This window comes from Aquitalea sp. FG25, assembly GCF_057809375.1.
The window spans coordinates 1-53090 of record NZ_JBMDJV010000003.1; the positions used below are offsets into that span (position 1 = coordinate 1).

The window sequence follows — 53090 nt, forward strand, 5'->3', positions numbered from 1 at the left end:
ACGCCATCCAAGTTGTCATTGCTGTATTCCCGGGAATACGTGCTTCTGCATCACCATCAGGTAGTCTGGCCGTTGAATTCCCAGGAATACACGCAGATTCCTTCACCGCTGCACTTAAGTCTGTATCCCCGGGAATACAGACTTATTCATTACCAACTAGACATCGAATACGTGTATTCCCAGGAATACAGAGTTGGAGATGGCAAAGTCCACCTCCAAGACAACTACCAGGTCAACGAGACCACCGAACAAGAAACCCCCTAAGGAAACTTAGGGGGTTTTTCTTTGTAGCAAGAATAACCAATAGGCCCGAGCCAGTTAATCAAACGGTTCGGGCCTTTGCTTTTATAGGTGCTGAAAATGTCGAAGTTCGATAACTACCCATACGCACTTGCCGTCTTGCAAGTTAAATTGCGCTCACAAAGTTTGCAGATAAATAAACTGCTTACAAAGGTCACAGAAGTTGCTGTAGTTAGTGCATTGCTTGTATTTGCTGACTCCAAAGACTTAAGAACGCCAATAACAAAGCCTAGAGTCGTTATTGGAAAAATGTCTGGATTGGGTAGGACCGCGCTCTACAAAACGCTATCTGAGTTGAAGGAGATGGGATTGATTAGCGGGTCTGAAGGACAGCAATCGCTTAGCTTTACCGATAAAGCAGTAAGCTTGATGGTTGATGTATTCCCGGTAATACAAAAGGCCAAGAGCGACTTTTTTAATCATGAAGGGAAATGGATACCAAGAGATGCAATCCCTTTGCTAAATAAAGGCCTTAAAGGCATTGATATCGTTAAAGCTATGTCTTTTGCCAAAAAGAACAAAGTAAGGATTCAGGACATTATTAGGAATTTTAAGCATGTTTTAGAAAAATATGAGGGAAAGGTACTAATAAGCATCCTGATGGCTATCATCAAGAACCCTGAGCAATATGTGCAAAAGGCTGAAGAGTGTATTCCCGGGAATACAGGTGCGATGAATGACTTCTCAGCATATGAACGGCAGGTGGCAAACTTCCTAACAACAGAACATGCCAATGGCATATTTATGCCGGGTGAAACTTTGAAACGTAAGCAAGGTAGGTATTACGTAACCGGCAAAGCTTCGACTGGACGTGCTAAGGCACGACTGGCTGAGTCTGCGGATATCAGAAGCCTGTTAAGTAGGGTCAAACTGCTATGCGAAACGGCAGCCAAAACCCGGGAAGTAAGTTTCTTGGATGATGGTCGTACGGTCGTATGGGATGGTGAGCAAAACGATAAGGGCAACCCTGTCGTTAACGTTGGAGGTGAGAAGATCACTACTGCGTGGCCGGCAATCTTTGCGCACCTAAAAGCCTCTGAACGCGTCTTCCAGGGTGATACAAGTGATCTGGCCCCAATGCCTAAGTCCATCCGCTTAAAAGGTCTGGAATGGGTTGTTGACCAGGTTGAGAGTGGTCGGGCGTGGATCTCTACCTACATAAAGGGGATTCGTCAGACTCAGATAGTAGATGCCAAAATGATCCCATCTGTGGGTAACTAAGGACCCATCCGTATTACGGACACTATAAATACCACTTCGTGCCCATATAAATATGCTAAGTGCTGCGCAGCCATATTCTTGATCCTAACTAACTGTTTTTGTGACTTAGGATCCAAATTTGGTAGCTCAAGAAACGAAATTGCGAGGCATGTATCCTGAGGAGAAGAAGAAACAAGGATTAAAGAAATGCTGTCAAAAACTTAAACTTAGACGACACTTTTCTGCCGGTAAGTAACGAAATTTGTGACTTTCACTACAAGCACAGCAACTGTAGGCAGGGTAGGGGTCTTCACAACAGAAAAAATATAGGTAAGCTCCAACTTAACAATCATTGAACGCAGGTCCCCGAAAATGAATACCATCACATTGCAAGCCATTCGTCTTAACACGGGTCACATCCGTGTCCTGAGTTCATCTGGCACAGAACATAAACGCGTAAGAGCATATGAGGTGCACTTTGCAACTCGTGTAGTTGTCAGAGAAGGGGAGGAGGCTAAGGAAGTTGAACTGCAGCAGAACATCGAGATCAAAGCAGAGTTGCTGGTAGCAAAACACATCATCAAAACAGAACTCTGTGACTACATTGGTGGTGAGAACATCCGTCTTCGTGTTTCACATTCTGAGGCTGTCCGGAAGCTTCAGATCGAAAACTCTGAATTGGTTGACTGCATACCGTTTGCACACTTTCTATCGACCAGACAAATCGGTACGGAGATTGAGGAGCGTGACCTAGATATGACACATTTGTGGGTCGATCATGAAAACGTACAGAAGATCCCTGCAGATGCAGCTTATGAAACAGTAGAGACGAAATTCGGTGAAGTACAACTGGGCCGTCATGCAATTGTGCGGCTTCGGGACCGGCTGGGACAAAAGACATTGGCTGATGCTGCGCGACGCATGTACCGTGCGCTACAGAGCAAGGGACTGGTTGAGGGAGACTTCTCACCAGGGTTTGTTCGCAACTCCGAGGCTAAGCATGGTTACGTGCCCATGGGCATCGGAATGACCCAGTCTCGTGAGGTAGAGGGAAAACAGGTGATGGTTAAGGTGATCTTTTTGATCGACAACCATCGTCGCCCAGGAAAGTTGATTACCACACTAGTTGCAGACCTACACGACAACGCTGACATTCGCCTGCAGTCGCGTAAGTAATTTGTTTATATTGAAAGAGTCCTGAATCGTAGGTACTATAGAACGAATTCTGGCTTCCAAGCCATGCGCACTGCGCATTTACCATGTCCGTCCGGACAAAAAAAAGGTCTGCAATGCAGGCCTTTTTTTATTCACCCAGTGGGTTTGTCCCACTTGGGGCGAATCCATCTCCTGAAGAGGAAATGATGTTCGCCACCACAATCAAAGCGCTATCTATCGTCTGGCTGTATTTGCTCACATGCATCTACAGGCAACCGCATCCCAAGTCTGAACTGATCACAATTGCTATTCCCAAAGCATGGTCAATGATTGATGGAAGGGTGTTCGTTGTTATCAAGACACGAGGGCTCAAATCCTCGTTTCAGACATCGGCCGTGGCCTTCATGGTCGCTAGCAATCAATCTGACATGTTCACCACGCGTCCTATAGAACGCCATTCGACAAGAATAGTCTCTGCTAAGGACATTGTGATGATGATTAACCAACAAGTCACTTCCATTCGGAACCACAAGTTCCAAATTACGAACTGAGGTTGTCCCATGGATAACGTCAAACACTTTACCCATGCAAACAACTCTGCTCGGAGGAAATATGCAACCGTATCTGACTATGCGTGACAGTACTGAAGTACAGGGACTTAAGGTTCTTATGATGATCCGGCCAGGCCGAGACGAGTTGGTTATTCACACTCATCAATCGGAACGTCGGGCCACCAAAAGGATCTGGAACGAGCTTATCCAATCGAACTTTGCATGGTGCTGTACCTATGCAAACGGGGGAGGGGAAAAGGATCTGGAAGCATTCTTGATGAGGTTGTCTTCTGGAAAAATTAAAGTGATAGCCAAGGTTGAAGACCGCGGCAGTTACTTTGATTTCTGGGGCGATGTTAAAGGCTTTAGTCACCAAGGCTTCCGTTTCATGATCTTTGATGAAATGCTCGCTTACCAGGTGATGATGGCCATCAGCGTTGATTCTCGCACTATCCAGCGCAGTTACATGCATCCCAAACGCAGGAAGTTCGACATCCATCCTGAGATTCGTGATAACAGGTTGCGATATGTCCGCATGAAAAGCAGCGATGACAAAATTGTCCCGCCCATTTTCGAACTGCAAGACGATGGCACCTATTACAGCAAGCTCACACGCAGCCGGTTGATTTTCGGAAGCGAGCACGTGGAAGTGTGGCAACAGGTTTTGCCACAGGGAGCAGCAGTGTAGTAATGAAAAAACCCGGCCAATGGCCGGGTTTTTTTTGGGTCGGAGAAAACTTAAGTAGAAGGCGACTCTTCGTCTTTGCCCTTATGTTTCTGACGGGCCCGTTCTTCTGCAGCTTCAGCCTTTTTGGCAAGCGCCATAGCTTCTGCTGCAATCGAAGCACGAAGAGCATTCATCTCAGCCAGGTGATCCATCAAAGCCTCATAGGCTTCTTTGGCGGTCGGACTGAGTTGTTTGAACACAGGATCGTTTTCGAGATCTTTGGTTCGGGTTGCCAGTGCTTCAGCCTGTTCGAAGAAGGAGTGCATCTTCGGGGCCGAGTTGGTTACAGCACGGATGGTGTGACGTTTAGGATCAGCTTTGGCAAGTGCCTTAGCGGTTACACGCGTCTTGCCTATCGACTGTTGCTCGTTCAAGGACTGCTGGAGCATATCGAAGGCTGACAGACCGTGCTTTTCGAGCATTTCAATTGCGAGGGTGACACTTAGTTGGTCCTGTACAACCATCGCTTTAACACGATCGTCACCTGACAACAGAGTCAGAAGTCGATTGCCCCATTGCGGTGTAATGCGCATTTCGCGGCAAGCAGACTCAAGGGTCTTACCGAAAAGTCGCATGTTACGGGCGAGTTGGATACCAAGTTCAATCGGATCCAGAGATTTACCTGAGTTATGAACATCAAAACGACTATTGATATCCTCCCAGGTAGTGCCTTCTTCCTCCATAACACAAGGAATCGGATACTCCTCAACTCCCTCTGCAAACAGTTGCAAAAGGGCATTGGCGCGGCAGTAACCGTCAGTGATGATGTACTCGACTTCATCGGCCGACTTCTTGTTGGCGAAGATCTTGAAGGGTTTAGATACCTCATACCCATGGATCTTGATCGACTCTTTCAAAGAGTTGATGTGTGCGCGGTTTTGCGGGGAATCAACGCGAACATTCAGGTCAGGATGCAGAACCAGCTTATCAAAGGGAAGCTTGATGATCTCAGCAGAACCAACAGCATCCTTACGGACTGCTGCGCGGCCAGCTCGACTAAGTTGCATCTTTAGTTCGATCCGTGTGTTGATCGAGTCAACAGAACGTTTTACATCCTCTTCGGACAGTTGCGGCAGAGCAGTATCGGGAGCAAAAAGGTCAGTCATGGTGTACTCCTTGAGATTTGGGAGCAACACGATCCCCATGGGATGGCGTCGCATCCCGAGGGAAAATAAGAAAGTGGAGGTAAGCCGAAAGGGCTTGGGTAAGTGCTGAGGTACAGCTATGTGGTTGACCACAAAGAGCCTTCATTGTACTCAGCTCTTGTTTGCTGCTGCAACAAATTCCATCTAGCACTATCCAGGTGAGAGGCAAATCCACAAAAATCTTATAACTCGTGTCCAAAGTGAGAACCTACCGAGTAACAATCGGTGATGCAAAGATTCGACGAAACCATCGTGGTAGAAAATTGACAATACAACGGCATCTGCAAACATGGGTTTTCAAAGAACATTGAGCTATAGAGGGCTATATGTCACGAGACGCAACGAAATCAATGATCCGCCTGCTTTCATCAATCCTATGCCGGCCGACAAAAAAACTTCTCACGACCCACAAAAGTATGTCTTTGATGGAGGCAATCAGAGCATCGATCGGCGATGCCACAATACTGGGCATTCCGACGTTCGCATTGAAAGAAGAAGATGCGACCGAGATAGTGGACACTGGCCTGCAGTTGGCCAGGGCGTTACAAATGGCCCATCTGCTGATGTTCTGTGTTTCCGAAGCAATTGGGTGTGAAGAGTGGTGGGGATGTAATCTTCAGGTCGCACTAGAAAATTTGTCCGACGAGTTGTGCCGTGTAAATGGGCTGGACTTTGACCTCGTTGACGAGAGTCCATCGAACGGAACCGTAGCTGAAATTGCGGCATATCGTGTCGATAGCATTGACAAAAGGATTAAGGAACAGAACGTTACAGCCTAGTTGCCAATCCCAATTGTTGTGATACCAGTGGATTTGCGCGTACACGGCTTTAGATTTTGAGTTGGGTGGTAACCAGGTTATAGTTTCACTTCATCTCTTGCAACGTCGTTGCATTTACCCACTGGGTCATAACCCAGTACGGGCTATGACCTTCTTAGGAGTCAATCATGGCCTTATCACTAGAATCGTTCATAGCCGAAGCAATCATGAGCAGTGATGCCAAGGACCAGTTCCAACGCTGGACTTGGGCTTCGCTCCCTGATGTTTCAATCACTCAAACCGATACAAGAGTACAGATCCAGGTGGGTCAAGAGACGGTTTCGGCCCAACCTTGGCTGTTGGATGATCTTTACCTTGTGGCGTATCTACAGTACCTGCAAAGCGTAGATCTCGATGAAGAGTCTCAACAGTTGCTGTTCGGCTATGACAAGTTCAGGAACTCGGGAAGCTCTGTAACCTACACCGATGATGAATCAGCCCAGCAAGATTGCCTACCGTGCAAAGGTGACTATCTCATCTACGACGGTGGGTGCAACATCAATGTTTACCAGGACAGTCTGAGCCTCATCATCACCACCAGTGAGTACGAATCCTCACTGCCCGCAAGGGGTTACCTTGAATGGATTCTTTACATGACTTGGTATCGTACTGAGTGCATGTAGAACAGAAAGTTGTCTAACCAGAGGCTCCCTCACGGGGGCCTTTTTTTATCACAAATTTGCTCACCTTTGCCTTCAAGGACGATGCACAAAAAGGCTCACCTTTGACTTAAGCGGGGAGGCCAGGGGGATCAGATTCGCGCAAGAAAGCACAACCAAGCTCACCTTTGAGCGGTTACAGGCTGATTTTCACGTGAAATAGAAATTTTTAATGCCGCACAATAGGTCTCACCATGAACTATAGCTAAGGTATTACATTAGGAATGTATCATAACAGTATGATTATCTTGGATAATATAAATTGTTGTGTAGTAATTAAGTGCACAATCCGTCTCACCTTTGGCTCAAGAAGCAAGTTGCGAGGGCACAAAATAAATCACCTTTGCTCAGTAGCATAAGCACAACAAGTCTCACCATGGAGTAGCATAGCTAATATCTCACTTTAAGGCTTTTACCTAAGTCGTTGTTTTTAAAAATTCGATCAAAAGCCATCTTGTTGTGGAACATCGGTGAGGTGGTGTATCAGTACACCTGCACAAAATAGCTCACCATGGGTCAAAGACCCTTTTACGCTTACCTTGAACGTCGGAACAATAAGAAGCACAAAGGACCTCACCTTAGCCCAGGGATTCTACTTCGGCACAAATGGACTCACCCTACAGCACAAGGTTTTGCACCATTGCACAATGACTCTCACCAGGAGCTGATTAAGCATTGAAGTAGTTGCATTTCGCCAACATTCACAATTTGGCTCACCTTGGAAAACGCGTGCACAACCACTATCACCTTATAAGCACAAGCCAACTCACCATTGAGTACAAAAACTATCACCTCAAGCACAATAGCTATCACGATGGGAACAACCCATCTCACTTTTGCTGAGTAATTCGTTGATTCTATTAGGTTTGATTGTTTCCTTGTATGTATGTAGCTTGTTAAAAACAAAAACGGCTAGCTAAGTCATTCTGAATATTAAATGAGTAACGGTGAGCAAATTTGCTTTGACGACTCACCATGCTATGGTTATCTTTGTCAGCAACAAGAGGAAAAGACGATGACGGATGGGGTGAATGCAAGCGCCAATTTGCCGATGGTTATGGCGACCGGAGAACAAGAGACATACAACTTGTTCGCGGACTTGATTAGCCAAAAATTGGACGTGAAAGACTCCCCGAAGGACATCGGGTTCAGAAGGAAGAACATCTTTGTTGAGTTAACGTCCATGACGCTACTCCAGCAAAGGTTGCTTGATGCTGCCTACTTCATCGTTGCCCAGGGGGCCGGTGACTCAACGACATTCAATGTGGATCTCCGATTCTTCCGATGGCTCATGAGATTCGATAGCAGAAACTTCAAACACCTACGATCACTCATCGAAGCATGTCAGACAAAGCTAATCAGCGTCAGCGACACACACCCCGACGAACGCACAATTGAAAGTACCAACTGGATATCTGTGCAGTTGCTTGGGCCGGCAGCAATCAACAATGGTCGGTTCTACTTTGAACTTCCGAAAGCGCTAATCAAGCAAATCAGAGAACCAGGTCCTTCTCATTGGTTCAGCCTGCGAATTGCAACTGCTTTCGATCTTGCCTATGCGAGAGCAATCTACATCCAGGTGATCACACAAGTGGACGAGGGGTCTACTGATTGGATCTCTGTTGACGAAGTTCGTGGATGGACCGGTGATTCCTTGAAGTCTGCGTCAGAGTTCAAGTACTTCAAGCGCGACTACCTCGAACCTGCAAAGAATCAGATCAACGAAGTATCTGACATCGAACTTTCGTATGAGACGAGGGGCACCATTCCAGGGTCCCGCAAGATTACCGAAATTAAGTTCAGGATGAAGCGCAAGGAAGGGAAGGTCAAAGCCCTTGAGACTTTACGCCAGCGCGAAGAGATCTACCGTGTTCTGACCGAGGAATTCAGACTGAGCGAGGCAGCACTGACCGAGATCGCTCAGAACTCTGAACGGTGGTCAGATGACTGGATTGCTAACGCAATCGAATTCACAAGGCATCGCTTGCAATCTGGGGTCATCAAGAAGAACCCTTCCGGTTACCTCATGAAGGCCTTACGTGAGAACCTAAGCCTTACTCCGGCCGAGAAGAAAATGATCGTGGTGAACGGGAACGGAGATGATCTCTTCCAGACAGAAGAGCCGGCGCCTTCGAAGAAGAAAACACGAAAGTCTGCAGCCCCAGTAGTACATGATCACGAGGTGAAGTCGGCAAAGACCTTCATTCCACCTGAGACAGAAAAACCGAAGGAGATAGATAAAACACAGGTTGCAATGGAAGAAGAGATTGCAATGGGTTATCAAATGTTCAACGAGATTGATGACAACATTAAAGAAACTATCTTGCCGCAGTTCCTGAAGTCAGCTGAGTGCTTCCTAATTATCCGCAGACAAAAGATCGATACAACATCCATCACAATACGTGTTGTGCTGGACAATGAGAAACTTTCAGACGCCTTCTACCTATTTGTGTATCGTAAGCTGCGTTCTGAGTAAATAAATGGGGCCGTTGGCCCCATTTTTAAAAATTCAAAGTTGAACAGTGTGTACAACGGTACATTGTGCCCGCAGGCCCCTTTTCTTCTTTGAATTGTTGTCGCGAACAATTACGACATCGACGATCATCAGATGACGATTTAATAGGATTGACGTGCTTGCTCTTCAATTCAAGTGAAGTAGTCTTTCTTTTCATATCTTCTCCGCAAAAAAACGAAGGGTAGTCTGTCACAACCGTGGAAGCAATCAACGTTTCGCGTAAATCATGAGGTATGCGATGGATAGCAATTACGAAAGTGAACGAAGGAAGTTGGTCATAGCTAGAGATGCCTGTAGTAGTACCCTTTCAGCAGGGGAACAAGCTGTGGGCATGCTTGTGACTACTCAAGAACGAAAGAACCCTATCAAGTTAATAGTTCTTGGGGACCAGCAGGATCAACAAGTTATCAAAGCCCTGCTAAACAAAGGATTAGGCGGACAGTCCACCAAGCGACAAGTTGGAGACTTGGGAGATGAAGTTGCTTTTGCGGTCTTCATCGACTCGCTTAGGCTGTAGACTTACCGTAATGGCATATGTTGAAGTTTTTGAATCATGATGTTGCTGTTCGTTTGTAGAAGGTAGTTGATCCATGTTTAATCCACCCAATTGTAAATTTTACTTTAGGTGCGGTTTTAGCCAGGTGGAAACATGGAACTGTCAGACATCTACGCCATTGCTTTTGATTCAAGCAAACGTGAGTTGTTATTGAGCTTACAGAGAGCCATCAAGTCTGTATCAAAAGACCTGCTGGAGACTGTGATTGGTGAGGTTGCAGGAGAAGAACGTCCGGAAATCGCCGATGCGCTACGCCATGTTTTTGACAGAAATGTAGTTCAGACTACGTTGTCATTGCAGAAGCAAGAGGCGTATCTACGCAACATTTGCGAGACATTCTTTGTTGTGGTGATTGAATCTCTCCAAAAGAAGCAGATGGAAGAGGATGAGATTCGGGTTGATGCCAGTACACAGACACCAGAAGAACTTCTCAATAGTACAAATGATCAGCTTCATTCGGAGAGGATTGTCAGTGGCATGAGACTTTCCTTTGTGAATGCGTACTCCACCCCATTTGATGCAGACAAGAAGAAAATTTCTGCAATGATCTACTCTTGGGAGTTGTGGAAGCGCAATTTACAAATACAATGCTCTCCCGACAATTCACTGGACTTTCTCGGTGTTGGTCCACGCATCATGCGGAAGCTCCATGCTCTTGGTGTGACTGATGTCAAGACACTTTGTGAGTCACCCTCGGCACCTATCAAAGCGATACCAGGCGTGTCGAAGGCAGGCTATGAGTCTTTCAGGTTGAGCATGCTTGATCGGGGCTACATTTTGGAGAAATAGTTTCGATGTACTATCTAATGAGTAACTTTACTGCGGCCGAACAGTTTGCAGATTTGGAGTTTGCTGTACAAGTAGCCCGTTGCATTGCACAGTACCCAGAAGAGCAAGAATCGACTATTTCAATCATTGATGAAACTGGAAAAAGATACTGCTATTTCTCCAATAGAAAAATCATGGCCAGTGTTTTTTCTCTTGAGAAATCTGGTGGTGAAGGGCTTTCAACAACGGTTGATGTAACGTCGATCATCATGAAGCTGAATTTTGGAAATCTGATCAAGTTGACTGAAGGAGGGTCAGAGCTGCAGCACAAAATAGCTCACCTTCATCCTTTCCCAGGTAGAGTTGCGATCTTCCTTATGAGTAGCATATTGAGCTACTTCGATATTCAATCGCTTGAAGACTTGAAGCCTGAGATGTATAAGACAGCTCAGTCCCATTTTGAGTGGATATCAGCTAATCGCAAATGACCCGCAGAGCGGGTTTTTTCTTGCTTTCCTTTTGATAGATGAAACAATAATTCTATCAAAACACGAGGTTCGCGAAATGAACAAGATTACTGCTGTTGCTTCTACTCTGATGGTGCTGTTGTCCGGTACGGCCTTTGCCAGTTGTGAAGGAAAGTTCTTCAACGGTGCATTGCCGGTAGTGAAGAATAAAAATATTGAAAAAAGCTCTGTATTTATCTGCTACAAAGCTTATGGACTTCTTACTTCCGGTGCGACTCGGACAGGTATTTATTCTGCAGAAGTCCTAACACGAGAATCAGTCGCCACTGCCCGGACCCTTAAGCGCGAAAACGTATTCCACGCAGAAGACTCACTGCCCCACGATATGCGTGCTGAACTGAATGACTATGCCAGATCTGGTTTCGACCGAGGTCACCTAACGCCCTCTGGCGATGCTGGCACTCAAGAAGCACAGGAGGAGACATTCTCCCTAGCAAACATGATTCCGCAGTTTCCGGAAAACAATCGTGGAGTGTGGGAAGGGATCGAATCTGCCACACGTCACATGGCACAGGAAAAGGGTAAGGTTTACGTAATCACCGGCCCGCTCTTCGAAGCAGATAATCTGCAGCGCCTCCATAATCGTGTTTACGTGCCCACTTCGATCTTCAAGATTGTCTTTGACCCTACGGTGGGGGCTGGTGCCGCTTATGTGACTGCTAACGGTCCAGGTCATAACTACAAAGTTGTATCTATTGCTGAGATAGAGCAGCGTGCAGGTGTCAATTTCTTCCCAACTCTGCCGGCGGCAACTAAGAGCAAGGTGATCAAGTTGCCAGAGCCACAGGAGCATGGTTTTGCTGGAAGTAAGGGTAATACAATTTCCAGCAACACCATGGGCACCTACAAGGCAATGAACACCGCTCTGAAGATACTTCGCCACTTCTGAGGTTTCTCAACCAACTCCATCCAGGCCTGCAAGGGCCTTTTTTCATACCTTTTTTTACATATCATTAGGGGAGTTACAGCCCTTTTTCACAAGGGTGGAACGGTTGTAGAGATGGGATAATTTTGCGATTCAACCAAATTGAGTTGCAACATGCAAAAGTGGTTCGTTTATCTATCTCACGGGTCTGTCTGGCGCGCAGTCGAAGATAAAGCACAAATTCCGGCAGATGTCACATCCTACTTCTATGAGTCAGCCCCGAGTGGCCGACTCGCGATCAATAAGGCGAAGACGCTCCATCGCCTGAGAAAGATCAGTGAAGCGAAGATGCGAGGACTTCCTGCAAATGCTCTCTCCAAGACAGTGGTACTGCAGGCCTGTGCATAAGCCTGTTTTCAACGGCATCCCTTCATCAATCGAAACCATATCTGGTTTTGTGGAGCGGGTGCGTCGTGACTATCCATCTGTGGCCACTCTTGACTCTGAAGTCTGTCACTACGATCAACTGGTCGTTTGGATGAAGTCAATGAATTTCAAGGCCACTCAAAGTGACCTGTGCAATTGGGAACAAAGGGATAGTGTCGATGTAAGTGCTATCGGATACGACGTACTTGCAAGGCACTTCTCGACAGATCTATTGCTCGATGCTCTCGAAGACTTCATTGCGTGGTTCGATGCTGAATACCTTCACAAGCAAGTTTTGATACAGAAACCCGGGAGTAAGGGATGAGACTCTTCAACCAGGCACAACTTGAAGAATTCCTTTTGGCGGACCCTCGGCCGGTAAAGTTCTGGGCCAGGCGTGATCCTGACATGGACTGGGTTCTCATCGACGTGGCCATCAAAGGGCTGGCTTATGGGATGAAGTCTTGGACCTTCTACGGGCCGGTCTCTCCCCCTACTGTTCTTGTCGGAACACCCACGATATCAGCCGATGCACATGCTTTCGTGCTGCTGACGGCAAGTGAGGAGTTACGCCGTGAAGATGCACACATTAATGATTTGCGAGAGGGCTTCTCTGAAGGCCTTATTCACGCAGCTGAATTTCTTGAAAACTTGGCATGCATTGCCCAAGACATTAAATTTGAAACCAATTCGAAACCCAGGGTTTAACCATCTATGCCTACACTTCCTAATGAAGGTCTGAAGACGATCGCCGATCTCAAGAATTACACCGAGAAATGCTGTGGCTATGCTACGCCGATCGTTATGGGTGGTTTCTACTACCTGCTCGGATTTTTTGATATTTCTATCATGCATCGCCAGTACGCTACTGTCGAATTTCGCAGGGTCATTGGCGGTGAAAAGAACATGCATAGTGTGCTTCAAAATCTGGGTCTGCTCGATTACTTGCTCAGCCAGGACAAAGCGAAAGCAGAAAAGTCCTTGCATGTGTATTGGGGTGGCGATGAGTTGGCACCTGTCCGGGACATGATAAGAAGAGCATTACGCCAGGCCGTAATCAAGGCAAGCACTGAGAAAGTCCGCGCTTCCAAACAGGGCGAACCTATAGCTGCATAATTATTCGATTTAAAGTAATCGATTCATTTTAATCAATATGTTTTCGTCTGGTTGAATTTAACTACTTCCATAGTGAAGTTACTTTGAGTGAAGACTACGTAGCTGTGGTTTATGTAGATCAGTGACCAACAAATCAGGATGTTGTTCTTGCTTTCATTTTCAGAATCATTGTGTGAAACAACGAAGTAGAGAAAAAGAAGTCAAAATCTGCATTCTATCCCGAAGTAAGTCAAGTTGAGGTAAAGGATATTGAGTATTTTTGCATACGTGGTGAGCTTTCTGAATTTAATGGAGCCTCACCCTCAACAAGAACTACTCTTTGATCTTGATGTCGATGACTATATGATCAGTTTGCTTTAGTAGCCATTGGTTTTCCATCGGGTAACAAGGCTCGGATACAAAGTCAACGGAATTCTATGGTCAAATAGAATCTGACTACGATCTTCGAAAAGTTACTTGGATAGTAGATATTGAATAGAGCCAATAGGACTATACCTATAGGCTCTTTTTTCTAATTTGTGAGTGATTGTGAATAGAATACTTAAAATAAGAAAATTGCTTGATTTGCAATTTTTCATCCTCACCTTTCATTTTAAACGAACAGGCATATTTGTTTGCCCACGTCTTTTCTTTGCGGCTGCAAGGGCAATTATACTTTTTGTACCAATCAGTATTTTGAAGTCATTGCTGGTGAAGAATTCGTTAGCCGAAATTACATTCACAACATTGATTCCATTTTTCCTTTGTTTTAACGCTTACATATCACTTAAGTATTCAAAGATACCACTAACTCGGCTTGGTTATATTTTTGCATATTTAAAGACCTGCAAGCCATCAGATGAGAATGCATACACGCATTTGATATATTTAATTCAGACAAATCCTGAAGGTGTTGAGTATTACTCATTAGAGTGGGCAAAGCATGAATTGCAAATACTAAGAGGGGAGAAGTCGTGAAGGTAGCTGAAATCGAAAAAGGAAGTTTTTATTCTGATGATAGATTTGGTGTGCGTGAAGTAACTGCCGTCGATGGCGTTGGAAGAAGTGCAATGGTGACATATCGTTTGATTTCGGCTAGAAACCCGCATCACAAATCAACATCTGGCTTCATCTCGACACTTGGTACAGAAAGAAATATTAGTCTGCATTCTTTCGCAGGGTGGGCAAGAAAAAAACTTAATGTAGCCGAAGCTAATCACTTGAGATGGAAAATTAAATCAAGAAAAATCAAGATTTCAGATGTAGAAGTTGGCTTCCTCAAGGAATTTTGCAAAGCAAACGAATACGATATTAAACGTGGATGTAAGTATTTAGTTCCTATCGAGGCCGTTGATATTGCGCATGGCATTGTAAAAAGTCAACTTATAGTCCTCGTTGACGGTATATCCTATTTGACAGATTTGGGAGTTGGATGGTTGGAAGATAACATAGAGATTTTGCGTGAGTGATTTTATGAAGATTAACAAGGTGAGGGTCATTGCAGTTGGAATGTTTGTTCTGATCTGTGTGTTAGCATTCTTCTTACTGAGATCCACAAAAGAGAGTCCAGAAGTGGGGAAAGTGTATTCTCGCTCCCAGGTGCAAATGGTATCTAAAACTTCAGCACATCCTGATTGCTATAGATTTCACCTTGATATTATTTTGTCAGACCGTCATGAGTTCACTGATTCTGATCTTCGTGGTGTGGCAAAATCATGTGCAGAAGATATTCAAATGGAAGCTTTGTCTAAGGACATTCGAAAAGTGTTTAACTATCAATGACTGGATTAGTTGAATTTATCAGAGGTAACTCTGTGTTTCATGACACAGAACGACCAAATGTAGCTTTTTTTACCGCTGAATGTGTTGGGTTTCTTATTCTATGTGTAGTACTGCTAGCGGCCATTCATCAACACAACATTTCTCGACCTGCTGATTCTCAGGCTTTACGATCGACGATAGCAAGGTCCGCCAGGCCGGCGTGCGTTGTACGTATTCTTCGGAGCCAACTTGATGAGCATGTATTGATTACATCCGACAGGGTCAAGGAAGCAACTAATCTTTGCACGAGCAGAGCTGTTGGATTATCGAAGACAAGCGATACCCTAAGTACTGAAAAAGTAATTGAAGTTCAACGGAACGTTCTTGACCATATAATCAAGGAGTTGCTATAAAAAAGGGTATCTTGGGTGCCGCTGTAGCAGCTGCGATTGTTAGTGCTCTGTCGGGTTCCGGCACATCCCATCAGCCAACTATTGCAAACTTTGACTAGTAGGCAAACGTCATTTTATGGTGGATTTTCATTTGATCACTCCACAAATTCTGCGATTTTTTTTTGTGATTTCTCGGTTAAGTGGAAATTGATTTTTTTTAGTAGTATTTTCATGTTTTGGAGTAAACATGAAAAATATTCTGATTCCTGCGCTGTGCCTTTCGGTGCTTTCTTCCAATGTTTTCGCTATCGAGTGCAAGCCTGATAAGCCGTTTAAATACTTTGTTTCCTTCACTTACTTTGCACCTGCCGAATCCGGTCAAGGAAAACAACTGGGTGTCGGTGATGGGTTTTTTTGCAGTCAAGCCAAGATTACCTATGAAAAGGATGTTGAGAGTTTGAAGAAATCACTTGAAGCAAGTACTACCAAAGTGAAACTTCATCTGATGTCCTATCAGCCGGTGGCAAACTGATGCCTATGGGCAAATTCTTGCTGACGCTGTCGCTGATTTATATTTGCTTTGGATTGACAGGTTGCTCTTCTTTAGATACTGCCCAGTCATTACTTAACTCCGTAGTTGGCTCATTCAATTTCCCAGACGCTAACCCTGCGCGACCACCAAATTGCCAGGAGAAGTTGGTATTGGTGTGGTCTGGCAGGGAAGTACATCCAGCGCCTGGCTCTGGCCAGGCGTCTGGGTACGCCGTAGTGACAGACCATGGTTCGCTTTACGTTGATGATGTTTACGTATATCGCGACATTATGCGTAAGGCTGGCACCAGGGTCTTGATAGACACTTTCTCAGTTCAAAATGTGAACTGGATCGTAGATTTGGCTTCTGATTCCGAACGACACGAGGTTCGTGCAAGTTTTCTTTGTAAGGGTTGAGACATGATGAAATTTTTCATTTTCCTAACAACGGCGTTGTTGCTGTTAGCTTTACACCTCCTCGACTACGAGTGGGATGAGGACATCCTTGAGTAGGGCGGGGCGCATCGTGCGATGGTCGGATCTTCTGAACACTGCTAAAGTAACTATCTCGACTTCGAGTACTTATCTGCGTTCACACCGATACATGCCAAAAAACCGACTGACACTGTCTGATTACGACACTGATGCTGAGATCGACAACCGATCCAGCGGCATCGATTGTGACAGTGCGTCTGAAGCTGGCCAGCTCACTCGTGGTGAGATCTTCTGTGCTAGTGAGCTTGATGAGTCTGATCGAGCCGAACTTTTCTTTGAGATCGAGCGTGATATCAGTCGGTTCGGCGAACTTCACGATGTGAAGATACAGTCCCTATCCGAAGACACTTTGTTTGTTCAGCTTTTCGAGGATGGAAATCCGTGTGGCATTGGATTGCTATCCCTTTGGGAAAGTCTCCCGATACATGGCGAGACCGAGCCCTGCACTTATGTGCTAGGTTCAGCGTCCGTTCATTAAAAAACCCGGAAAGCCGGGTTTTTTAATGCAGTAGACTTGATTGTCGATTCCTTCTGTAGTCGAGAGGCAAATCCTCTTACACGCTCATTGTCAGTAGGTAGCCAGGCGATGATTTCACTGGCCATACGTAGTGCAAGCGCTGTGCTCTCACCAGCAGCATGTGCTGTGTCAATTGCCTTGAGGATGATCGCACAGGCATTCATCCCAAGACGCTCGTTCATGGTCTCACTTGCCATTGCATGCATGATCAGCGAGGCATCCATACTTTTGCCGTTTGCAGTTAGTTCAACAGCCTGATTCGACTTGGATTGGATCTCCGCGTAGGAGGCTTCAATACACTCTGTGCAGCCATCGCTGTTACGTGCAATCTCGATGAGTGTGCCGATCTCATGCTTTGTGTACCCAAACCTTTGAGTGATGACCTTAGTCCAGTCAAGAACCTTTTCAGCCTGTTCAACTGTAGAAGTTGTCAACTTCACACTTGCACTTAGAAAACGCTGTGCCCCCCCAAAATCCACCTATCTACCGAAATACACGCTATACCCGCCTGTTTCAGTGCCCTCAGTACAAGATGTACCGTGGCGATTGTCGTTTGAGCCGGAATATACCGCTCAATTTGGTGGATCGCATTTCTTCTGCAAAACCATGATTTAGCTGGTGCGTTAGACGTGTTTTCTGCCTCAAAGCATTGGCCCCGGGGGAGGTGAGTGCTTGGATCATCTTTGTGATCAGGTAGTGCATCTCTCATCCGGAGTTTTCTTGTTATGCAGAGTTCTTCCGGTTATCATTTCGATTCATCTGTTGCACAAGCACTCTTTCGAAAGAGTGCATTTACCGGGCGCACGCCCTTACCCCACTGGGATCATGTCCCTGTGGGCTTGGTCCTTTTTTTTAGGATCAAGTCGATGTTCCAATTTATTCTTCCGGCACAGCTTTCTTGCAGCAACCTCAATCTGGTTTTCAATCAGCTGAAGTTCAGTCCTCTCTGGAATGAAACCTCCCACGCGCACGACGACGAGCACGGTTTTTACGCAATCGTCCCTGCCCACAAACAGTTTCCAGCGGCCATTGTATTGTTTGATAAAGACCGCCATGCCACCGCAGTTCTGGTGAGTAAACCGGTTGATGGCATGTGGATTCTGGAGGCAGTTAATGATGAACGCCTTGTTCAAGCAGCCGTTTTTGTGTTCCGCACTACGGCCGAATGGCTCCGTATTGAGGATTTCGAAATCGGTGATTTGGAAGGCCTTGTACGTGGCATTCAGTTCGTACCCGTGGCAGACGAAAACGGGTTCCCTGTTTTCGCCGACCAGGCACCGTCTTTTGGTCCTTTCGAGTTGCTGAACAGCGGAGCCAATCCTGAAGGCCTCATGGTCCAGGCTAATTGTTCTGGTGACCTCGGCATCTATCAGGAAGCCTATGTGACCGTTACCAAGGATGGCGAGGCAGTTGCCGATGTTCGCGTTGGTATCGATGAATCTGGCCAGCCGCTCATCACGATGACGGCAGATGGCTATGGAGATGGTGATCACAAGATCTGCATTCATCCGATGCGATCCGTTGACACGGCAATCGAGGTATTGAAGGAGGACAGTCATGTATACGCCCTCTAAAATCTGTAACCTCCGCTCCGAACTGGCTAGTGCATCCCGCATGCTTACCCAGGTCACTCTGAAAATCGGCCGATTCAAGCCGGGCACCTCTGCTCATGCATTCTTGGAAAAGATGCTGGAAGAGGCTGCAACCCGGAAACTCAATCTGCAGAAAATCATCATGGCCAACTCCCGTAGTCTGGCCTAATACCCGTTGTTCTCTCACCCCATGGGGCCTTTACCATGGGGTAGAGGCTCCTTCTTTTTGAAGGAAGCAAATTCATGAACACCAATACTGAACTGATGATCCTGACCCTCCAGTCCGGACTGAAAGCACTGTTCGTCAATGGCACACCTGTTTGCGCCACCGGTAGTGAAGACAGCAAAGCCGACCCTGAAGTTGTTGCAGATGTTCTGGCGAAGCAACTGGGGGTAGAGGTGATCCATGGCCGTACTTATTCTGGTGAGACGAACCCGTCTAACTGGAATTCGGTCTATGAAGACATGTTCTGGGAAGACCGCAAGAAGGCCAAAGTGATGGAGGTTTATCGTGGCGAACTAGATATCGAAGACCACTTCTCTCAGGTGGAATTCCAGGTGCCGGCCAATAGTTCCCAGGCCCAGAAAGACGCTGCATTTATGTCTGCAGTTGCCCAGTATGGTCACGTTGACTCGGAGCTGATCCGAACCTTCGACCTGTAACCTCATTTAACTCAACCCATAGGGTCTCATCCCTATGGATGTGGCCCTTCTTTGCAAGGAAGATGCACATGGCCACGACAAAAACCAAAACCATGCGTTTCAATGGCAAGCACTATCTGTCAAAGGGAACCTGCTGCAACATCGCAGGCCTGCCAGCGGATTACAACGGTTTCTTCGATGCCCAGGTTGGCAAGACTTACCTTTACGACCGTGTGGGGACCATGTCAGCCGTTATCATCAGCAACAAACGCCAAGGTCACTTTCTTGCCTGCGCTAGAGAGGTTGAAGGTGGGGTATGGCATACCTACGGTGATGATCTAATCAAAGTCTGGACCGGTCTGGATAAGGTTCTCTACTCGGACAAAAGCGATGTCATCCGCGCAATTGAGGTCGTGGATGGCATTGTTCCTACTCAGGCGCAGGTGCCAAAGCGAGTTCGCTACATGGAAAACAATGCTTCGGTGTTGTCCGTGTGCCCCTTTTGCAAGGAACAATTCAAGCCGTTAACTGGTGATGCGCCATTCGATGTTGATACTGGCGCTCCGGTGTGCAAGGACTGTTCTGATTCGGCTGTTGAAGCGGCCTAATAACGCAAGGGGAGATTATTCATGAGCTATGAAAAGGCAATGCGTCATACCGGCCGCAAGTCCCGCAAACAGGCCAATAACCACTTCGGTTTCACTACGCTTGGCAGTAACGAGCGTCGTCGAAATCCAGTACTTGGCGCGGTGTGGTATGAGCCAGGCATGGAGCAGGAACGCAAGGCGTTTATCGACGCTTGGCACCTGAAGACTGCAGAAATGCAGAAGCTAAATCCGAATCTGGTCATCGTGGACTGATTCAACTACCAACTGCCCAGGGCTACTCTTAGCTCTTTGGGTATGAGTAGTTCTGGTTTCCATCGTATGGGTTAAATCATGGATGTACTCAAATACAAATCGACCGGAGCTTTGCTCAAAGCAGTCAAAATGGCCAAGGCCGACCCGGTTCTGGTGATCAAGATGCCGTTCGGCTACCAGGACATGACTTCCGCTCAGTATCTGGAACATTTTCGCCGCGGCGTAATGGCTCGTTGCAACCGAGGCTTGGTCTTGGCCAGTGATTGTGTAAGTTACAACCTTCTGCACGATGCCCGAATTGTGCGTGATGCCAGCCAGGGTATTCGTTGGTCTGGCCGTAACGTTCTTCGAGATAAGCGAATGATTCGCCGCTTTCCCGACATTCATAACCCGCAACCGTACTGATCGGTTTGTCACACAAAGCGCCCCGCACATCTTCACGGATGACGGGGCGTTTTGTCGTTCTGGATGCAAAAACATGAAGAAGCATCCGTGGTACTGGTACGAGCAGTACCGGCTGATGACCCAGGGTGAAGATTGGCGCTGGAACACTGCGGGAGCAGAACGCGCTATTCTTGACCTGTTTGGCATGCGCAAGAACAAGCTTTTCGAATTGGAGCGGAGAACACGCTAATGGAAGAACTGGTGCTGCAGATTTGGCCTGAAGGGGATGGCTGCTATGGGGGTCGGATACTCCGGGATGGAAAGGAAGATGGCCGCATCTCCGGATGCTACAGTGTTGCTGAGGTTGAGGAGCAGGCCGTCGAAATCGGTATCTCAGTGACACGGAAGGAACGGCTACTAGGTGAACCACGGCCGTATTAGCGAAGACCGGTCACAAGAAAAAAGGCCCCGTTGAGGGGCCTTATTGTTTAGTGGATTCGCTAGACGTTGCGCATCATTTCGCTTTTGCTCTGGCGAATACCCTGCAGACGCAGGAGGATCCGGCCGACACTGGCTGATGCCAGGCGGTGGTCACAACTTTCCGAACTGTAATCAACCCAGCCAACCTTCAGTCGGTGCTCCTTCTTGAGCAGTACCTTTCTGATCAGATCAGTGTAAGAAGGGGCTTTCGCCTCCTCAGCAGAGAACTGATCAAGGGCTTTAGCGAAGTAGTGCGACAAGAATCGCGGCTCCCCCGCTGACCGCGGTTCATAGACCATGTAAAGCGCCATTACCGGCAACTTGCCGGGCATGGTTTCGTACATCGCATAGAATTTAACCATCAATCGCTTGCCGGCATATTTCTTCAAAGCAGGGAAAATCTCAATCGCCTCTTTGGAAAAGACGGCAGAGTTAAATTGCTTCGAAAACGCTTCGTCTGCCAAAAAACGCTGATCTGAACCAGAGAACGTCGCGGCGATGTCTTCGAGTGGGTCATGGAGTGCTCCAGGTGAGGTCGAGCATCGTCGCAAGGTGGTCGCAGTACTGCACGATGTTATCGAAGAATCCAATGGCGAGGTGACCAAGGAATCTCTCATTAAAGAAGGTATTTCGCCCGAAAATGCACATTCCGTAGACTGTATTAGCCGTCGCAAAGATGAGAGTTATTCGGAGTACCTTCGTCGTGTGACAACCGACGAAGTGGCTTTGGACGTGAAGATCGATGATATCGATGACAACATGGATCTGAGCAGGATTCAATTCCCGACCAAGAAAGATTTCGCACGAACAGCGAGATACCAGAAGAAGCGAATTTATCTGCTCGATTTCCGCTCGTTTAAAGCCGGCAAGAACATCCTTCCTGCCTAACCTTTAACAATCTGCAAAAGAAAAACGGCCCGTAAGGGCCGTTTGTCATGGTGAGAGTAGGTTAAATGTCAAAGTGTTCGTCAAGACATCGCACTTTGACTGCATCAAGGGCAGCTTCTTCAATCGTTTTGAAACGATCAAACGAGCAAGAATAGCCATTCGTATTCTCTTGAAACCACTGCCAGGCTTTGTCTTCTTCGTCGAAACGGAGCGAGAGTTCGCTTTCCTTCGAGCAAAGCAACTGAGCCCAAAGGCCTGCACGGTTTTCTTTCAGCCATTCCATCGCATTTTCACTATCGACCGAGCACTCAAAGCCGATAGGTGAATTGGTACGTTGAGACGCACGGCAGAAATCAAACAGGTCAGCGATGTCCACATTCCCGCTTTCGAAGAACAATGCGACTTCATCGGCCGGGTAATCACCTCGCCAGCCAATGTCGTGAAGTTCTACGATCGCTTTGTCCGATGCTATGGCAAACCACGGCGCAGCATCGAAAACAGCGGACTTGGCATGCGAATCATCATGCACTTCTGCATTAATGCCAGAAGGATGATCAGGGTAGAACGGCAGGGACGCAATTTGGTCTGCAGACGCGTCGAAACGTAGGACGAAGCACTGATGCGCCTCGGCAAACTCCATTACCTTCCTCAAGTCTGCAGGGATGGCTTCATTCCAGGCTTCACCTTCCTCGCGACCAGGCACGGCAACAAAGACCCCGTGTTCATAGCTGGCCACCGTTGTTCCAATTACATTCTGACCGGTAATCGATTCAATAAACTCAAGAGTTTTTTGCGAAAGATGACCGGTGGAAAGGTCGAGGTAAGAGAAGATTTGATCTACTTTTGCGAAAGTGGAATCGATGTTCATGGTGCAGTCCTCAGTAAGAAAATCAGGGCGCACCATCAGGGCGCTACCCTGATAGGGGGTTTATAGAGTGTGATTAATTACAGGCTTTGCTCAGCGAGCGATGCCGCGATGTCTTCAATCATTTGAGAAGAAGTACCGATATTGTGGTCAAGATGCTCAACGCGAGTGACCCAAACATCAGTGATGATGCCTTCAGATGTCGCGTTGACGTGCAACTCGCCCAGCTCTTCTTCCTCAGGAACGGAAACGTTCTGGTAAATCAGGCGAACACCAGACGGCGCAGGAATGAAGGTAAGACCATCATCCAGGCTAACCAAAATACGGGTTTGAACGACGTTTTCGTCAGTTGCTGTCTGGGTAGCGTTATTGCTCATGGTGCAGTCCTCTAAAATTAAAGGGACCGCACCCGATAGGGATGTGGTCCCTAAGGGTGGATGCTGAAAATTCAGCAGGTAACTGCGACGGCATGTCGCGAAGTGAAGAACCTATATTCTACATGGTCAAATGTGCTGGCGGGAAGTGCTGCTGGTTGCATTTGACGTGGCTACGCCTCAGGCTTCATTATTACGGCTCAATCTGCCATTAGGCATCCGCATCTTCTTGATGCACTTACCGCGCTTTATTTCAACCCTTCGGGATCATCTCCCGCAAGGGGCATGGTCCTAAATCCAGGAGAATACCATGTCCCAAAATACCGAAGTTGAGAATGCAACTCTGTTTCGTGAAGCTCCTCTGATCGAGACTGTAGCAAGAACATTTGCTTCGATTCTTCGCGAATCGTTGACTACTGCTGAAATGGAACTGGTGAATAGCCGCAATGCCATCGAGCAGGACAAAAAGGTTTGCCACTCGCATGATTTTTGCGATCCAAACATGTTGATGCTGGATGCCTTTAGAATTTGCGGGATGACGGAAGAGCCTGATCAATTCAGCGAAGCGGACTTAACCGTGTGGAACAAGGCATGGGAAGTGGCTATCGAAAACAAGTTCTGGGTTGGAGCCAAGTTCCTTGGCGAATTGCCCATTGAAACTGTTCGCGATGACGTAATCGCAGTACTTCAGAAATACGGTTGGATTGTCACCCAGCGTGGCACCATTCAGCGTACCTATGGTTCTGCGTTCGGTGCAAAGGTAGCCACCGTTTGTCTGGTAGAGCATGATGGTCCAAACTTTCATTCTTGCCTGAATGCCATGTTCATGAGTGAACAGCGAAACATCCTTTCGACAACATTCATCGCATTCCGCAATGTGGATACGCAGAGTGATATCGTTGGCCATGTTGTCGAGTTTGCAGAAAAGGTAAACGCGATCGTCAAGGACTCATATGGTGAGAAGGTTTCTCGCAGTGGCTCGATCTATCTCGACTTGCTGAAAGAAGGTCGGGCCAAGGTTGAACCATTCAACGAGACCTACGCCAAGTTCTTCATGCGCCGGCCACCCGTCGATCTTTCCAAGATTCAGGGCGGTCTTAATCGTTTCTTCGCGGAAGGCAGTCCTGAATTTTCCTCACCGGTGCTGGTGAGCCGGGAATTGGTTGCTGAGTATCTGGACGATGCCAATCACAGTTCTTGCCACTGCGACAGTAGCGGTACGTGCAAATAAGCGCACAAAGCAAAACCGCCTTTTCGAAGGCGGTTTTTTTATTTGCGGGTGGGAATGATGAATGGAGCCAGGTCTCGTAGCTCGGCGTATTCAGCGTTGTAGAGTGCTCCGCTACCACCTTCCCGGTAGGCCTCAACGGATGCGATGCCTGAGGCGAATGCGACCAACAGGCGACCAGTGTCATCCCGGTTACCAATGGCGAGGCCTTTTGATCGATGCGCAAGGTTGGGGATTGGCTTGGAACCGTCTTCTACGCGCATGAAGAATGCAGCTGCAACCACTGGGCTCACCTTGAGTACAAAGCCGGCGTATGCACCTTTGGTAATCAAATCCGGTGAGTAGAAGTTTGAGGAGTAGGTAATGCCGCTCACAAAATTGTCGATGTCCAGGATGTCGCAAAACGACATGGCGATCAGTTTGTGAAACTCCTCGCGGTAGACCAGCGGACATCCCATCACTTCGTCCAGACGCGTTTTGCTCTGACTTGGATTGTTGCCATACCATCGCCCGGGTTCAATTGTGCCTCTTTCGTGAACGTTACCCTGATTAGGGGCTCGTTGTGATGGAGGGAGGTTCGCCTTCCTTTTGGCCAAACACCTTGCCAGGAGGAGGGCGCTTGGAATTGCTACGAAGAATGCAGTAACAATAACCACAGCACCATTCATGGGTATTCCTAAAAGTGAAAATCACGGGGGATATGTTTTTTTGGGGAATATAGCGGCCAGTGGGGCGCATGTCTTTGCCCCGGGGTGTAAGAGCTTGCAAAGGTGGAGCGATCTGTAAAATAGGTGGCAATTTCGTAAGGAATGGCCATGCCAGCAATGTCTACATCCGAGCGGCGGATAAAAGCCGCACAAAGCATTCAGTTTTTCCAAGAGGTAATTTCCGCATATACCCATGGTTCTGCCGAAGGCATCACCAACAATCAGCTGTATGCATCCGTTGCCATGCGTGCAGGCATACCTATTGCCGAGTTCAATAGCAAGTCTCCAGTTGGCAAGGACAGGGAGATGTATAGCCTCATGGCCAGACGCGTTCGTTGGCATCAGCAATCTCTTCGCGCAGCCGGCATCATCGAGCGAGTGCCCGGCGAAAGAGGGGTCTGGAAGATGACGCGACCAGAGAAGGACGATCTTGACGCGGTCGAGCCGGGCGTATCTGTTGTCGGTTTCTCGACTGAATTAGGTGTAGCCATTCTGGGCTCATGCTACTCAACCTTTTCACGTATTGATGATCCCATCACCCTTTGTCTCACCAGTCCTCCGTATCCGTTGGCAAAGCAGCGTGACTACGGCAATCCGAATGAACGTGAGTACGTGGATTGGGTGTGCAACATGCTCGAACCTATCGTCAAGAATTTGGTTCCGGGTGGATCCATCGCACTCAATATTTCAAACGATGTTTTCATGGCCGGAAGCCCCGCCCGTTCCACCTATCGGGAACGGTTGGTTATCGCACTGACTGACAGGCTAGGCCTACACCTGATGGATCAGCTGATCTGGCATAACGGGTCGAAAGCACCAGGTCCAATACAGTGGGCTTCGATACATCGTGTGCAACTCAATACTGGATGGGAGCCGGTGTACTGGTTCACGAATGACCCCCAGCAGGTGAAATCTGACAATCGCCGGGTGCTGCTTGAGCATACCGACCGCCATCTCCAGTTGATGAAATCAGGTGGCGAGATGAGGGAAGGTGTGTTCTGTGACGGGGCCTACAAGATCAAGAAAGGTAGCTTTGGCCGGGAGACAGAAGGGCGCATACCACGGAACGTGCTCAGCTATGGCCATGCGTGTGCTGATCAGATGCGGTACAAGAAGAATGCCCGCGCACTCGGTTTGCGGACACATGGTGCCCCTATGCCATTGCGTCTTGCCAGATTCCTCGTTGAGTTTCTGACTGCGCCAGGTGACCTAGTGGTCGATCCATTCGGCGGGTCCTTCACGACGGCCAAAGCATCGGAAGAGTTGGGCCGGCGCTGGATCTCGACGGAGCGTATTGTCCAGTATGTACTTGGCGGTGCCTTGAGATTCGTTAACTCGATGGGCTTCGAAATGCCCATGATTAGTGGCTGCTAAGCGCCAGTATGGGTCGGCATTCCGCCGGCCCATGATTTCGCCGTTCCTTTGATTTGGGCCTACCGACAATCCAGAATCGAGCTTTCAGTTCCTGAGTCTGGCAATGCCCATCTTTCTCGCCCTTTTCGTCTTCCTCTGCTTTTCTGGCGCACTTTCGCATATAGGAATGCTGCTGATCTCTGTCGTAGTCGCCAGCGTCCTTTTTCGTCGCCAGCCTCAAACCGTGCTGCTTCCCCTTTGCCTCGCCTTCGCTTTCTATCACATGCTCATGCTGGCTCTTGGCATCGCACTGGCTATCACGGTGTACGAGGTTGTTGCGGGGCGTCGCAGGTGGGGCGCATGGACTGCACGTCAGCCCAACAAACGCTGGAAGTGGAAGCCAGGCACAAGGCGATCAAAACGTGTTGCCAAAGTCAAAGATGCAACGCGGGAATACGAAAGGCCACTGGTGACACGATCCATCGTGAATCCGAAGGCACCAGGCGCTGTGTTCAAGCAGGGTGATTCGCTGGGTAGCCTCACCCCCGAAGCATTTGAACAGTACTGTGCTGAAGTGCTACGGAAAAACGGATGGGATATTTCCCTTACACCCAAGTCCCGAGATCAAGGGGTCGATGTTATCGCCACGCGATTTGGCAAGAAGCTGGCAATCCAGTGCAAGCGTTTCAGTAGTCCGGTAGGCAATGCAGCGGTACAACAGATCGTCGCTGGCAGGGCCTTTGTCGATGCGCATTCAGCGATTGTCGTGACCACCAGTTCGTATACCGGGCCGGCCCGAGAGTTGGCTAGAGCGAACCAGGTCGGCTTGCTTCATGCTCACGATCTGCACAAGTTGTTCCGTATCGAAGACGTATCCGATATCGTATTTGGCACCAACTGATATTCCATGCAACTGATCGTTGTTTAGACCAAACGCCCAGGTTAGACTGGGCGCTCTTATGCAGTCGCGGCATTTGTCGCAATTACCCCGCTGGCACACACCAGCACCTCAACCCTCAGGGACCATGCGCCCTTTGGGTCATGGTTCCATCTTGCAAAGGATGTAGTCATGGCCACCAATATCACCATCTCCACTATCAACGGCATCAAGGTGCACAACCTGATCGGCCTGTCTCCTGCATCGGCTTACGACCACGTTCAGTCCAGTGGAGAAGTGAGCGATGGGGAAGTCATCCTGCTGGCCCCCGGCAAAGTAGCAATCATGGTCGAAGCTTGGCCTACGATGTATGTGGGCAATGTTACTGGTTTCCATGCTGGTACTGTCGATTGGGACGTTCTCGCTGATGGGAAATACCTGCCGGCGTGCGAGTTGGCCGGAACAGAGGCGATTGCTTCGGTACGTAGTTGGGCCTCGGGTATCGTTTCGACGAAACGCATCCAGGCCAACCGAGCTATGGCAGAGTACGAAGACCGCCCGGTTCTAATCAAAGCCATGGCGGTGACCGTCAACCCTGCCACCAACCTTGTCGAAATGCTCTTCAACACTGCGTTACCGGGTAACGGCGGGCAATTTGCCATCTTCGAGTCGGACCTGTCCTCTTATAGCGAACTGAAAGTCGCGGAGAAGCTTGAGGCTAATCTGTCACGGGTTAACCTTCAGACGGACATTGACGGCCACGCAGTTTCGATCTCTGTCAGTCCCTGCTCGTGGATGAATGACAACTATGGCTTGCAGATCCAGGTCACCATCAACGCGACAATGGAACGTGCAATTCACCACACCAAGAAGGTGAACTATCAGGTTACAACCGTCGAAGACATGCTGTCCCTTGCCTCGAAATGCCGGGTGGTTTCTTGCCCGAAGTGCGGTAAGCCGGCCTTCTCCAAGCTGAAGAACGAGTATCACGACGAGAATGAGTGCGAGGTTTGTCGTCTTGCCAGGCTGAAGGCTGAGTTTGAGCAGGCTGAGCAAGAGGACAACGCGAAACTTGCCGAGCAAGATGCCGCGATGAAAGCCAAGGGCTACACACACCGGGTGGATGCTTACATTCATCCTGAGGGTGGTAGCGATGACCAGTTCATCAGCCTGTACATGGTTCGACCTACCAAGGCCGGTATCAAGTCTGAACTGAAGAAACGGAAAAGCATTACCCCTGATGATTATGTGATCATCAAGCTGTGACCAGTAGTAACCCAAAAACCCGCCATTTGGCGGGTTTTTCCTTGTAAGTCTCTGTAGTGATTTAGTGGTTTTCTTGAATGATGAATGCTGGTTGGGTACAGTCGTGGCCTGTTAGATGACCGTGCGAATGAATCGGACGGTCAAGGTTATTTGGAGGCGTTATGAAGTCTTTTTTCCTTAAGTACGGTGAGGTGCTTGGGGCCTTTTGCATTACCGCATTTTGCTACTTCGCCTCACTTGGCTGTAAGGACATTATTGCTCGATGCCCTGAGTTTGGTGCCGGCACAATGATGTTCATCGTTCGGAACTTCAGCGTTTTCACCACTGAGCTTTTGACGCTTGCAGCCGGTGGATGGGTCTACCTCTGCGTTCGCCGCCTGTGCGATATCGCTGAATTCAATGATCAGGTGGCAAGAGATGAAGATCTGAGTTAGTCACTCGATTTCATCTCAATCCAGGGTGCCGTTCAGAAAAGCTTCTCACCTTTTTTGATCTTAGAGCAGGGCTCAATGCAGCATGTTGTATTGGACACCGCCGCGTTTCACTGTGCCCCCTCTATTGTAAAGAATTTCATAGAACCCATCAGTTGCATGCCACATCGCGTTTAGACCATCGGATACATAATCAAGGAAATTGCCTTTCTCAGCATTAATCTTGCATACCCAATTCCCCTTAATCCATTCTTCTCCATCGTAGGTTTCACCAGATGGGAAGTTACAAGAAAGAGTCATTCTTTTGTCTTGGGCACTAGCCAAGGAGGGCACCAGCATGAGGCCTGCTACGCAGAGGGTAGCGGGGTGTTGGAAGAATTTCAGGCGCATGAAATGGTGTCCTTGATGTAGATGTCTGGCTAAGAGCCTTCTCAATGTACCCGGCTATCTGTCTGTGCTGAATGAATCAAGTTATATATCGATGGGCTTGCATTTGTTTCAGCCTGTAATACCTTTTTCGCACTACCAACCAGGGGGCACTACCTGCGGTGCTGGCCTCTAATGTGCGCGAGTCATTTTCATGGAATTCACCCAGACCAATCTCTTCCTGCAAGATCCACTCCAGGACGCAGTAGATGAACTGCATGCCGCAACGGCCATCTACACCGCTGAGCCGGTAGTCGATCAGTTGCTGGACAAACTCAGCTGGCCGGCCAGCGGCAAGACACTGGTTGATCCGAGTAGTGGTAATGGCATGTTCCTCGTTCGCGCACTAGAACGCCTGCTGGAGGCCAGTGGAAAGCTGGATGAGTCAGACTTCCAAGTGCTGGAAGGTTGGGAGATTCACCCCGGGGCATGCGATGAGGCCCGCCAGCGTATCGCTACCCGGTTGCTGCTGGCAGGGTATCAAGCAGATGTTTCCCGCCGCGTCTCGGAGCGCATGGTTGTTTGTGCCGACTTCCTGACAGACGGCCCCACAGCGCCACGCTGGGACATTATTGCCGGCAATCCTCCGTACCTGCGTTGGCTCAAGGTTCCGGCGCTTCTGCGCCAGCTATACGAGCCAATCGTGCCGGGGTACGCCGCAGCGGACCTGCTGCATAGCTTTCTTGATCGCTGTGTAACGTGTCTGAAGGCGGGCGGGCGGATTGGCTTCGTCACAAGTGACCGCTGGCTGATCAACAAGCAGGCCGGAACATTGCGCGCTCGAATTGGCCACACGTTGGCTATCACGTTGCTGGAACGGTTGGACTGCCAATCGGCTTTCTTCCGGCCAAAAAATCGCACAGCTGGCACCCCTCCACGGGTACACCCTGTCGCGGTGATCCTTGCCGACTGTAACGACCCAGCAGCAGTGCACCAGCTAACCGACCAGCCTATCTATCCGGGTGTCGAGAGCAATGCGTACGCAGACATGCTCAAGCTTGGTGAAGTGGCGGAAATCAAGTTAGCACCATGGCTGGGTACAGATGGCGTGTTTCTGGTAGATGCCACAGTGGCTAGCAACCTGCCGGCAGGCTCTGTTGTTCCGGTACTGGCTCCGGGTGACTGGAGTAAGGATGGACTCGCTGAACCCTCGCGCTTTGCTATCTGCACTGCGCCAGGCACTGTTCCACATGAAACAGTGCAGCGTCATCTGCTCGATTCGCAGGCGCGGCAGAGTAGCCGTGCGAAGCAGGGCAGTCCATGGATGCCACCAGAAGGTTTTCATAGCTGGGATCTGGAGAAGCCCATGCTTGTTCTTCCGCGAATTCTTTCCAGCATCAACCCTATCGAACTCGCACCAGGCCGACTCCCCATCAGTCACCAGCTTGCCATTCAGTGCGATTCGCAGGCCCAGCTTGCCGAGATCAGTGAGGCCCTGCGCCATCCGGTGGCGATGCAATGGGTTCGTGATCACGCGCCCAGGCTAGAAAATGACTATTTCCAACTATCTGCCACGCTGCTACGCAAGATGCCGCTGGCCAACTGCACAACGCATGGCAATACGCCAGAAAGTAACGTATGACCACCTGTATTCAATGTCGAGTCTGGGACAAACCAACCGGTCAGTGCCGAGCACGTTCGCCTGTTATGGAAGGTTGGCCCAAGACAAGTCCAACGGACTGGTGCGGTGAATGGTCAAAGCCGGATGCGGGCGCGACAGTTGAGAACTCGGGCGCAGCCGTTTGGGCCAAGGAATTCAAGGTATGCGTAGGGGTCAATGCAGTTTACGTGCGGGACTTTCCGGAGCAGTCTGCCTTGTGGCTCTTCAATGTTCTGTGTGGCGACACGGAAATTCCGGCGGCACTCAGACCTCTCCTGCAAAGTCCTCTTTCTGGCTTGCGCACGCCCATCATGGACATGACAAGCCGAAATGAGGCCGAGGAGGATGCCGACAGGCTCCTACGCTGGGCACATGCCATTGATGGAGGCGATGACCCTGCAGTTGGTAATGAGAGTGGCATCATGCGTTATGTGGATGATGGTGACGACGCTAAGGAGAACGCCCGTCTGTTGGCGGAATTGCCGGAAGAACATCCGTGGAAACTGTTTGAGCATGGACGCCGGGTTTTCTTTGAAGACAGGGTGTCGGCACCTATCGCCCAGCTGGCCATTGCGTTCCGACTTTCGCAGACAGAAGCTGAGCTACTTCTCCGCTCGTAGTCGCGAGCGTGCTTCACGCGGACTTGCATTGCGGGTATCCTGCGATACGATTTGGCATCGATACGACATATGGGTTTTGGCAAATGGGTAAGAGATATCCAGTAATCACAAAGATCGCGCCTGTTGATGCTGGTCACCAGGTCGTTACAGTTGAAGGCGGAAGAGGTACTTACCGTAAGAAACCATGCCCAGACTGCCCGTGGCGGAAAGATGCTGTTGGTGTCTTCCCTGAAGGAGCGTTTCGAGAGTCGGCCAAAACTGCTTATGACATGTCCACTAGCCATTTCGGTTGCCATGACTCAGGCATCAAAAAACCGGCAACTTGCGCTGGTTTTCTTCTTCGTGGCAGTGACCATAACCTCTTGGTGCGAATTGGCCGTATGCGTGGCCGGATCAAGGATGATGTGACGGATGGCGGTGTTGAGTTGCACGACAGCTATCGGGATATGGCCATCGCTAATGGTGTATCGCCGGACGACCCCGTTCTGGGACCGTGCCGTTAATTTGAGGGGATGTGCTAATGCTTCCAGCAATCTACTTTGTGATTTTCAGCCTGACTGGCATCTGGTTTCAATGGCGATCTTCCTCGCTGGAGACGGCGGATCGACCGGATGATGCACAGGACTTTTTCTGCATGATTTTCGGTATCTCCAGCCACATCATGGCAATGGTGCTCGGATGGCGCGAAGTTCTGCAGCCCCTTTATGTGTGGCTGTCCGGGGTGGTGCCGGAAGCAGGCACCGGCCTGCATCAAGTCACCGTACTCTTCGTCATTGCCATTGTGGTTTTGAGCTATGTAATGATGGTCACGTTGGGAGTCCACCAGCTGTACTGTAACCAGCACAATTCACCTTCACCTTTGAAAGCTTAAAATGGCCACTTCAACTACCGTTAGCAAAGAGGCATTTATCAGTCTCAGTGATGCCAACAAAGTGATGCTTCTCCAGTACAAGGACGTGGTGAACCAGAAACTCCGTAAATTGCTGATCGGTGCCATGAACCTGATCATCATGGTGTTAGGTGCGGCTGTCACTAAGTCCATGGCAGGCTCTGTTCTCCGCGGAGTAAACGGTTTTGTAGATTGGATTGCGTCGGACGCGTCAACGGATTTCTACCGGATTTTGTTCGTGGTGCTGATTGTCCTGTTAGCTGCTTCCACCTACTTCACGGTTCGTGAAATTCTTGCCATGCGCAAGAACGTGATGAAGATGGGGCTTGACGTACGCCCGTGGCGCAGAGTCAGCGATAAGAAGTTGCTGGTTTGGGTTAATGAATACTGCCAGGAATCACGGAAGGCCAGACCGGACGAGCCTAGCTCGAATTAGGCGACAGACAGGCCGCACTTGCGGCCTTTTCTTTTTCCGGTGAAGCGCAAGAGCAAAACTTGCATCTCCGAAGGCGGGGAGTACGCTCAACCGAGTCCTTTGAAGATTTGGAGATTTCGATGGCTGCAAACATTTTGATGATTGAGAATGAGGACGGGGATTTGGTAGAAGTTCCGTCCAAGTACGTTGTGTGCCCTACCTGTGAGGGTAAAGGCAAGGTCGAAAACCCAGCCTTCGCCAACGGTTTCACCGCCAATGAGTTTGATCGTGCGTTTCCTGAGGAAGAGGACAAGCAGCGCTATTTGGCCGGCGAGTACGATATATGTTGCCCAGAGTGCAAAGGTCTTCGCGTGGTAGAGACGGTTGATGAGGCGCGTGAGCTGTCCGAGCGCCAGAAGGCTGCTATCGCATACCAGGAAAATACCCGTCGTTACGACGCCATGCTTTCGGCAGAGGTCGATGCAGAGCGCCGGATGGGCTGCTGAGCGTAAACTTCCACATCAACCAACAATAGGGCTGGGCATAGCGCAGCCAGAAATACGAAACATGCTGCTGATTTTCTCGATCCTGACCCTGCAACTCATTGTGCTTGGTGGACTGTTCCGCAACGTAGTTTGGCAAGGCGTGTTGAAGGGGCAGGGCCTTGATATGCGAGAGTCCGGCCTCGCATTTCTGCTTATGCTTGGCGGGCTTTTAACCATTTTGCCTTTCTTCCGCGACATCCTCTTGATGGCACAGGTTGAGAAAAGCAATGCCATGCCCACGTCAAACTCCAACATCGACATTTACTTGTGGGCAGCAGCCTCTTTGCTACTTACGGTTATGTTTGGCATCAAGCTCTATCGCCACGCTATGAAGCCATCCGGCTTCTTCTCGATTGGCCCCTCAGTACTTGGCCTTTTGTTTTCAGCCTACTTGGGGACCGTGGTGATTGATCACCTTCGGTTCTTCGTGCCAGGCAGCAAGGACGCTGGCGTGGTATTCGTGAGAGCGATGAGTGATGTCCCGGCATTTAAGAGTCTGGGTTGCAAGTCAGAGGTGCTGCTGGTGAGTGACGTTAACGCCAATGTGGCCAGTTATCGCTGCCCCGACAACGATCTGTTCATGGTGGACAGGTTCAGTTCACACCCGATTGTGGCATGGCCTTCGTACACTGAAGGCAAGAGCCAGGCCATTGCATCTGCCATGCAGGACATGATGCGTCAGTCCACCAAGATTGAGCGTGAGCCGGCCAAAGTTTCCGCATCTTCAGCCAAGTGAGAACTATGGGCACCGTTATCAAAGTTTCGTTTAGCCAGCGACGAGAGGGTGGGCCGGACACCAGCAAGCCTCGCATAGAATTTGATGGGTATCCACGGGAGCCGGACTTCGAGGGAATCACCTTTGACCAGGCCATCGAGATTCATCGCTTGTTTCAGAGCTACGATGAGGGCTTGTCGGTGCCTGCCATCGCGGCGCGATTGAAGCTTCCCGAGAAGATCGTTATCAGGACGCTATGCGGAGAAATTTTCCCGGCAGCACGGTCACGTTGGTACGACGAGTGATCGGCTTGCATAAAATCAGTTTTTTGCAAAACTTGCTGCATTCACGTTAGATAAATGCAAAAAATGTCTTTGATAGCCATGCTCAAGGCCACGTTGCCCGTAGACGATTCCCCTGAATCATTTCTCAGTTTCCTCGACTCGGTGCGCGTTGAGTGTGATGGTATGTGCCGCGTCATATCCAGCCTGTTGCTTCGGGAGGAAATTCCCCACCGTATATTCGGTGGGCAGCTGGAAATAGAAGGCCTTGGCCATTTCGCACCCCACTTCTGGATTGTCCTTGAGGATGGCCGTGTTTGGGATCAAAGAGCCAGGATGTGGTTTGGAGATGATCCCTCCGTGCCCCACGGCATTTTTCACCCAACACCGGCACAGATCTATACACCGCGAGGTGAGGAGAACCCTGAGATATTCAGGTATCCCGATTGGCTCTTTGCGTTTGAGACCGGTGTAGCTTTGCAGGATGTGCCGCCTATTCCCATGTCACTTTTAAGGCCAGAAGCATGCTCGACCAAACCGTAATTGATCAGGAAATTGCACGACTGATCGCAATAAAGCCCTCTGTTCGCAAGACCAATGTATTTGGTGCAGACCATCATGCTGCGATCGATGCCCAGGTAGAAGTATTGCAGGGGAAAATGCGTGAGCCCCAGATTTATGAGCGGTGGGGTGACGAGGATGATCCGGACTTTGCAGATAATGTTCTGGAAGAGGCCCTGAATGCTGCGATGTGGATGCTCGATACAAGCGACGGAGCCCCCCCGTCAGAGAACTGGGCAGATCTGGTCATTTAGGAGGTCGCATGTCGATACTACTGGAGCTGCTTTCATTCCATCGAACCAAAGGCCAGAGCCACGCTGGTGGCCTTGGAGCGCCGGGATTCCATCCTCAAGCGGTGGTTGAGTTGGAGCGGCTACATGCGATTGAGCTGGCTGCAATGGCACTGCTGGAAAAGCACATAGGGGAGCAGGGTGAATCTGCAGCTTCTCAATGCCAGGGCCTCAGTCCCGAGTTGCAGGCCCTGCATAAGCTGATGAAGACCCAGGCCCATGGTGGTAACACTGACCTTCATCCGCACGGCACCGTAGAGCATGAGTAAGCAAGGGCAAGATCACTCAACTCGGCTTGAATGGACCAGACGTGTTATCGACTTTCTCACGACCATCGGAGTCGAAGTCGTCGAGATGCAAGATCAGCAAGAAGCAGACTGCTTTCTGCCGGCCATTATCATCAAGGCTGGCGTCTTGCATGTGGACGTAGCAAAGGTGATTCCAGGCGATATTCTTCACGAAGCAGGGCACTTGTGCGTATTGCCCCGTGAGTTCTGGCCTCATGCGTCCGGCAATCTCAAAGGCCTGTTCGATGCGGCCATGGCCCATATGGATGACCATAAATCCGGCCTGATGGAATACCCGGAGTGCCCCGTTTGCCGCGCTGGCATGCAATCTTCTGATGTTGAGGCGACAGCATGGCAGTATGCCGCAGCACAGCATATAGACCTTCCCGACGAATTGCTTTGGGGAGCCGATGCCTTCGGAGGCAAAGGGGAGGACATCAAGTTTGCGCTGCGCATGGGCTCATACTTCGGCATCAATGGGCTCCAGGCATCCGGATTCACTTCTGCCCGGAAGCGCATGGGGCAACCGAATACTGCTGTATACCCCAAGCTTAATTTCTGGGTGCATCCCGGCCGTGGTGAATGAATACAGCTGTTGGCTAACACACCACAGAATCTGAATAAATTTGCCATTAAATTGCATTCGTTTTCTGAATTGCTAGGATACGGCCCAACGAAATCAGGAGTACATCATGGCCGTATCTGTCACTACCACTGGAGCCGAGTTCAGAGACTTCATCGCCGATAAGGCATTCTGGACTGGAGACAAATTCTCGCATGGCGTCTGTTTGTTCGTGGACGGTAAACCTGTTACCGAACTGGCTATTCGGGCAATACCGACCGGGGCTGAGGTGGAGGTGGAGAATGGCTACGTGATGGGGAATGACTACGACAAGACCTTATCTGAAGCCTTTACGGACTGGCGTAACAAGCGGGTATGCAAAACGCTTGTCGTGGAGGTGAGGCCTCACCTTATGGACGCCGTCCTATCTGCAATATCAAGCGCCGGCGGCATTGTTAAGGCATGAAATTGAGCACCAGGCTGGTCGCCCAGGGCTAAGTCTGTTAATTTGGGAATTCCTTCTGCAGTACCCGCGACTGAATAGTTGCACTTACCCTCTATATTTGACCCATCGGGACCTTCTCCCGCATGGGGTTGGTCTCGCACTTTCAAGGCTTGACCATGACAACCACCCAAACCAATACCCACAAACAGATCAACGATCCGCTGGCTAATGAGTTGGCTTATCGTTCTGCAAATCCGGATACAACAGGCATCCGGGTTTCGGTTGCTGAGTTGAAGAAGATGCTGGCGGAAATCGGGTACAAGATGGACTACTCGATGAAGTGCATCTGCATGGCTCGATACATGGATGGAGAGCGTGCAGGATTAAGCTACCCGTGCATGACCATTGGCATCGATCAAATTGATGATGGAAAATCAGCCTTCCATTTCGAATCGCGCCGTGATACGAATTTTGAGGCACTGCAACACATTCGGCTCAATTACTACGCGGTTACCAAGGGAGTAATCTTGGAACCGTAAAGCAACTTCACCCTAAACCCCGCTACGGCGGGGTTTTTCTTTAATTAACCATGATGATTTGTCGGTTTGGTTGAAGGAGACAGATGGTTAGCGGAAAATTACGATCTACACAAAGGGGTACATATGCGAATAAAGATAACTGGCTTTTCTGGCCGTTTATTTAGCCGGGTTGTCGATGGCCATCTCGAAATGAGGCTGCGGGACCAGCGTGGTTCAAGGCAGGCGAAGGCCAGGACGTGGTCACTTCAGGGAAGAGGATGGAAGTACCGCCACACTCGCAAGTTGATCGTGCAGCACCTTCTGAGTGGCCGCGAATGATAGGTAACGAATTGTGGGGCATGGTGTGCCTGCTGGAGGCGATCGCACTGGGTGTTTTGCCTTGCTGGTGGCCTGTGCGCCGGACAGAACCGGTAGTCGCGGATGATGGTCACGCTGCCTTGAGAGACAAGATAAAGCGGCTTGAAGAAGAGATGGAAGTCGCGAAAGCATCGTACGCAGAGGTTAGCCGTTCGCGGCATGAGATTCTGTGCGATATGCGATACGTCATCCAGCGTATGGCTGACCTGATCGATGCAGAATGTGGCCATCCTGATCTTGCTGTGCTAGCTCAGGCCTTACCCTATATCCTGAGCGGCCGGCGGGAGTGGGGTATTGAGGTGCCCGGTGACCGGGATAACGCGACAGATCTACGCGCCCAAGTAAGTCGAATAGTCGGGCGCTTTGGCTATCAGCTACCCCGAGAGCCAGACATGGCGATCAAGGTAATGCTGATGGTTGCCAATGATGTTCTAAGAGATGTACGCGCTTCATGAGTAGCCATCGCGTTTTCGTCCTGTATGATTCGCGTACCCACAACGAAGCAAGAATCACATGTTTTCCGAATCAGAGAAGCAGCTGGCGCTTCAGACCATGCACACTACTCAGGAAGTGCTCACCGCGAAGGTAATGGCCGAGCCTGCCCAAGTAGCACGGAAGATCTACCAGATCGTAGATAAAACGATTTCAAGGCATCAGGAGCTTCTACCAATCCAATGTGTGCCCGGTTGCGACATGTGCTGCCACTACCGTGTTGTAGCCAGCGCTCCAGAAATACTGGCTATCGCTGAATACATAAGCGGGTATGACCATGCAAGATATTCTGCTTTGATGGCCAGGCTCCAGGAGCATGTAAAGCGCGTCGAATCACTCGGGCCGGCACAGCAGATGCGCACGAACAATGCATGCCCCTTCCTAGAGTCCAAGAAGTGCTCCATCTACCCGCTACGACCAATGAGCTGCCGTACTCATCATGAAGCGGTAGACCGCTCATCCTGTGCTACAACATTCGCAAATCCATCCAATCCTTCAAATGGTAGTACTCATGGCTATGTCGAGGCGATGAGAAGTGGCATCCGGCTTGTGCTCAACCAGGTGCTGATTTCGGCGAAGGCCGATCCGTTGATGTATGAGCTTGGTGCCGGTGTCCTTTCGGCGCTGAATAATAAGTCCTCGCTGAAGCGATACCGGGGAGGGAAGAAGTCATTCCCTGATGTGAAGGATTGCAAGGTGCTTGGTGGCGACGACGAATTGCTGTAAGCAAGCACCTCGATACCGGAATAAAGCCCGCCAGAGCATGGCGGGTTTTTTTGTGAAATATTGCAGGCTGGGCATGCGATTTCGCTGAAAAATTGACTATGAATTCTGTTGTGAGAACATGGGTTTATCTTAGTGGAATACATTGCCTTAGGTGATCTGTAGTGAGTAATTCGCATCTTGCAAATGGTGGTGATGGGACGATCGAATCAGAACTGTTGCACGCCACAAAAGACTTTGTAGGTATTCCAGATTCTGAATGGCGTGCTGTCAGGGCGCAGTGGTGCAGAGACATTGGGGTCTTCAACCGAATGAGCCCCTTGGCAGATGATATTGTCGGACAGATGATCCTTGGCGGTCACTTGCACCCACAGAATCCAGTACACCTGTATGCACTGTTCCGACATACGCGCTCACGTCCATATCTCAAGCTTTTAGCAAAAGGTGGATGCAGGTTTAACCTCAATGGTAACCCTGCCAGGCACATCATTGGCAAATACACTCAAGAGACTGCTGCAATGATGGCTCAGGGCGTAATTCCGCGACTGGCCAGGTCACACGAGGTTAAATGGGGGCTGAATAGCCTTCAGGATGAAGGGACCAAAGAATTGAGTTTGCTGAAGATTCAAGCTGGTGCGTTGAAAGTGCGTCTTGCTGTTGCCGATTTCGAGAAATACTGCCAGGTTGAGACAATTGGCGTGCGTGAGATCGATGTAGTCTTCGCAACTGAGAGCGGCCAGGTCAAAGCTAAGCTGAAAGCAAAAAGTTTCCGCAAGGCCCAGTCACACTTCACTGACCTCAAGGGTAATGCGCAGGTGACTATATCTGGTGGTCTGGATATGACTAGTGGTGAGATTCTTGAGCCTCTGATATCTGTCTCGGCAAGAAGTGCGGCATATCAGCGCCATGACAGTAAACACCTTGTCGGCGCGAGTTGACCTGCGGTGAGTAAAGTCCCTAGCAATCTGTGGAACCCGGTTCTTGACGGCTGGAAGGGCCGATTCACGGTCTTTCGCGATTGTCTTCCATTGGACCGCGACATTAGGCGTCAAATGGCTGCAGCAGGCGTTTTTGATCCGAGTGACAGAGTCCATGTCCATGCCTTTATTCGGCATACGGAATCTTCCGACTATCTCGAACAGGTCTCCGTAACGCATCTCCGGTACAACCTTGATGGCAGTGTATCTCCCCATCGGTCACACCCTTCTGAGCAGACCCGGGCAGCCTTGAGGGTACGTGCGACTCAACCAGTCAATTGCGGAGTACTGCGGGTCAGGGCTGTGGCCACAAACTTTGCAGACTTTCTTGATGTGCCGACTACTGGATTGAAGTCACTTCACATTGAATTTCGGACCCAAACTGGCGTACTTAGCTCAATGCTCGGCGCGAAGACTTTGCGGCGGGCCCAGGCTGAATACAGCTGCCTTCAGGGGCAATGTGTCGTCACGATTGTGGGGGAGTTGGATCTGAAAACTATGAAGCTGACCTCAACTGGAGTCATCGTGAATGGGCTGAAAAGGGCATCGCAAGTGAAGTCTGGTGTTAGGGAATGCAGTTGAACATTTCAACGCTAAGATCGATAAGTAGCATAGAACTCGCCTTCGGTACGACGAGGCTACTTGCCCCAATCGAAACGATTCCTGCTGATTTCCATAACCCAGAAACCAACATCTACGCGAAAATATCCAGTGCACTATGCCACGGTAAAAATATCCCTAACGGGAAGGTGACATTGACAGAGGCATTCGAAGGTGAGTCCTTTGCTGATGTCAAAGAATCCCTAGCTATTGCGGTAAGGGCACATATCAAATCGGAAGAAATTGCGCTCCATCATCGGGTTGCCGGCATCGCATTCATGATCTCCCAGGTAATGTATGTACTGCCAGCTTGAGCTTGATGATTTTGTCAAAAATTTGATTTGATGTGTGTGGACCGACACTATTGGTTTTTTATTCCACGCTCCAACAAATGAAAATCCCCAAGATAGCCATAAGCTTCATGGCTGCTCTTCTTTCTCTAAGCTCAATCGCTTCAGGGCGCGAATGCCAAAAAACCTCTATCGAGAAAGTTGTCCAAGCTACAATCGATCAGGGCACACCCCAGAAGTTAGCAATCGAGATAGGCAAGGCAATTTGCATAAGCTCTGACAAGTTTCTTAACGTACGACTTCAAGATACGGCAGGTTGGGTCGTAAGGAGTATCCAAGATGCTACAGAGGGAACTAGCGAAGGGTGGGTCGTCTATCCTGAAATGCACGCCGATCAGGCAGTGATGATTCTGACCCCGCCCGATGGGATAGAAATCCCTGTGAACATCAGGGCAGTTAAGTAGCCGGGTCTTGCTCCTTACCCATCTTTACATTGTCAACATCTGCAGGTGGGGTTGCATTATTTTTAATCTAATTTAATCTTTGCCCATCTCAATAAACTTGGAGTTGGAAAAATGAAAAATCTGAAGACATCCCTGCTTGCAGTTTCTGCAGTAGCAATCGCTTTATCTCTGACTGCCTGCAATCAAGACGGAGCCAAGACAGCAGAACCGAATACTGTAACGACCCCCGCACCTGCCCAGGCTTCGGCATTTGCCAACAAAGTTGATTTTGAGAAAATCAAAGGTCCGTGGTACAGCAAAAATGGGTCAGAAGTTGATGTGCTTCTTATTGAGCCTACGAAGGATAAGGATGTAATTCGTGGCACACTTAACAAGCAATTCGACAACTTTAATCTCAATTTGTCACCTAATGAAAAATTCGACAAAAATGAGATGGTTATGGCATCGCATTCTACGAACAAATTCATGATGTATGATGATAAGAATGATGTGATGTACTACTCCAATCACCAGAATGTCAAATACAAATTTACGCGCAACAAAGAATAAGACGGGTAATTTTAAAAGGAGCTAAAGGCTCCTTTTTTTTTGGCCAGGGAAGAAATGGGTAATGCATATGGCCGTACATTATGGGAGAGTGGTCAAAATAATGTATGAGGGGGCATATTGCTGGGTTAGTTGTGGGGAAGGTATCTGATTGCCCTTAGCATGCATGCATTGAGTGTATGCCAGGTTGTCGGTACTGACTATTGGTGCCCCCCCAGAAGAACAATGCCAGCACCCACGCCTGCTGCATTGTGGTTACCACCAATCAGAGCCCCAGCTGCAGCCCCGGCACAATCCCAGGCGGATGAGGCAAGCCCGGTAGCACAAGACACTGCTCTACCACCGAACCCTCCGCAAGCCACTCCCGCAAGCTCGATGACTTCATACCCTGCCGCTAATGCAGGGGAGACCGCACAGGCCTGTAATGGAAATGTCTGGAACTACTGCCAGGCAAACAAAAAGTACTATCCCTACTTTTCAGAGTGCGCAGGAGGCTGGAATACAGTTCCAGCCAAAGGCGACTAGCCAGAAATGAAAAAGACCCTTGTCGGGTCTTTTTTTCCTACTTTTCAGGGAGCGGCTTTTGTCGCTCCGCCTTTCGGTTTTTCCGTTCTTGCATCAAATCATCTTTGAAGTCCAGGAGGAAAACCGAAAGAACAGCGCAGAGAGCAACGCCGCAGGCGATAAGAATGTATTTGATGGCCAGGGCGATGATGGCCGCAATAGCCACGCTCTTGATGGCGATTTTGAGTTTGGACTTCGGGATCATCGAGAAGCACATTTCGTAGTGAACATGAGCAGATGATACATAGACTACTTCCCGAAGCCACAAATCGACGAAATCATGCAGTAAGTATATTCAAGATACCGGTCTGACAATCGGATTGCTGGATGGACAAATTGCATCACCCATCAGGAGTGCTATCTATCAGCATGTGTCGGTGCTCCCAATGGAGCGACGTGATGCATCAGATCGAATACCGGTCTTCTAACATGGTATCAACTGCGCTGAGAAGCGTGGAGATGGAGAGCAAGGAGGGGCTGCCGGACGTTAGTCCGGCAGGAAGGTTAAGGAAGGTTATTCAACACCCATGTTAGGGCACTGATAGAGGATTGGATGTAGATCCGGGCCTCATGGTCTGGCAGGGGCAACGGAACATCTGAATAGTCATTGTTTGCCAAGTTAGCTCTCAGTACTTCAAGCTTTCTGACAATCAACCACTTTGTATCAGAAACTGAGAAATTCTTACCTTTGATGTGCTGAAATACATCCTTGGTCGTCATTTCAGTGATTTTAATGTCCTCGCGCTTAGATTTAACTGAGGTGGAGTTTAAAGTCCCCCCAGGTTTGACCCCCGGCTTTCTACCGGGAGGTCTTCTTTTTATTTCTTCCATGATCATCTCAGTAGAGTAGTTCACGGCATGCAAAGCATGCTTATTCAAAACGGTTAAATGTTATAATGCTCACGGTATTTATCCGCAAGCCTCTCAATTTCAATAATTGCATCCCATGCTTTTACGCCAGCTTGATAATCAATATCGAGAAACAGATTATCAAGTTCTACATGAGCTGCAGTAATAAAATCACAATCTTCACTCTCATGAAACATGTGATCGAAGCTTTCATCGTCGCCCTCAAAACAGCCACAAGGGCAAGTCATTTCATCAAGGCCATGAATACATAAACCATCCGCTTCCATCTCAAGCTTTTCTTTATGTCTTTCTGTAGGTGTTAAATAACCAACAGAATTTCTGGCTACGGCTGTAACGTATTGCTGCTCATATGCAGGCAAATGGGCAACAGCCTTATCGATGGCAACCGATAGGTTGCGCTCGAACACTTCGTAAACAAGCCCGCACCCGCTGTTCGCATCCTTCGCCAGAGCAGGGAGTAGGGCTATAACTTCTTCGACTGTTAGGTCGCGAGAGGTCAGGGTTAGATCCATGGTCTTTCTCCGTAGTGATAGACCATGCCACCGGGCATTGGTCCCAGTGGGTGATTGAACTTGCTTAGCAAACTCAGGGTAAGTGCAGCCTATGGCTACGAGTACAGCAGTTGATCTTTAAATTTACGCTGGCTTACATGACATTTCAATGTATGACGCACGGATTCGCGTTCCACCTAATAATTACAGGTTGTTTTTCTGGTCTTCCCTGAAGCTTGCATTCGCGTCCGACTACGGTAGGCTGAAGTTTTGGAAGGGCGTGCTATGCAGTCAGCAATCATTGGGTCGTTAGATTTGAAGGACTATTTGGAGAAGGTCAGCGCTGGCGTAAGTGAAATTACTAAGGCATTTGCAACCTTGATTGAGGCGAGGAAAGCACTATGTGAGCTTGGACTTAGTGAGTACCACTTCAACAGAGCGCTTTCTCCGCCTAGTAGAGAGGCGCTGTCACTTCTCACCAATCAGAACTGGCTTCAGGTATCGATTGAAAATATCCATGCGGAAATGTGGGATTTGATGTTGATCAAGAGTGGCCTACGCTCATTTATGGATCAGGAAGCCCGAGCTGAGTGGGATGCTACGATTCGCGGGAAGAAAACTCCGGAATTTTCTGAACAGAATGTACGAGATCTATTTCTCTCGATTTATGGTGAGAGAAATACGCTTCTAAGACGTGGCGTGGTAAACGTTTTTAGACGGCTGAATCATAAATATGCAACGAACAGTGTCTGGTCGCTGGGCAAAAAGGTGATTCTAAATAACGCATTCTCGCGACCTCCATGGCAGACTTTGTCTCATGAAGTTTTTGACAAGATTGATGATTTGGTCCGTGTCTTTTGCATGCTTGACGGACAGCCAGAACCAGATCATACGCGACGGACGTACATGCTTTTATCTGAATCAGAAGACAAAAGTTGCCTCGATACAGATTACCTGTACATCACTTTGCATCGTACTTCACGGACTGCCCACGTCAATTTCAAACGTCTTGATCTGCTTGAGCGTGTGAATGCCATGCTTGCTGCAGAATTTCATTCCGCGCTTCCGGATGCATCCACTGCCAAACGAGACAAATCCAAGGCCAGGGCCGGGACAGTGGCATGGGCATGATTTTGCGGAAAAATTGAATAGCAAGGAACTGTTCTGTAAAACCGCACTGATCATTCTGATGGGGTCTTACATGTTTGCCATGCGTCTGCGATTCAAGAAGAAAGCCTGTGACAGTTACGGGAAGGTTCATGTAATTCGTGAGGTATGCAGGCTCTTGTCGCGCATGGAGTTGGATTCGGTCGGAGTGCTCTACAGGGGGCGAATTTTCGAGTTGGTTGGTATCTCCTATCCCGATCTGAGGGACCTTGTAGGCGTGTGGGAAAGCCAAGCCCGTAGTGAAAGTGGCAGCGCTTCCGCGCCATTGCTTGAAGAGCGATTAGGAGAACTCGACAACTGGATACGTGAACATCCTCATTATGTGTTTACGCTGATTTCTGCGCTGGCAACTGGGCGGGGTGAAGACTACGCATGGGGGATTGCCTATGGATGACTCACCGTCTCAGTCTTCCATCTGGGATGCGGCTGAGGCATACACCATCTCATTGCTAACTGCAGTAGGCGCTGGATTGGGTATTCATTCTCTCTTTCCCAATCGGCACTCTTTCTTCGCTTCGTTTGCCGGAATGACATTTGGTCTGTCTATTTCGTGGCTCGGGTTGCGAAGTATCAAAAACAGGAAGGAAAGAGAATCTTGAAGCAAGGATCGCAGGCAGAAGTGAAGGTCCACCCGATCTCGATGGCAATGGTGATCATATCCGCCACCATCGCAATGGCGCTTGGCCAGGTTGCATTTGCAGGGGTGAGTAGTGGCTTTTCTAGTGGCGGACGTACAACGACGATAAGCACACCAACGCGCTCGATCTCGACTCCATCAAGCGTCACACCCAAGTCGTCTGGATTCAGTTCGCCGTCCCGTTCAGCGGACTCATATTCGATAGCAAAGCCGGCGACATCCCAGACAAATTCTGCGCTATACCAGGCCGGTCAGAACTCGGTAGCTGCAGGTGTTCAGAAAAACATTAAGAACAACCAGGCCGTCAGTACGCTCACGTCTCCAAAGGTAGCGATTGCAACTGGTGCTGTAGGTGCTACGGCCGGTTATGAAGCAGCCAAGTCGAGTCAGTCTGCCACCACACATACTGCAGATACCTCTACCCGACCGGTAACGCAGATACCCGCACCTGTTGCCCCTTCGCAAACTACTACCCATGTCTATGTACAAGACCGAAGCGACTCTAGCGTCATTACAAACATGATGTGGTTCATGATCGGTCGAGACACGGCGCCGAGAATCCATGAGACCAACGTCGTGTATCGGGATGCGCCTATCCAGTCTTCCAATGCGGGCACAACAGTTGCAACGCAACCACGCCAGGCAGAGAAGGACCAATCAAAGGACGAGACAAGTGGATTGATGTGGTGCTTGCGCATCTTGCTTTGGGCTGTAGCCGCAATCGTCATCGGCCTCTTTGTTAGCTCAATCCGCAGTTCTTGGAAGTCGCATAAGCGTTCTTCTAAACGCAATCCAAATTACCGTTTGTGAGGAAGTCCATGGGCCTAGTAGCGCTAGCCAAGCAAGTTTTAAAAAAGAGAGTCATCGGGGCTGAGGCTGAGCAAAAGTTGCCAATGAATGCCACTATCGGTGGAATTTTGGATGTCTCGCGATCTGAAATTGCCGTCCTTCAGCACACCTTGCTGAAAGTCCCTTCTGCGTCTCAGCAGATCATTGTCGGTATTGGGCATCTCGTGATGTCGGGTGACGACCCCATGGGCCTGTATCGGCTGTACACCAACCTTGGCCCAGACCGTAAAGGAGAGGGGGCCTCATTTGTGCAGCTTTTCGGTGACGAATCGTCAGTAGCGGAAATCTCACTTTTCCAGCATCTGCTGAGGCAAATACCGACCACAGAAGAAGATCAGCTGGCTTTTATGGGCCACGGCTACGGGCTGGGTGATCGACAGTACGATTTGAGTAGAGAGTCACTGATGTCAGCCGGATTTGATGCCGCCGCTTGTAGTGAGCTACTGGCCGGCCATGAAAGCATTTCATTCAGCCGCGATACTCCAGGAGATGAGGACTATGTCAGCCCCTATTGCGCAGAAGAAGTGCGTATAGACGATTCGTTTGGTGAAAAGGGTATGCACACCTCGATGTGGTTCATGCCCTACGCTCGACAGTTGGCCGGGGGCCAGGTGGAGCAGTTGTTGATTACTTTCAACGTCGTCGATTCGCAAGACGGTCATCCAACGTCGAGAGTGTTTGTTGATTTCTTCGTTGGGACAACCATCCCGTCATCGAAGGTCAAGGTCATCTAAGGGGCTGGGCCCCACGTAAAGAGGAGAGAGCATGTCTGGCTGGAAATTGAGCATGTCGCTGATCATGAAGCATTTCGGCAAAGCCGGTGACGGGCTGGCTACAGCCATTGCCGCGTTTGATCCTGAAACGGCAACTCAGGTCGATCGTGATGCGTTGTATGCACGCATGAAGGAAATATCGACATCTCTCGCAGATGCCCGTAGCAAACTGAAAGCCGAGGTGGCGGAACGGGATGAGCTTGAGGCCACAATTGCGAACGATGAGAAAGCTGCAATTGTTCTGATCGGTAAAGCCGAAAAAGGTGAAGTCGATGATTCCGTATTGACTGAGTTCACTGCAAATCTCGAAGCAATGAAGTCTAAGTTGCCTGCTGAGCGCCAGGACGTTGTTGAGGCTCAGGAGTTGGTCGATACGTTGCAGCAAGTAATGGACGGCATTGAGAAGAATCTTGCTGACTTTGACCGCAATGCCCAGGAGGCTCAACGAAAGATTGAACAGGCCGAAGCGGAGCAGCAGCGCCAGGAAATGCGTCTCCAGAATCAGACCGAACTTCAACGACTCAAGGGTGGCCTTGGTGGTGCGTCAACTGCACTATCCGCTCTCAATGCGCGTGCCGCAAAGTTGGCAGTTGAGGCTGAGGCAACAAAGCAACTGGCCGATATCGGCCAGAAGCCGGTTGATCGGGCCAATGCTGTAGAGGAGGCCCGAAAGATTGCTGCTGGTACAAGTGAGCCCGACGGGGAGACGGCAATAGAGCGGTTGCGACGTATCGCAGGTGCCAGCGCGAGCGCTTAACGGCTAGAGCGTAGAAAAGCCCTCAAAGAGGGCTTTTTTTGTTTTTAGTGGAATTTAAGTTAGCACCTATAGATAAGAATTAATTTTTGGATTTTTTATGTTACATGCACTTTAGTTTGAGATTCTGCGAGACGTTAAGGTTTGCGGTAGGACTGGTATTCCTCTTGCACGGAAACCTGTTCGTGTTGCCACGCTGATGGATGAGAATGACTTTCTCGATGGTCATATTCTCATTCATCTCAAGAACGTTTTCCTTGAGGACTATGTCCACGATTGGAACTGGGACAATGGTGTATTTCGTTTTTATACAAGAATTGCCTCTAAGGCGGACGTGCTGATTGTTTATGAGATAGAGGATGTGCCAGGGAGATATGATCCTGAAACCGGAGAAAAACTTTTCTAAGGTCATTCCATTCGAATCGTACATCCCTGCTAATGATAGCGGCTTGCATTAAAAATGATTTGTTAGATACTGCGACCACATTCTGAAGGAGGTGGCGCAATGAACGAATCTAATAAGGAAGATGATGGCGATGGCGTCGGTGCAGAAGGAAAGGGTCCACTTCTTATTGATACTTGGCGTGAAGCAATAGAAGCTGCTTCGGCCCAGTCAATGAAAAGGGAAGCACGGAAAAATGAGAAGATGGCTTTGTTTTTGGCAAAGCGTATACGAGGGCATATTGGCCCAGGCATTGTTGATCAGTCATCGCTCTCTAAGTTTATTAAGTACCTCAAAGAGGAGGAGAGCTTGTACGGCTTTGATATGGTGAGGTCTGCAACACGTCTCTGCGAGGAAAAGTACTCGGACTATGTCGCTGCAGCCATTCATGCCATTTGGCACGGTAAGTCTTAATCACGTAATTCGCTTTTTTTCATGTTGTATGCAGCGAATGAGTCTTCTTCGAATCGGCGATAGCGTCTCGTGGTAATGTCAATTTCCATAGACGCTTTCCCCTCGGAAAGTATTGTTACTACCTTATCCTCAGGCACATATGCCAGGCATTCTACAAGTTGGCTCAATCCCTTGAGTTTGGCCATATTTGCTAGTTTCATCAATTTATGCTGGTTATCTGCAAAGAGAGTGATGTTCGTCCTCTTTTTTCTTAATTGCTTCTCCATGCCTATCTTTCATTGTTCAACAAGATCGCGGCGATGCCGCATCCTTGCCATTTTTGCTTCAACAGCATAGCCTTTGTTGTCATTGATGAATTTCACAATGATATCTACAGGCAAGCTACCAAAATGCTCAACCAGGTCACTAATGCTACGCATTTCCCCAAGCCTTGCAGCGTACTCAAGATTGGCTTTGGTTGCGTCGTGGAGGGAAATGGTTACCCCGCGTTTAAGTTTTCTGTCGTCCATTGCTAAAATCTCACTTCACGTATCATGTATTGTAGAGTCCGGGATGTATCCTGTCCGAAAACGCTGCACTTAAATCAATCATAAATCCTTGAAGTACGGTAAGGCGCTGAATAAATGTCAAATTTGAAGTGTTGTAAAATTCGACATAAACGCGCCCAATTATATTGGCATTGCTTTGTTGTGATTTTGTGCGACTATTTCATATTCATTTAAGGAGGCCGAAGTGAGTCATAGCATTGAGTTCAACATGTTTGATGAGGCAAGTGGAAATATCTTAGGTATCGGGGCTGCATTCATTACCTACCGTGGACGCCGAAAGCGAGTTATTTCTGCTCACCTGTTCACCAATAAACCTGCTCAGATCTCTCTTGAATTGCCGCGTATGCTCAAGCCCGATGAACTACCTCAAATATCCGCAGTCATCTCTGACTTCCATGCTGAGCTGGTCGCCAAGGGGTATGCGATCGCATAGAAAGAAGTAGAAGTTCTGGCCGCTTTCCAGCGGCCTTTGTCCTATCTGAACTCCCACCACGCATACAGACCAGAAACATTTGTGACTGAGTACTTTGCTCCCGATGGAACTGTGAATGTAATCATATTGTTCGTCCCTCAAGCGGTGTTCATTGATCTGATAACTGTAACGCCATTCACTAGGCCAGATAGGGTGTGCCATTCTGAGAAAAAGTTAACCGTGATAGGGCGATAAGTGCCGTTCCTGTACCCCAGCTGCCGCCCGTGTCAAGTAGCGCTCTCGTACTATCTACTGCGACGCCCAGTGCCCCAACCAGGCTTGCGATGTGTGCTGCACGCACAACGGTTGTTGTGGTTCCGGTTGCCATGACGAGGGCCAACAGGGAGGTGGAAGTCGGCAGGTTGACTTTTAGGCAAACTGTTTGACCGATAGCGTTTGCAGCGGTCATCCCGCAAGCAAGGTAATTGCCGGAAGCCAGTTGCGGGATGGTAATAGTTGCCGGGAAGGTGCCTGACTTTATGGTCGCGAAATTGTCTTGGATGTATGACTGTTCTGCTTGAGAATCCAGGTTCTGGTACTGACCAGTAACGGTAACTTGTTGACTGCGCGACATGCCCCACAGGTAGGATGAAATCCCAATGAGCATGCTGGTGCTAATCACTTGGGTGAGAAGCACTTCAACAAGCGATACGACTGGTTGTCTTAAGCCGGGGAATTTCATGGCATGCGCACTTACAAGTATTAGTACGCATCATGAATAGTGATCGGTCGTTGCGCGATGGAGAGAAGAGGGTGTAACTCCCCGTTCTCTCAAATTAAACGACCGTTAGGGGTGTCATCTGGCTTGAAGATGATAGACCATGTTGCGAGAGGTTACCGCATGTAGGCGTGGCTCAGAAGCGAGTGCGCTGTGCCTGTCGTATAGTTTTGTTTGTTTTGTAATTGGCAATCATGGAGGGAGTCTTCTTAAGCACTGCCCAGAGTCCGTGCAAGACTGCGCCCGCTAAGCCAATTAATATTCCGACTACCCAACCTATCATCGTGGCGAATCCGGCCGCAAGCGTGGAGAGGATTGTCGGTGCGATTGAGACGCATAGTATTAAGCCCACTGCAATCATCAAAAATATCATCATTTCTTATCTACCTGTCGTATAGCTGATTGCAACTCTACCTCAAGTCAGCAAAAGGTCAAGGTCAATCCAGCTTCATTTTCGGCTACTTTCGATTCATTTCAGTCGAAATTTCGATTATTTATTACGTCGTATATCCAAAGGGTTACATCGCTGCTTAACGCTCTTTACACTCATACCGGATGGTGTCAGATCAATTACTGGTGATCTGGGGCGGTTCGCTCCTGATGCCTACTTGCATTCCACTGTGTCTGCTGTACCTTGTTTCCATTCATTGGGAGACGAATCGTGAAATTGAAAGAGCTGGTTGTTGGGAATGTTTATCACGACGGCAAGGTGGGTGTCCGCGCCCTGCTTGGTATTGATGGTGACACTGTCCGTTACCGCCTTCTGTCGGCGATGCAGAAGCAGTCGTGGACTGCCGGCCAAGAGCAGGGTATGACGGTGATCGGTTCGGAATTGACGATGACCACCCAGGCATTCGCCGCTTGGGCCAAGCATGGCATGTCGGCGGAGGAGGGTGTTGTGTTGATGACATCTCTTGCCGCCAGGAAGGTCAAGCTATCGCCCGGTGAAGTTGCTTTTGTTGAGGCTGTTATCGATGAACTGGATGGCGACTCAATTCAAGAGTGGGGTCGTGTATCGTACGACCATACTGAGGGGCGCGCAGTTGCTGGCCTTCAGAAGAAAGGCATCGTCGTATGCGACAAGAAGACGCATGAGGCTGAATTCACAGCTCTCGGTGTGGCCAAGCTCGAACAAATTCGTCAAGCAGCCTCTGTAGGTGCTTAATGCCGGCCAAACTAACCAAGGAACCTCGCACGTTCCACATCCATATCCCACTCGCGACCCTGCTGGCCAAAACAGACGTGGAGTTGTCTGAGGTGCTTGCTTCAACGCTTTCTCCGGCAGAACTTCGCAAGGAACTACTAGAAATGCAGGTGCGAGGCATGCTCGTATTCACTGGCAGTGACTGTGAAAGCCAGGATGCACAAGGATATTGTGAAGGGCATCCATCACAACGCGAAACCGCGATGACTGACAGTATCAATGTGGCTGTAGTTGAGGCGGATGTCGGCGACTTCGCTTCTGACAAGCAAGTGGACGAGTTCAAGGACAAATGGTTGGGCTGATTAGTACTCAGCTTCTATGACCAGTGAATCAAAAGCCATGGATTCCTTTCTGTGGCTTTTGTCGTTTTCGTTCAATTGTATTTATTTGGCATTTGTTATGGTGTGTTGATAGATGGAAAGTCAGAAGGAAATAACCTACTTTGAAAATCGACATTTCATTCCAGGTAGATGCAATGGTGAAATTTCTCCAGATCGCTGCAGAAGGAGCACTGGCTTGCTCCACGGGGAGGTCTTCGGTTTGTCACTATGTGTAAGGTCTGAGCTAGTGGCGTCCTTTGATTCTAACGTGATTAAGTGGACAGAAACAGCACCAGGCTTTCATCGAGCATGCAAGGTCGCACAATGCGTGCCCGCACGACCTTCCCACGGAATGAACTTCGTCTGAGGCTTGATCCGATTTGCAAGCCGTTCAATACCTACGCGGCATGTTAATAAGCGTAAATTAATTCCTTACCAAAGCACATCATTCCTGATTTCAACTGTTTGAATTAAAACAGAAATCTTCATTACCTCCTCGTAACTGAGTCTGCCCATACTGGTTTATTTCTTTGATGATTTATCGGTAAATTTGAATCGTCATTTCTATTGGTTAATTCTCTGCACTGTTAGGGACACGTATGTGTCCCATTTGTGAGCTGTCCCGTGTGGGCAGCGCGGGTAATTGACTTAGAGGTGCCAGGCGTTGAGCTTCCCCATGTCTGAACGTGCAGCACGGTTGAACCAGCTGATTCTGGACTACATTGGTGCAATTAGTGCCGAGAAGGTCAAAGAAGTACTGAAGAAGCCCGGGGTGAACGAATCACACCCGTCCGTAATCGAAATTCGGGACAATCACACTCAATATTCTTGGCTGCAAAGAGCGGCCAACAATGCCTTGCAGTTGAAGGTGGTAACACATATTGCCAAGGGTATTCATTCGGCAGCAAAAGGGTCTGATGTCGATTCCAGACCTTACATTTCAAGTTCCCGTGAACTTGTAGGAACTCATTCGCTGGCGGTAATCGCGGAAGAGATTTCGGGGCCTGCAGCAGCACTTGGTGCATACAAGTTCCTGATCCAGGAGTTTGAGGGCAAAACATTGCTGCAGTTACTACGCGAAGGTGATGCTGATGCCCAACGCGCTTTAAGCGATGACCCGAAGCTTGCGGAAAGCCTGCGCGATGCGTTTTTGAGTATCTACATCCCACGTCCAGACGTTTCCATCGACCATCTCGGCAAGTCAATCTTCTGGCCAGTGCCGCAGGCGGGAGAGAGTCACGACCCAATGGATAATAGTCAGTACCACGTACTGGCATCCATCTATGCTTCGTC

General features: G+C 49.0%; 74 protein-coding genes (1 of these 74 running past the window's edge). 60 read left to right on the forward strand and 14 right to left on the reverse strand.

Going from position 1 to position 53090, the window contains the following annotated elements; translation table 11 throughout:
• The 5 genes from ACODR9_RS02985 to ACODR9_RS03005 form a co-directional block, all read left to right on the forward strand.
• The coding region (locus ACODR9_RS02985) for a hypothetical protein (protein WP_488807526.1) at positions 1 to 264 on the forward strand (264 nt) is incomplete at its 5' end.
• A 96-nt stretch (positions 265 to 360) separates the two neighbouring features.
• Positions 361 to 1521, forward strand: coding sequence for a cyclic nucleotide-binding domain-containing protein (locus ACODR9_RS02990; protein ID WP_488807527.1), 1161 nt, complete (start codon positions 361 to 363; stop codon positions 1519 to 1521).
• 351 nt (positions 1522 to 1872) lie between these two features.
• A complete protein-coding gene (locus ACODR9_RS02995) occupies positions 1873 to 2676 on the forward strand; it encodes a hypothetical protein (RefSeq protein ID WP_488807528.1) in 804 nt (267 codons plus the stop codon).
• 182 nt (positions 2677 to 2858) lie between these two features.
• The gene (locus tag ACODR9_RS03000) at positions 2859 to 3206 is read left to right on the forward strand and encodes a hypothetical protein (protein WP_488807529.1); all 348 of its coding nucleotides are present in this window, start codon (positions 2859 to 2861) and stop codon (positions 3204 to 3206) included.
• 61 nt (positions 3207 to 3267) lie between these two features.
• Entirely contained in the window at positions 3268 to 3894 is a 627-nt protein-coding gene (locus ACODR9_RS03005; RefSeq protein WP_488807530.1) for a hypothetical protein, read from the forward strand.
• Between the two features lie 50 nt (positions 3895 to 3944).
• Here the strand turns inward: ACODR9_RS03005 and ACODR9_RS03010 are convergent, their stop codons facing one another.
• Positions 3945 to 5039, reverse strand: a complete 1095-nt coding sequence (locus tag ACODR9_RS03010) for a hypothetical protein (protein ID WP_488807531.1) — start codon at positions 5037 to 5039, stop codon at positions 3945 to 3947.
• A 365-nt stretch (positions 5040 to 5404) separates the two neighbouring features.
• On the opposite strand from ACODR9_RS03010, the gene ACODR9_RS03015 reads away from it, so the two are divergent.
• From ACODR9_RS03015 to ACODR9_RS03070, 12 genes are all read left to right on the forward strand, one after another.
• On the forward strand, positions 5405 to 5857 hold the full coding sequence (locus tag ACODR9_RS03015; protein ID WP_488807532.1) for a hypothetical protein: 453 nt from the start codon (positions 5405 to 5407) through the stop codon (positions 5855 to 5857).
• Positions 5858 to 6024: 167 nt separating this feature from the next.
• Positions 6025 to 6519 (forward strand): hypothetical protein, encoded by a 495-nt coding sequence (locus tag ACODR9_RS03020; protein ID WP_488807533.1) that lies wholly within the window; start codon positions 6025 to 6027, stop codon positions 6517 to 6519.
• Positions 6520 to 7492: 973 nt separating this feature from the next.
• The gene (locus ACODR9_RS03025; protein ID WP_488807534.1) at positions 7493 to 9031 is read left to right on the forward strand and encodes a hypothetical protein; all 1539 of its coding nucleotides are present in this window, start codon (positions 7493 to 7495) and stop codon (positions 9029 to 9031) included.
• Positions 9032 to 9719: 688 nt separating this feature from the next.
• The gene (locus ACODR9_RS03030; protein ID WP_488807535.1) at positions 9720 to 10415 is read left to right on the forward strand and encodes a hypothetical protein; all 696 of its coding nucleotides are present in this window, start codon (positions 9720 to 9722) and stop codon (positions 10413 to 10415) included.
• A gap of 17 nt (positions 10416 to 10432) precedes the next feature.
• Entirely contained in the window at positions 10433 to 10882 is a 450-nt protein-coding gene (locus ACODR9_RS03035; RefSeq protein ID WP_488807536.1) for a hypothetical protein, read from the forward strand.
• A gap of 76 nt (positions 10883 to 10958) precedes the next feature.
• Positions 10959 to 11810: a DNA/RNA non-specific endonuclease gene (locus ACODR9_RS03040; protein WP_488807537.1), complete on the forward strand. Its 852-nt coding sequence runs from the start codon at positions 10959 to 10961 to the stop codon at positions 11808 to 11810.
• A gap of 343 nt (positions 11811 to 12153) precedes the next feature.
• Positions 12154 to 12537 (forward strand): hypothetical protein, encoded by a 384-nt coding sequence (locus ACODR9_RS03045; protein WP_488807538.1) that lies wholly within the window; start codon positions 12154 to 12156, stop codon positions 12535 to 12537.
• Positions 12534 to 12920 (forward strand): hypothetical protein, encoded by a 387-nt coding sequence (locus ACODR9_RS03050; protein ID WP_488807539.1) that lies wholly within the window; start codon positions 12534 to 12536, stop codon positions 12918 to 12920. Before ACODR9_RS03045 ends, ACODR9_RS03050 begins: the two co-directional genes overlap by 4 nt.
• 6 nt (positions 12921 to 12926) lie before the next feature.
• The gene (locus ACODR9_RS03055) at positions 12927 to 13328 is read left to right on the forward strand and encodes a hypothetical protein (RefSeq protein ID WP_488807540.1); all 402 of its coding nucleotides are present in this window, start codon (positions 12927 to 12929) and stop codon (positions 13326 to 13328) included.
• Positions 13329 to 14281: 953 nt separating this feature from the next.
• A complete protein-coding gene (locus tag ACODR9_RS03060; protein WP_488807541.1) occupies positions 14282 to 14776 on the forward strand; it encodes a hypothetical protein in 495 nt (164 codons plus the stop codon).
• Positions 14769 to 15089 (forward strand): hypothetical protein, encoded by a 321-nt coding sequence (locus ACODR9_RS03065; RefSeq protein ID WP_488807542.1) that lies wholly within the window; start codon positions 14769 to 14771, stop codon positions 15087 to 15089. The genes ACODR9_RS03060 and ACODR9_RS03065 overlap by 8 nt, the downstream gene beginning before the upstream one ends.
• Positions 15090 to 15707: 618 nt before the next feature.
• Complete coding sequence (locus ACODR9_RS03070; protein WP_488807544.1) at positions 15708 to 15992, forward strand: hypothetical protein; 285 nt, start codon at positions 15708 to 15710, stop codon at positions 15990 to 15992.
• A gap of 591 nt (positions 15993 to 16583) precedes the next feature.
• On the opposite strand, the gene ACODR9_RS03075 is transcribed toward ACODR9_RS03070, so the two are convergent.
• On the reverse strand, positions 16584 to 16802 hold the full coding sequence (locus ACODR9_RS03075; protein ID WP_488807545.1) for a hypothetical protein: 219 nt from the start codon (positions 16800 to 16802) through the stop codon (positions 16584 to 16586).
• 158 nt (positions 16803 to 16960) lie between these two features.
• Positions 16961 to 17443: a hypothetical protein gene (locus ACODR9_RS03080; protein WP_488807546.1), complete on the reverse strand. Its 483-nt coding sequence runs from the start codon at positions 17441 to 17443 to the stop codon at positions 16961 to 16963.
• Between the two features lie 285 nt (positions 17444 to 17728).
• On the opposite strand from ACODR9_RS03080, the gene ACODR9_RS03085 reads away from it, so the two are divergent.
• From ACODR9_RS03085 to ACODR9_RS03115, 7 genes are all read left to right on the forward strand, one after another.
• Positions 17729 to 18577 (forward strand): hypothetical protein, encoded by an 849-nt coding sequence (locus ACODR9_RS03085; RefSeq protein WP_488807548.1) that lies wholly within the window; start codon positions 17729 to 17731, stop codon positions 18575 to 18577.
• Positions 18578 to 18617: 40 nt separating this feature from the next.
• Positions 18618 to 18764 (forward strand): hypothetical protein, encoded by a 147-nt coding sequence (locus tag ACODR9_RS03090; RefSeq protein WP_488807550.1) that lies wholly within the window; start codon positions 18618 to 18620, stop codon positions 18762 to 18764.
• Positions 18765 to 18838: 74 nt separating this feature from the next.
• Positions 18839 to 19258, forward strand: coding sequence for a hypothetical protein (locus ACODR9_RS03095; protein WP_488807551.1), 420 nt, complete (start codon positions 18839 to 18841; stop codon positions 19256 to 19258).
• A gap of 68 nt (positions 19259 to 19326) precedes the next feature.
• Positions 19327 to 19845 carry a hypothetical protein gene (locus tag ACODR9_RS03100; protein ID WP_488807552.1) on the forward strand — a complete coding sequence of 173 codons (519 nt, stop codon included), beginning with the start codon at positions 19327 to 19329 and terminating at the stop codon, positions 19843 to 19845.
• 21 nt (positions 19846 to 19866) lie between these two features.
• Entirely contained in the window at positions 19867 to 20097 is a 231-nt protein-coding gene (locus tag ACODR9_RS03105) for a hypothetical protein (protein ID WP_488807553.1), read from the forward strand.
• 78 nt (positions 20098 to 20175) lie between these two features.
• Positions 20176 to 20502: a hypothetical protein gene (locus ACODR9_RS03110; protein ID WP_488807555.1), complete on the forward strand. Its 327-nt coding sequence runs from the start codon at positions 20176 to 20178 to the stop codon at positions 20500 to 20502.
• 73 nt (positions 20503 to 20575) lie between these two features.
• Entirely contained in the window at positions 20576 to 20731 is a 156-nt protein-coding gene (locus tag ACODR9_RS03115; RefSeq protein WP_488807557.1) for a hypothetical protein, read from the forward strand.
• Positions 20732 to 20981: 250 nt separating this feature from the next.
• Here the strand turns inward: ACODR9_RS03115 and ACODR9_RS03120 are convergent, their stop codons facing one another.
• Positions 20982 to 21425 carry a hypothetical protein gene (locus ACODR9_RS03120; protein ID WP_488807558.1) on the reverse strand — a complete coding sequence of 148 codons (444 nt, stop codon included), beginning with the start codon at positions 21423 to 21425 and terminating at the stop codon, positions 20982 to 20984.
• Positions 21426 to 21459: 34 nt separating this feature from the next.
• On the opposite strand from ACODR9_RS03120, the gene ACODR9_RS03125 reads away from it, so the two are divergent.
• Positions 21460 to 21849, forward strand: a complete 390-nt coding sequence (locus ACODR9_RS03125) for a hypothetical protein (RefSeq protein ID WP_488807559.1) — start codon at positions 21460 to 21462, stop codon at positions 21847 to 21849.
• A 61-nt stretch (positions 21850 to 21910) separates the two neighbouring features.
• Here ACODR9_RS03125 and ACODR9_RS03130 read toward each other — a convergent pair whose 3' ends face one another.
• Both ACODR9_RS03130 and ACODR9_RS03135 read right to left on the reverse strand, forming a co-directional pair.
• Entirely contained in the window at positions 21911 to 22717 is an 807-nt protein-coding gene (locus ACODR9_RS03130; RefSeq protein ID WP_488807560.1) for a DUF5983 family protein, read from the reverse strand.
• 77 nt (positions 22718 to 22794) lie between these two features.
• Complete coding sequence (locus ACODR9_RS03135) at positions 22795 to 23091, reverse strand: hypothetical protein (RefSeq protein ID WP_488807561.1); 297 nt, start codon at positions 23089 to 23091, stop codon at positions 22795 to 22797.
• Positions 23092 to 23398: 307 nt separating this feature from the next.
• Between ACODR9_RS03135 and ACODR9_RS03140 the strand changes: the two genes are divergently transcribed.
• The gene (locus ACODR9_RS03140) at positions 23399 to 24319 is read left to right on the forward strand and encodes a hypothetical protein (protein ID WP_488807562.1); all 921 of its coding nucleotides are present in this window, start codon (positions 23399 to 23401) and stop codon (positions 24317 to 24319) included.
• A 38-nt stretch (positions 24320 to 24357) separates the two neighbouring features.
• Here ACODR9_RS03140 and ACODR9_RS03145 read toward each other — a convergent pair whose 3' ends face one another.
• Entirely contained in the window at positions 24358 to 24984 is a 627-nt protein-coding gene (locus ACODR9_RS03145) for a hypothetical protein (protein WP_488807563.1), read from the reverse strand.
• Between the two features lie 147 nt (positions 24985 to 25131).
• Between ACODR9_RS03145 and ACODR9_RS03150 the strand changes: the two genes are divergently transcribed.
• From ACODR9_RS03150 to ACODR9_RS03165, 4 genes are all read left to right on the forward strand, one after another.
• On the forward strand, positions 25132 to 26397 hold the full coding sequence (locus ACODR9_RS03150) for a DNA-methyltransferase (RefSeq protein ID WP_488807564.1): 1266 nt from the start codon (positions 25132 to 25134) through the stop codon (positions 26395 to 26397).
• A gap of 103 nt (positions 26398 to 26500) precedes the next feature.
• The gene (locus tag ACODR9_RS03155) at positions 26501 to 27277 is read left to right on the forward strand and encodes a restriction endonuclease (protein WP_488807565.1); all 777 of its coding nucleotides are present in this window, start codon (positions 26501 to 26503) and stop codon (positions 27275 to 27277) included.
• 168 nt (positions 27278 to 27445) lie between these two features.
• Complete coding sequence (locus ACODR9_RS03160; RefSeq protein WP_488807566.1) at positions 27446 to 28519, forward strand: hypothetical protein; 1074 nt, start codon at positions 27446 to 27448, stop codon at positions 28517 to 28519.
• Between the two features lie 161 nt (positions 28520 to 28680).
• A complete protein-coding gene (locus tag ACODR9_RS03165) occupies positions 28681 to 28953 on the forward strand; it encodes a hypothetical protein (protein WP_488807567.1) in 273 nt (90 codons plus the stop codon).
• Between the two features lie 72 nt (positions 28954 to 29025).
• Here the strand turns inward: ACODR9_RS03165 and ACODR9_RS03170 are convergent, their stop codons facing one another.
• Positions 29026 to 29340: a hypothetical protein gene (locus tag ACODR9_RS03170; RefSeq protein ID WP_488807568.1), complete on the reverse strand. Its 315-nt coding sequence runs from the start codon at positions 29338 to 29340 to the stop codon at positions 29026 to 29028.
• Positions 29341 to 29530: 190 nt separating this feature from the next.
• Between ACODR9_RS03170 and ACODR9_RS03175 the strand changes: the two genes are divergently transcribed.
• From ACODR9_RS03175 to ACODR9_RS03265, 19 genes are all read left to right on the forward strand, one after another.
• Entirely contained in the window at positions 29531 to 30958 is a 1428-nt protein-coding gene (locus ACODR9_RS03175; RefSeq protein WP_488807569.1) for an Eco57I restriction-modification methylase domain-containing protein, read from the forward strand.
• Positions 30955 to 31596, forward strand: a complete 642-nt coding sequence (locus ACODR9_RS03180) for a hypothetical protein (protein WP_488807570.1) — start codon at positions 30955 to 30957, stop codon at positions 31594 to 31596. Before ACODR9_RS03175 ends, ACODR9_RS03180 begins: the two co-directional genes overlap by 4 nt.
• Before the next feature lie 83 nt (positions 31597 to 31679).
• Positions 31680 to 32099, forward strand: coding sequence for a DUF6283 family protein (locus tag ACODR9_RS03185; protein WP_488807571.1), 420 nt, complete (start codon positions 31680 to 31682; stop codon positions 32097 to 32099).
• 17 nt (positions 32100 to 32116) lie between these two features.
• Complete coding sequence (locus ACODR9_RS03190) at positions 32117 to 32467, forward strand: hypothetical protein (RefSeq protein WP_488807572.1); 351 nt, start codon at positions 32117 to 32119, stop codon at positions 32465 to 32467.
• Position 32468: 1 nt separating this feature from the next.
• Complete coding sequence (locus tag ACODR9_RS03195) at positions 32469 to 32921, forward strand: hypothetical protein (protein WP_488807573.1); 453 nt, start codon at positions 32469 to 32471, stop codon at positions 32919 to 32921.
• A gap of 119 nt (positions 32922 to 33040) precedes the next feature.
• Positions 33041 to 33406: a hypothetical protein gene (locus tag ACODR9_RS03200; protein WP_488807574.1), complete on the forward strand. Its 366-nt coding sequence runs from the start codon at positions 33041 to 33043 to the stop codon at positions 33404 to 33406.
• A 61-nt stretch (positions 33407 to 33467) separates the two neighbouring features.
• Entirely contained in the window at positions 33468 to 34181 is a 714-nt protein-coding gene (locus ACODR9_RS03205; protein ID WP_488807575.1) for a hypothetical protein, read from the forward strand.
• A gap of 5 nt (positions 34182 to 34186) precedes the next feature.
• Positions 34187 to 34465: a hypothetical protein gene (locus ACODR9_RS03210; RefSeq protein WP_488807576.1), complete on the forward strand. Its 279-nt coding sequence runs from the start codon at positions 34187 to 34189 to the stop codon at positions 34463 to 34465.
• A 54-nt stretch (positions 34466 to 34519) separates the two neighbouring features.
• Positions 34520 to 34984, forward strand: a complete 465-nt coding sequence (locus tag ACODR9_RS03215; protein ID WP_488807577.1) for a hypothetical protein — start codon at positions 34520 to 34522, stop codon at positions 34982 to 34984.
• Positions 34966 to 35256, forward strand: coding sequence for a hypothetical protein (locus ACODR9_RS03220; RefSeq protein WP_488807578.1), 291 nt, complete (start codon positions 34966 to 34968; stop codon positions 35254 to 35256). Before ACODR9_RS03215 ends, ACODR9_RS03220 begins: the two co-directional genes overlap by 19 nt.
• 8 nt (positions 35257 to 35264) lie before the next feature.
• Entirely contained in the window at positions 35265 to 35561 is a 297-nt protein-coding gene (locus ACODR9_RS03225) for a hypothetical protein (protein WP_488807579.1), read from the forward strand.
• A complete protein-coding gene (locus ACODR9_RS03230) occupies positions 35554 to 36165 on the forward strand; it encodes a hypothetical protein (protein WP_488807580.1) in 612 nt (203 codons plus the stop codon). Before ACODR9_RS03225 ends, ACODR9_RS03230 begins: the two co-directional genes overlap by 8 nt.
• Positions 36166 to 36271: 106 nt before the next feature.
• Entirely contained in the window at positions 36272 to 36607 is a 336-nt protein-coding gene (locus ACODR9_RS03235; RefSeq protein WP_488807581.1) for a hypothetical protein, read from the forward strand.
• Positions 36608 to 36762: 155 nt separating this feature from the next.
• A complete protein-coding gene (locus tag ACODR9_RS03240) occupies positions 36763 to 37125 on the forward strand; it encodes a hypothetical protein (RefSeq protein WP_488807582.1) in 363 nt (120 codons plus the stop codon).
• Positions 37126 to 37439: 314 nt separating this feature from the next.
• Entirely contained in the window at positions 37440 to 37937 is a 498-nt protein-coding gene (locus ACODR9_RS03245) for a hypothetical protein (RefSeq protein ID WP_488807583.1), read from the forward strand.
• Between the two features lie 58 nt (positions 37938 to 37995).
• Positions 37996 to 38700: a YkgJ family cysteine cluster protein gene (locus tag ACODR9_RS03250; protein WP_488807584.1), complete on the forward strand. Its 705-nt coding sequence runs from the start codon at positions 37996 to 37998 to the stop codon at positions 38698 to 38700.
• Between the two features lie 161 nt (positions 38701 to 38861).
• The gene (locus ACODR9_RS03255; protein ID WP_488807585.1) at positions 38862 to 39635 is read left to right on the forward strand and encodes a hypothetical protein; all 774 of its coding nucleotides are present in this window, start codon (positions 38862 to 38864) and stop codon (positions 39633 to 39635) included.
• Between the two features lie 611 nt (positions 39636 to 40246).
• Complete coding sequence (locus tag ACODR9_RS03260) at positions 40247 to 40588, forward strand: hypothetical protein (protein ID WP_488807586.1); 342 nt, start codon at positions 40247 to 40249, stop codon at positions 40586 to 40588.
• Between the two features lie 551 nt (positions 40589 to 41139).
• Complete coding sequence (locus ACODR9_RS03265; RefSeq protein WP_488807587.1) at positions 41140 to 41577, forward strand: hypothetical protein; 438 nt, start codon at positions 41140 to 41142, stop codon at positions 41575 to 41577.
• A gap of 559 nt (positions 41578 to 42136) precedes the next feature.
• On the opposite strand, the gene ACODR9_RS03270 is transcribed toward ACODR9_RS03265, so the two are convergent.
• The 3 genes from ACODR9_RS03270 to ACODR9_RS03280 form a co-directional block, all read right to left on the reverse strand.
• Positions 42137 to 42343: a hypothetical protein gene (locus ACODR9_RS03270; protein WP_488807588.1), complete on the reverse strand. Its 207-nt coding sequence runs from the start codon at positions 42341 to 42343 to the stop codon at positions 42137 to 42139.
• A 299-nt stretch (positions 42344 to 42642) separates the two neighbouring features.
• Complete coding sequence (locus ACODR9_RS03275; RefSeq protein ID WP_488807589.1) at positions 42643 to 42969, reverse strand: hypothetical protein; 327 nt, start codon at positions 42967 to 42969, stop codon at positions 42643 to 42645.
• 53 nt (positions 42970 to 43022) lie between these two features.
• Positions 43023 to 43520 carry a hypothetical protein gene (locus ACODR9_RS03280; protein ID WP_488807590.1) on the reverse strand — a complete coding sequence of 166 codons (498 nt, stop codon included), beginning with the start codon at positions 43518 to 43520 and terminating at the stop codon, positions 43023 to 43025.
• 264 nt (positions 43521 to 43784) lie between these two features.
• Here ACODR9_RS03280 and ACODR9_RS03285 point away from each other — a divergent pair, with 264 nt between their 5' ends.
• The 7 genes from ACODR9_RS03285 (at position 43785) to ACODR9_RS03315 (ending at position 48535) form a co-directional block, all read left to right on the forward strand.
• On the forward strand, positions 43785 to 44630 hold the full coding sequence (locus ACODR9_RS03285) for a DUF4942 domain-containing protein (protein WP_488807591.1): 846 nt from the start codon (positions 43785 to 43787) through the stop codon (positions 44628 to 44630).
• 13 nt (positions 44631 to 44643) lie between these two features.
• A complete protein-coding gene (locus tag ACODR9_RS03290) occupies positions 44644 to 45060 on the forward strand; it encodes a hypothetical protein (RefSeq protein WP_488807592.1) in 417 nt (138 codons plus the stop codon).
• A gap of 201 nt (positions 45061 to 45261) precedes the next feature.
• Positions 45262 to 46113 carry a hypothetical protein gene (locus ACODR9_RS03295; RefSeq protein ID WP_488807593.1) on the forward strand — a complete coding sequence of 284 codons (852 nt, stop codon included), beginning with the start codon at positions 45262 to 45264 and terminating at the stop codon, positions 46111 to 46113.
• Positions 46114 to 46196: 83 nt separating this feature from the next.
• On the forward strand, positions 46197 to 46886 hold the full coding sequence (locus ACODR9_RS03300; RefSeq protein WP_488807594.1) for a hypothetical protein: 690 nt from the start codon (positions 46197 to 46199) through the stop codon (positions 46884 to 46886).
• Positions 46887 to 46917: 31 nt separating this feature from the next.
• Entirely contained in the window at positions 46918 to 47682 is a 765-nt protein-coding gene (locus tag ACODR9_RS03305; protein WP_488807595.1) for a hypothetical protein, read from the forward strand.
• 196 nt (positions 47683 to 47878) lie between these two features.
• On the forward strand, positions 47879 to 48085 hold the full coding sequence (locus ACODR9_RS03310) for a hypothetical protein (RefSeq protein ID WP_488807596.1): 207 nt from the start codon (positions 47879 to 47881) through the stop codon (positions 48083 to 48085).
• A gap of 99 nt (positions 48086 to 48184) precedes the next feature.
• Positions 48185 to 48535, forward strand: coding sequence for a hypothetical protein (locus tag ACODR9_RS03315; protein WP_488807597.1), 351 nt, complete (start codon positions 48185 to 48187; stop codon positions 48533 to 48535).
• On the opposite strand, the gene ACODR9_RS03320 is transcribed toward ACODR9_RS03315, so the two are convergent.
• Both ACODR9_RS03320 and ACODR9_RS03325 read right to left on the reverse strand, forming a co-directional pair.
• Entirely contained in the window at positions 48532 to 48801 is a 270-nt protein-coding gene (locus tag ACODR9_RS03320; RefSeq protein ID WP_488807598.1) for a hypothetical protein, read from the reverse strand. The genes ACODR9_RS03315 and ACODR9_RS03320 overlap by 4 nt on opposite strands.
• Before the next feature lie 9 nt (positions 48802 to 48810).
• Positions 48811 to 49044, reverse strand: coding sequence for a hypothetical protein (locus ACODR9_RS03325; protein WP_488807599.1), 234 nt, complete (start codon positions 49042 to 49044; stop codon positions 48811 to 48813).
• A 223-nt stretch (positions 49045 to 49267) separates the two neighbouring features.
• On the opposite strand from ACODR9_RS03325, the gene ACODR9_RS03330 reads away from it, so the two are divergent.
• Entirely contained in the window at positions 49268 to 49516 is a 249-nt protein-coding gene (locus ACODR9_RS03330) for a hypothetical protein (RefSeq protein ID WP_488807600.1), read from the forward strand.
• 178 nt (positions 49517 to 49694) lie between these two features.
• Here ACODR9_RS03330 and pilV read toward each other — a convergent pair whose 3' ends face one another.
• Positions 49695 to 50237, reverse strand: coding sequence for a shufflon system plasmid conjugative transfer pilus tip adhesin PilV (gene pilV, locus ACODR9_RS03335; RefSeq protein ID WP_488807601.1), 543 nt, complete (start codon positions 50235 to 50237; stop codon positions 49695 to 49697).
• A gap of 697 nt (positions 50238 to 50934) precedes the next feature.
• Here pilV and ACODR9_RS03340 point away from each other — a divergent pair.
• From ACODR9_RS03340 to csy1, 3 genes are all read left to right on the forward strand, one after another.
• Positions 50935 to 51438 carry a hypothetical protein gene (locus ACODR9_RS03340; RefSeq protein WP_488807602.1) on the forward strand — a complete coding sequence of 168 codons (504 nt, stop codon included), beginning with the start codon at positions 50935 to 50937 and terminating at the stop codon, positions 51436 to 51438.
• Positions 51438 to 51779, forward strand: a complete 342-nt coding sequence (locus ACODR9_RS03345) for a hypothetical protein (protein ID WP_488807603.1) — start codon at positions 51438 to 51440, stop codon at positions 51777 to 51779. The genes ACODR9_RS03340 and ACODR9_RS03345 overlap by 1 nt, the downstream gene beginning before the upstream one ends.
• A 694-nt stretch (positions 51780 to 52473) precedes the next feature.
• Positions 52474 to 53090, forward strand: the 5' end (the start) of a protein-coding gene (csy1, locus tag ACODR9_RS03350) for a type I-F CRISPR-associated protein Csy1 (protein WP_488807604.1). 748 nt of this gene lie beyond the right edge of the window; the window shows 617 of its 1365 coding nt (coding positions 1-617); the start codon lies at positions 52474 to 52476; its stop codon lies beyond the right edge, outside the window.

Excerpts from the sequence above, each read along its gene's own strand:
- ACODR9_RS03190 (WP_488807572.1), top strand. The coding sequence starts at position 32,117 with ATGCTTCCAGCAATCTACTTTGTGATTTTCAGCCTGACTGGCATCTGG.
- ACODR9_RS03055 (WP_488807540.1), top strand. The coding sequence starts at position 12,927 with ATGCCTACACTTCCTAATGAAGGTCTGAAGACGATCGCCGATCTCAAG.
- ACODR9_RS03320 (WP_488807598.1), bottom strand. The coding sequence starts at position 48,801 with ATGGAGAAGCAATTAAGAAAAAAGAGGACGAACATCACTCTCTTTGCA.
- ACODR9_RS03030 (WP_488807535.1), top strand. The coding sequence starts at position 9,720 with ATGGAACTGTCAGACATCTACGCCATTGCTTTTGATTCAAGCAAACGT.
- ACODR9_RS03315 (WP_488807597.1), top strand. The coding sequence starts at position 48,185 with ATGAACGAATCTAATAAGGAAGATGATGGCGATGGCGTCGGTGCAGAA.
- ACODR9_RS03215 (WP_488807577.1), top strand. The coding sequence starts at position 34,520 with ATGCAAAAAATGTCTTTGATAGCCATGCTCAAGGCCACGTTGCCCGTA.
- ACODR9_RS03195 (WP_488807573.1), top strand. The coding sequence starts at position 32,469 with ATGGCCACTTCAACTACCGTTAGCAAAGAGGCATTTATCAGTCTCAGT.
- ACODR9_RS03325 (WP_488807599.1), bottom strand. The coding sequence starts at position 49,044 with ATGGACGACAGAAAACTTAAACGCGGGGTAACCATTTCCCTCCACGAC.
- ACODR9_RS03200 (WP_488807574.1), top strand. The coding sequence starts at position 33,041 with ATGGCTGCAAACATTTTGATGATTGAGAATGAGGACGGGGATTTGGTA.
- ACODR9_RS03150 (WP_488807564.1), top strand. The coding sequence starts at position 25,132 with ATGCCAGCAATGTCTACATCCGAGCGGCGGATAAAAGCCGCACAAAGC.
- ACODR9_RS03020 (WP_488807533.1), top strand. The coding sequence starts at position 6,025 with ATGGCCTTATCACTAGAATCGTTCATAGCCGAAGCAATCATGAGCAGT.
- ACODR9_RS03310 (WP_488807596.1), top strand. The coding sequence starts at position 47,879 with ATGGATGAGAATGACTTTCTCGATGGTCATATTCTCATTCATCTCAAG.
- ACODR9_RS03250 (WP_488807584.1), top strand. The coding sequence starts at position 37,996 with ATGTTTTCCGAATCAGAGAAGCAGCTGGCGCTTCAGACCATGCACACT.
- ACODR9_RS03265 (WP_488807587.1), top strand. The coding sequence starts at position 41,140 with ATGAAAAATCTGAAGACATCCCTGCTTGCAGTTTCTGCAGTAGCAATC.
- ACODR9_RS03270 (WP_488807588.1), bottom strand. The coding sequence starts at position 42,343 with ATGATCCCGAAGTCCAAACTCAAAATCGCCATCAAGAGCGTGGCTATT.
- ACODR9_RS03160 (WP_488807566.1), top strand. The coding sequence starts at position 27,446 with ATGGCCACCAATATCACCATCTCCACTATCAACGGCATCAAGGTGCAC.
- ACODR9_RS03280 (WP_488807590.1), bottom strand. The coding sequence starts at position 43,520 with ATGGATCTAACCCTGACCTCTCGCGACCTAACAGTCGAAGAAGTTATA.
- ACODR9_RS03015 (WP_488807532.1), top strand. The coding sequence starts at position 5,405 with ATGTCACGAGACGCAACGAAATCAATGATCCGCCTGCTTTCATCAATC.
- ACODR9_RS03240 (WP_488807582.1), top strand. The coding sequence starts at position 36,763 with ATGACAACCACCCAAACCAATACCCACAAACAGATCAACGATCCGCTG.
- ACODR9_RS03260 (WP_488807586.1), top strand. The coding sequence starts at position 40,247 with ATGCAGTTGAACATTTCAACGCTAAGATCGATAAGTAGCATAGAACTC.
- ACODR9_RS03285 (WP_488807591.1), top strand. The coding sequence starts at position 43,785 with ATGCAGTCAGCAATCATTGGGTCGTTAGATTTGAAGGACTATTTGGAG.
- ACODR9_RS03115 (WP_488807557.1), top strand. The coding sequence starts at position 20,576 with ATGAAGAAGCATCCGTGGTACTGGTACGAGCAGTACCGGCTGATGACC.
- ACODR9_RS03305 (WP_488807595.1), top strand. The coding sequence starts at position 46,918 with ATGTCTGGCTGGAAATTGAGCATGTCGCTGATCATGAAGCATTTCGGC.
- ACODR9_RS03145 (WP_488807563.1), bottom strand. The coding sequence starts at position 24,984 with ATGAATGGTGCTGTGGTTATTGTTACTGCATTCTTCGTAGCAATTCCA.
- ACODR9_RS03300 (WP_488807594.1), top strand. The coding sequence starts at position 46,197 with ATGAATGCCACTATCGGTGGAATTTTGGATGTCTCGCGATCTGAAATT.
- ACODR9_RS03100 (WP_488807552.1), top strand. The coding sequence starts at position 19,327 with ATGGCCACGACAAAAACCAAAACCATGCGTTTCAATGGCAAGCACTAT.
- ACODR9_RS03180 (WP_488807570.1), top strand. The coding sequence starts at position 30,955 with ATGACCACCTGTATTCAATGTCGAGTCTGGGACAAACCAACCGGTCAG.
- ACODR9_RS03050 (WP_488807539.1), top strand. The coding sequence starts at position 12,534 with ATGAGACTCTTCAACCAGGCACAACTTGAAGAATTCCTTTTGGCGGAC.
- ACODR9_RS03105 (WP_488807553.1), top strand. The coding sequence starts at position 19,867 with ATGAGCTATGAAAAGGCAATGCGTCATACCGGCCGCAAGTCCCGCAAA.
- ACODR9_RS03140 (WP_488807562.1), top strand. The coding sequence starts at position 23,399 with ATGTCCCAAAATACCGAAGTTGAGAATGCAACTCTGTTTCGTGAAGCT.
- ACODR9_RS03170 (WP_488807568.1), bottom strand. The coding sequence starts at position 29,340 with ATGCGCCTGAAATTCTTCCAACACCCCGCTACCCTCTGCGTAGCAGGC.
- ACODR9_RS03110 (WP_488807555.1), top strand. The coding sequence starts at position 20,176 with ATGGATGTACTCAAATACAAATCGACCGGAGCTTTGCTCAAAGCAGTC.
- ACODR9_RS03345 (WP_488807603.1), top strand. The coding sequence starts at position 51,438 with ATGCCGGCCAAACTAACCAAGGAACCTCGCACGTTCCACATCCATATC.
- ACODR9_RS02990 (WP_488807527.1), top strand. The coding sequence starts at position 361 with ATGTCGAAGTTCGATAACTACCCATACGCACTTGCCGTCTTGCAAGTT.
- ACODR9_RS03185 (WP_488807571.1), top strand. The coding sequence starts at position 31,680 with ATGGGTAAGAGATATCCAGTAATCACAAAGATCGCGCCTGTTGATGCT.
- ACODR9_RS03005 (WP_488807530.1), top strand. The coding sequence starts at position 3,268 with ATGCAACCGTATCTGACTATGCGTGACAGTACTGAAGTACAGGGACTT.
- ACODR9_RS03135 (WP_488807561.1), bottom strand. The coding sequence starts at position 23,091 with ATGAGCAATAACGCTACCCAGACAGCAACTGACGAAAACGTCGTTCAA.
- ACODR9_RS03025 (WP_488807534.1), top strand. The coding sequence starts at position 7,493 with ATGAGTAACGGTGAGCAAATTTGCTTTGACGACTCACCATGCTATGGT.
- ACODR9_RS03165 (WP_488807567.1), top strand. The coding sequence starts at position 28,681 with ATGAAGTCTTTTTTCCTTAAGTACGGTGAGGTGCTTGGGGCCTTTTGC.
- ACODR9_RS03230 (WP_488807580.1), top strand. The coding sequence starts at position 35,554 with ATGAGTAAGCAAGGGCAAGATCACTCAACTCGGCTTGAATGGACCAGA.
- ACODR9_RS03205 (WP_488807575.1), top strand. The coding sequence starts at position 33,468 with ATGCTGCTGATTTTCTCGATCCTGACCCTGCAACTCATTGTGCTTGGT.
- ACODR9_RS03275 (WP_488807589.1), bottom strand. The coding sequence starts at position 42,969 with ATGGAAGAAATAAAAAGAAGACCTCCCGGTAGAAAGCCGGGGGTCAAA.
- ACODR9_RS03040 (WP_488807537.1), top strand. The coding sequence starts at position 10,959 with ATGAACAAGATTACTGCTGTTGCTTCTACTCTGATGGTGCTGTTGTCC.
- ACODR9_RS03130 (WP_488807560.1), bottom strand. The coding sequence starts at position 22,717 with ATGAACATCGATTCCACTTTCGCAAAAGTAGATCAAATCTTCTCTTAC.
- ACODR9_RS03035 (WP_488807536.1), top strand. The coding sequence starts at position 10,433 with ATGAGTAACTTTACTGCGGCCGAACAGTTTGCAGATTTGGAGTTTGCT.
- ACODR9_RS03095 (WP_488807551.1), top strand. The coding sequence starts at position 18,839 with ATGAACACCAATACTGAACTGATGATCCTGACCCTCCAGTCCGGACTG.
- ACODR9_RS03090 (WP_488807550.1), top strand. The coding sequence starts at position 18,618 with ATGCTTACCCAGGTCACTCTGAAAATCGGCCGATTCAAGCCGGGCACC.
- ACODR9_RS03010 (WP_488807531.1), bottom strand. The coding sequence starts at position 5,039 with ATGACTGACCTTTTTGCTCCCGATACTGCTCTGCCGCAACTGTCCGAA.
- ACODR9_RS03070 (WP_488807544.1), top strand. The coding sequence starts at position 15,708 with ATGAAAAATATTCTGATTCCTGCGCTGTGCCTTTCGGTGCTTTCTTCC.
- pilV (WP_488807601.1), bottom strand. The coding sequence starts at position 50,237 with ATGAAATTCCCCGGCTTAAGACAACCAGTCGTATCGCTTGTTGAAGTG.
- ACODR9_RS03210 (WP_488807576.1), top strand. The coding sequence starts at position 34,187 with ATGGGCACCGTTATCAAAGTTTCGTTTAGCCAGCGACGAGAGGGTGGG.
- ACODR9_RS03085 (WP_488807548.1), top strand. The coding sequence starts at position 17,729 with ATGCAGAGTTCTTCCGGTTATCATTTCGATTCATCTGTTGCACAAGCA.
- ACODR9_RS03220 (WP_488807578.1), top strand. The coding sequence starts at position 34,966 with ATGCTCGACCAAACCGTAATTGATCAGGAAATTGCACGACTGATCGCA.
- ACODR9_RS03225 (WP_488807579.1), top strand. The coding sequence starts at position 35,265 with ATGTCGATACTACTGGAGCTGCTTTCATTCCATCGAACCAAAGGCCAG.
- ACODR9_RS03155 (WP_488807565.1), top strand. The coding sequence starts at position 26,501 with ATGCCCATCTTTCTCGCCCTTTTCGTCTTCCTCTGCTTTTCTGGCGCA.
- ACODR9_RS03045 (WP_488807538.1), top strand. The coding sequence starts at position 12,154 with ATGCTCTCTCCAAGACAGTGGTACTGCAGGCCTGTGCATAAGCCTGTT.
- ACODR9_RS03245 (WP_488807583.1), top strand. The coding sequence starts at position 37,440 with ATGATAGGTAACGAATTGTGGGGCATGGTGTGCCTGCTGGAGGCGATC.
- ACODR9_RS03000 (WP_488807529.1), top strand. The coding sequence starts at position 2,859 with ATGATGTTCGCCACCACAATCAAAGCGCTATCTATCGTCTGGCTGTAT.
- ACODR9_RS03125 (WP_488807559.1), top strand. The coding sequence starts at position 21,460 with ATGTCTTCGAGTGGGTCATGGAGTGCTCCAGGTGAGGTCGAGCATCGT.
- ACODR9_RS03235 (WP_488807581.1), top strand. The coding sequence starts at position 36,272 with ATGGCCGTATCTGTCACTACCACTGGAGCCGAGTTCAGAGACTTCATC.
- ACODR9_RS03175 (WP_488807569.1), top strand. The coding sequence starts at position 29,531 with ATGGAATTCACCCAGACCAATCTCTTCCTGCAAGATCCACTCCAGGAC.
- ACODR9_RS02995 (WP_488807528.1), top strand. The coding sequence starts at position 1,873 with ATGAATACCATCACATTGCAAGCCATTCGTCTTAACACGGGTCACATC.